Below are 54,074 nucleotides of genomic sequence, written 5' to 3' on the forward strand. Positions count from 1 at the left end.
CCCACCCCGCACCTACCCCCCCCAGTTTCGCTCTCCCCCCCCCCCCCCCCCCCCCCCCCAACCCCCGCCCCCCCCCCCCCCCCCCCCCGTCCGGCCGTACAGAGGGCCTGCCAGGCGCTCGGTGGGGGGATGCCGGCCGAGCCTCGTGCTGCCGGTCGCCATCACTCCCGGAGCAGCATGTCCGGGTGGTGATGAGGGAGCGATGCCACCGGGCAGTGTGACGAGCAGCGTGGTGATCGACCGGAAGGGCCCCAGGCGGTCGCGGAGCGCGACGAGCACCTGGGGCCCTTCCACCGGCACGCTTACGCGGTGCCCCGCGATGCGGTCAGCCAGGTGCGGTAGCGGCGCAGGGCCCGTCGCTGCTTTCGCCGTTCGGAGATGAGGGCGAGTGCCGGGTGGGTGCTGGGTGTGGGGCGGCTTCCGCGGGCGATGCGGCGCATCTGGTGGCGGACCTGTGCCATGCCGGCAGCGGAGGCGAGGGCCTTGTCGGACCAGGTGACCGGTCGCAACTGCTCGTCGGCCTCGCGGCCCCGGCGCCAGCGGTCGGGCAGGTCCGGGGTGACGGCGAGGGCAGTGCCCATCCCGATGATCGCCACACCGCTGTCGAGGACCCTCTCCGCGGTGTGGCGCCGGGTGATGCCGCCGGTGAGCATCAGCGGCAGCGGGCTGGTCTTGACCAGGTCCTTCGCCAGGTCGAGGAAGTACGCCTCGCGGGCCTGGGTACGTGCGTCGGCGGCGCGTCCCGACATCGCCGGGCTCTCATAGCTGCCGCCGGACAGTTCGACCAGATCGACGCCGAGCGGTGCGAGCATCTCGATCACCTGGCGTGCGTCGTCGGCGTCGAACCCGCCACGCTGGAAGTCGGCGGAGTTGAGCTTCACCGCGACCGCGAAGGTCGGGGAGACGGCGGCGCGCACGGCGCGGACGACGTCGAGCAGCATCCGGGCCCGGTTCTCCAGCGACCCGCCCCACTGGTCGGTGCGCTTGTTGACCAGGGGGGACAGGAACTGCGACAGCAGGTAGCCGTGCGCGGCGTGGACCTCCACGCCGTCGAAGCCTGCCTGTTCGGCGCGCTGGGCCGTGACGGCGTACCGGGTCACGGTGGCCTGGATCTGCTCGGGCGTCATGGCGACGGGGCGGCCGAAGCGGCTGCTGTGCTTGCCGAGGTCGACGGCGACCGCGGACGGGGCCCACACCACTCCGGGCATGTCGGATCCGATCTGGCGGCCGGGGTGGTTGATCTGCATCCAGATCGCCCCGCCTCCGGACTTGCCGGCCCTGGCCCACTCGATGAAGGGCTCCAGTGACGCGGCCTCGTCGAGCACCACGCCGGCGGGGCCGGTCAGTGCCTCGGCATGGACCATGACGTTGCCGGTGATCAGCAGTCCGGTTCCGCCGGCGGCCCAGCGCCGGTACAGACCGAAAAGTTCCCTGTCCGGGAGCTGGCCGTCGCCGGCCATGTTCTCCTCCATGGCCGCCTTCGCGATCCGGTTGTTCAGTACCTGTCCGGAGCGCAGGGACAAGGGCGAGAACAGCTCGCTGGTCATCCGAGTTCCCCTCTCAATCTCAATCGCCTACGATGTGTGCAGCGTTCACATTACGGCGGCGATGTAAGCAATGTAAACATGAGGGAGTGTGACCTATGTCGCAAGCGGGCGGCACCTATCACCACGGCGATCTGCGCGCCGCCTGTCTGCGTGCCGCGCGGGAACTGCTGGAGGAGGACGGCAGTGCCGGGCTGTCCCTGCGGGCGGTGGCGCGGCGGGCCGGCGTGTCGGCGACGGCTCCCTATCGCCACTACGCGGACCGTGACGCGCTCGTCTCCGCGGTCGCCGCGCAGGGCTACCGCGAACTCGCCGAACATCTGGCCGCGGCGCATCCCTCACCGACGACTCCCGACGAGCTCGCGGCGGTCGCCGTCGCCTACGTCCGCTTCGCGCTCGAACGCCCGGCGCTGTTCCGGGTGATGTTCGCGGAGCCCTGCGATCCGAACAGCGAGGAACGGGTTGCCGCGACCACCGCGATCTCGGAATACGTCCGCGGGATCGTCCGCGGCGCCTTCCCCGGCGCCGACGCGGAGGCGCTGTCGACCACGGTATGGGCCCTCGTGCACGGCCTGGCGTTCCTGCACCTCGACGGCAAGCTCGACACCTCCACCCCCGACGTGGTCGCCGACCAGGTCCGCGCCGCCGTCCGCGCCCTGTTCACCGCCCCTGCGGCGCTGTCACGGGCGAGGGCATAGCGGGAGACCGTACGGCTCCACTTCGGCGTTGAGCCCACGTCGGGGAGCCTTCCTCCAGCGCTCTCCGGCGCAGTGGCGCACTCGCCGGGAACGCGCAGCGGATCCACAACCGCTACCACCACGGTCAGACCCGCAACCCCGCCTTCCGCCACCTCTGGCCGGCCGTCAACCACCTCGACCACCGATGCCGGCCGACGATCCGCCGACCCGGCAGCCGACGCGAGAGACACCGACATGCCCTTGATATCCCTGGTCCGGCACGGACAGGCCTCCTTCGGAGCGAAGGACTACGACGCCCTGTCCGCCCTGGGCCGCGAACAGGCCACCGCTGTCGGCCAGGAACTCGCCCGCCGAGGCCTGCGCAACCCGCACCTCACGACCGGCACCCTCACCCGCCAGCGCGATACCGCCCGGCTGCTGGCGGCAGCGGCCGGATTCACGTCCCCCGTGCGCGAGGACCCACGCTGGAACGAGTACGACCACGTCGCCCTGCTGGCCCGCTACACCGACCCGGCCCCGGACGACCGGGCGGACTCCCAGGCCCTGCAGGGGCTGCTCGACCGAGCGCTGGGAGCGTGGATCGAGGACGCCGAGGAGACCGGTCCCGACGGATGGACCGCCTTCCGGAACGGGATCGCGGTCGCGCTGAAGGAGCTGTCCACCAGCCTCGGCCAAGGCCGCGACGCGATCGTCGTCACCTCGGGCGGTGTTCTTGCCGCGCTCTGCGGCGCCCTGCTGTCCCTGCCGCCCGCAGCAGTCGTGGCCCTCAACCGCGTCACGGTCAACGCCTCCGTCACCACCCTCGCCGTCGGTCGCTCCGGAACCAGCCTCCTCACCTTCAACGACCACGCCCACTTCACGGGGGACCGGCGCGGATTGCTCAGCTACCGCTGAGGGCGCCCGGCGGCGCTTCCAGGGGCCGGCTCCCGGGGGAGGGAGCGAGCCGGCCCGGCAGACGCATCGAGCAGGCCGGAGGTAGCGGCTCGAGTACGGCATAGGCCACCTGGACAACCGACAGGCGTCGCCTCGTGACGCGCTCTCCGTCCTGCTGCGCGCCTACGAGTGGTGCGGCCAAGGGAGGCCCGGACGGTTGCCCCGTGCTAGCCTGCGACTTTTGCAGCGTCGCTGTGTCGGTGCCCGGTTCGGTGTCCCTGGCTGGTGGCCGCGTCCCCGCCGCGCCTTCCTCGGTACGGTCCCTTCGGAGGAAGGCTTTCTGTGAGTGAATCAGCACCTGCCGATGCCCGGCAGCAGGACGATGTGTCCGAGGCGTCGGCCGCCACTGCGGCGCTGCCCCCGGCAGCGTCCTTCGCGGAGCTGGGGCTGCCGGCCGAGATCCTGCGGGCGCTCGACGAGCACGGTGTGAGGGTGCCCTTCCCCATCCAGGCGGCGGCACTGCCGAACGCGCTCGCCGGACGGGACGTCCTGGGCCGGGGCCGCACCGGATCCGGCAAGACGCTCGCCTTCGGCCTGGGGATGCTGGCCCGGACGGCCGGGCGGCGCGCGCAGCCCAAGGAGCCGCTGGCGCTCGTTCTGGTGCCCACCCGGGAGCTGGCGCAGCAGGTCGGTGAGGCGCTCACCCCGTACGCCGAGGCGCTGCGGCTGCGGATCGCGACCGTGGTGGGCGGGGTGTCCATCGGACGGCAGGCCGCCGTGCTGCGGGACGGCGCCGAGATCGTCGTCGCCACGCCCGGCCGACTGCACGACCTCATCGACCGCAAGGGATGCCGACTGGGACGGGTGCGCATCACGGTCCTGGACGAGGCCGACCAGATGTGTGACATGGGGTTCCTGCCGCAGGTCACCGAGATCCTGGACCAGGTGCGACCCGACGGGCAGCGGATGTTGTTCTCCGCCACTCTCGACCGCGACGTCGACCAGCTGGTGCAGCGCTACCTGCGCAACCCGGCCGTGCACTCCGTGGACCCCTCGTCCAGCGCGGTCTCGGCGATCGAGCACCACGTCTTCGTCGTGCACGGCCCGGACCGGTACGCCGTGACCACGGAGATCGCCGCCCGGGACGGCCGCGTCCTGCTGTTCCTGGACACCAAGCACGGCGTCGACCAGCTCACACGGCATCTGCGGGCCAACGGCGTGGCCGCCGCCGCCCTGCACAGCGGGAAGTCCCAGCCGCAGCGCACCCGGACCCTGGCCCAGTTCAAGAACGGGGACCTCACCGCGCTGGTGGCGACGAACGTCGCCGCACGCGGCCTGCACGTCGACGACCTCGACCTCGTGGTCAACGTCGACCCGGCCACCGACCCGAAGGACTATCTGCACCGCGCGGGCCGCACGGCCAGGGCCGGCCGCTCCGGCACCGCCGTGACACTCGTCCTGTCGGGACAGCGCCGCGAGACGAGCCAGGTCATGGCGGACGCCGGCGTCGCCCCCAAGGTCACCAAAGTGCGGTCCGGCGAAGCGGAACTGAGCCGGATCACCGGCGCCAAGGCTCCCTCCGGAACGCCTCTCGACGGCGGGCCGTCCGTACCGCGCCCCAAGAACCACAACGCTCCGTTTCGCGGCCTGGGCAGCACCAAGGACGCGAAGGGCGGCTCCGGTGGCAGGCCGTCCCGCAAGGGCAGCGAGGCTCGCAAGCTCGCGGATGCCCGGGCGGCGGCCCGGGTGCGGCGCGGCGGCTGAGCCCGGCTTCCCGGACTGCTGGGCGGGATCTTCGTCTACGCTGCTGGACGGATACGCGGGACCGGAGATCGGCCGGGGTGCACCGGACGGCGTCACGTACGGGTGACCGTGCGCAGGGGGAGGCCTGCAGGCGATGGAGAACAGCGCGGATCCGCCACGGCGGATCGGTGTCTACACCGTCGAGCGAGAGCTGGGTGCGGGCGGCATGGGGACGGTCTACCTCGCCCGGTCACGGAGCGGCCGGGCCGTCGCGGTCAAGGTGGCCCGCCCCGAACTGGCGGCCGACCCGCACTTCCGTCAGCGGTTCCGCGCAGAGGTCGAGGCCGCCCGCAGAGTCGGAGGTTTCCACACGGCTCCGGTCGTGGACGCCGATCCCGAGGCGAAGACGCCCTGGCTGGCCACCGCGTACATCCCCGGGCCCACGCTCGCCGAACTGATCGAGCGTCAAGGGCCCATGGAAAAAGGGCAGTTGATGGCACTCGGGGCAGCGCTGGCCGAGGCGCTCCAAGCCGTCCACGGCTGCGGGCTCGTACACCGGGATCTGAAGCCGGGCAACATCATCATGGCCGACGACGGCCCACGCGTCCTCGACTTCGGCATCGCGAGGGCCGTGGAATCCACCCGGCTGACCGCCACCGGGGCTGCCTTCGGCACTCCCGGATACCTCGCGCCCGAGCAGGCGCAGGGCGACGAAGTCGGCGGTGCCGCCGATGTCTTCGCGCTCGGGGCCGTACTCGTCGCGGCGGCCGGAGGCAGGGCGTTCGGCACCGGCACGCCCATGGGGCTGATGTACCGGTCGGTGCACGAGCCCGCGGATCTCTCCGCACTGCCGGGGGAGTTGCGGTCGCTGGTCGCCGACTGCCTGTCCAAGAATCCGGCCGATCGTCCCACGCCCGAGGCGCTCCTGAGCTCGCTCATGCCGGACCCGGACCCGAACCCGGACCCGGACCCGGACCCGAGCGTGGACCCGAACACGGTCGCGCTCGTGACCCCTGACCGGCCGCGCGTCGCGCCGCCGGCCCCGGTCGTGCCTCGCGCCGATCCCGGCCGTGTCGACGAACCTCTCCGGCCCGCCCCGGCCGCACCCTCGCGCAGGCCCCGCGTGACCACCGTGCTGATGGTGGCCGCGGCCGTGACGAGTGCGCTGGTGGGCGGCATTCTCGCCTACACATGGCACGGGGACGACAACAAGGGAGGCGGACCCTCCGTCGCCGCTTCGGATTCCCGGCGGGCCACGTCGCAAGCTTCCGCTCCGCCGTCCACGCCCGCATCGTCCCCGGTGAGCGAAGCCCCCAAGGACCGGGTCACCGTCGTGGTGACCGCCAAGAGCAGGCGGAGCTGGATCTCGGCGAAGGGCCGCAACGGCGTCGTGCTGTTCGACGGACTACTGGACAACGGCGAGACCAAGACCTTCACGGACAAGAACCAGATCAGCCTGATCCTTGGCGATGCCTCCGCCGTCCAGCTCGTCGTCAACGGCAAGGCGGTCTCGGACGACTTCCCGTCCGGCCAGGTCGAACGTCTCACCTACAGCAGAGGCGACTAGGGCACGTATCCGGTGCGGCAACGGCAGCAGTTCCAAGGGGTGATGTGGCGGTATCGGGTCGGCCGCGAGACTGCCCTCCGCGAGCGAGGAAGCCAAGTGTGCCCCGCTCGGTCGGTTTGACCGTCTGTTAGCGTGCGCGGATGGAAGATCTGGAACTCGTGGCTTGGCCGCCTGAGCCGCTCAGGACCGAGCGGCTCGTGCTCCGCGAGCCCGAAGCGCGGGATCGTGCGGCGTTCATCGAACTGCTCGCCTCATCAGAGGTGCACACCTACCTCGGCGGTCCCCGCTCCCGTGACGAGCTCGAGCGCGAGACGCCTGAGGTGCCCGAGCGGTGGCCCGGAAGTTTCGTCGTTGAACTCGACGGGGCGATGATCGGCCACATCCTGCTCAGGAGAGCAACCGGTCATCGTCGCCCGGCTGCCGTGGGCAAGGCCGATCTCGGCTACCTGTTCCTGCCGCGGGCATGGGGATCCGGGTACGCCACCGAGGCATGCGCGGCGGCACTCGGCTGGCTCGCCGACGCCCTTCCCGGCGAGCCGGTGGTGCTCACCACCCAGACCGCCAACGTCGGCTCGATGCGCCTTGCGGCGAAGCTGGGGTTCACCGAGGTGGAGCGGTTCGAGGCATGGGGCGCCGAGCAGTGGCTCGGTATGCGGTCCCCGGTCACGCCGTCCGGTTGAGTTCGTGCCTGTGCCCTGCCTGGGCGCATCACTGCCCTGGGAGGGCAGTGTGGCACTGTTCCGTCATGACTGAGGGCACCCAGAAATACGCCACTCGAAGCCTGGCCGTCTGGGAAGGTGACCGACCGCCCGGCGACCTTGCTGCTGGTCAGACCTTTGAGGTGCTCTACGGCCGATTTGTCCGCCGTAGCGGATGCGAGGAACGCAGCCCGTATGAGCCTGCGACCGAGCGCATAGCGGCGTATGTGGCGGCGCTGCTGGAGCGGTGGCCCAATCCGACCGGGGACGAGGATGACCACCCGGTATGGGAGGCCGGACTGGTCGGTAACGGGACGGGCCCGCTGATCTACTTCGGCGTGCGGTGGAACGTGGCCGAGGAGGTTTCGGCGTTCGCCGCGCAGGTTGCGACGTCCATGGGGCTGGTCTGCTTCGACGTCTCGCGTGGAGAGCTGCTGTCGTATTAGGCACCGGTTTTCAGAATGCGTCGGGCGTGGCGGTCGAAAGCGGCCGGGCCGATGACACGGGCGATACGGCAGACCTCACCATGCAGGTTGTATAACCAGGTCATGATCTATCACGTTGTTCCACTGGATGACTGGACCGCACAGCCTGACCAGCCGTACGCACCCGGTTCGCTCGCCGAGGACGGATTCGTCCATTGCGCCCCCGACGAGCCGACCACGCTGGCCGTCGTCAACGCCTTCTATCAGGATGCGCCGAGGCCGTTGCTGGCTCTGCTCCTCGACGAGAGCCGGCTCACCGCGAAGTGTGTCTTCGAAGCCGCGGATCCCGCCCCACCGCCCGGGACTGCCGACGGCGTCCTGTTCCCGCATGTGTTCGGACCGCTCAACCGCGACGCCGTCGAGCGTGTCCTGGAGGTCGAGTGGGACGCTGACGGCCGGGCGACAGGACTGCGGGATGTGAGTTGACACTGAGCTTCCCGGCTCTGGACGGCTCGGATCGGCTGGGCAATTGCTTGGCCAGTGCTCGGCGTAGAGATCATCATGTGGGAATGTCTGAGAACCGATCCCCCGTGGCACCGACCGTGGTGCGGCTTGCCCAGTACACGAAGGCGGACCAGGAGGAGATCCTTGGCAACGGCGATGATCCCTTCGGTGTCGCCTGGACCGGTCTGACCTGGCTGCCGAAAGAAGTGCACTTCGGCATCAGGCATGACGGCCGGCTCGTGGCACACACCGGCCTGCTGCGATTGCCTGTCGCGATCGGTGACGCCGAGACAGAGGTGATGGGCGTCGGCGGGGTGGCCGTCGCACCCGGCATGCAGGGTCAGGGGCTGGCGCGGCTCGTCGTCGCAGCTGCACTGGAGCACGCCCGCACGATGGGTCCTCAGCACGCACTCCTGTTCTGCCGGACTCCCCTCGTATCGCTCTACCAGCGCCTCGGATGGCACCCGCTCGACAACGACGTACTCGTCGAACAACCCGAGGCCCGCCTGGTGCCCATGCCGCTGCGGACCATGGTGACGCCCCTGCACGACGACGCCCGCTGGCCCTCAGGACCAGTACGCCTGTTCTCGCTCCCCATGTGACGGGCCGCTTCAGCCTTCACGAACTCCGGGGACGTGACCGGCCAGGAGCCCACATGGGGCACCGTGGCCGGTCGTGTGCGCTCAACGGCACTACAGCTGTGGCTGTGGCATCCGCTGCCAGCTGAACGGGCCGTACGCCGTGTCGGTGACGGGGTGGTTGGCGTTCGGGTCCACAGTCAGCTTCAGCCATTCCAGCGGGGTGGTGCTGCCGTGTACGACGATCCGGTGGAAGTTCGGGACGTCGTAGTACGGGTGCTCGTTCCACGCGTTGTTGTCCGGGTCGTGGGCGCACACGCTGCCGCCGGTGGCCGGGTCCGTCTCGCCGGTGCACGTCGCCGCCGGCGACAGCGGGTTGTCCGAGCGGTACATGTGCGAGTCGCCGTTGAGCATCAGCACGGGACGGCCGAACTTGGTCGTCTTCGCCGCGACCTCGCTGATGATCGGCTCGTAGTTCGTCAGACGGTCCTTGGTCTTGCCGTCGAGGTCCCACATGTCGGCCTGCGCCGTGATCACCACGCCCTTGGCGTGCTGGGCCCGCGCCTCGGTGAAGGCGGCATCGAGCCAGCGGACGTCGGCGGCGGTGCGGTTGTTACGCTCGTCGGTCTGCGCCTGAGTCGTGGTCGGCACCTTGTACCAGGGGTCGGTGTCGTTGTTCGAGCCGCCCGGCACGTTGATGGTCACGAAGACGATGTCGTGCTGTGCCCACATCACGTTCTCGACGTACTGTGCGTCAACCGGGTGGCTCGGGTCGTAGGCGGTGGCCTGGGACACCACCTTCAGTGTCCCGCTGCCGAGGGTGCGACCGGGCTGCGCGAAGAAGTCCTGCCGGACCTTGGCGAGGTTGTCGAGCGGGTTGCCGCAGTGGTAACTGACACAGTCTGCCGTGTTGGTCGACAGGCCGCTCGTACCGATGTAGTTGATCGCGCCGGAGGACGAGTCGTAGAAGCCGCCGCCCTGACCAGGCGAGGCGAGACTCGACGCCTTGTGGCAGTCGGCCCATTCGTTGTCGCCCGGCGTGTAGACGAGCGGCTTGGTGAAGGTCCGCCACACGGAGGCGATCGAGGCGTCGTAGGCGTCGGTGCAGAACTCCTTGCCCGAGTGGATGTCGCCCACGTGGATCACGTCGCTGATGGCCGGGTCACTGTTGATGGTGCCGATGAATGCCGGGGTCTTCTGGAACTGCGAGATGTCCGCGGACTGCCCCGCGGGCGCGTACGCCGACTTGCCGTACGGCGAGTCGCCGAACACGGCGAGCGTCAGCGGCGTACTGGCCGCCGACGCCGTGGTGGTCGACATTACGGAAGAGGCAAGGCCGATGGCGACGAGCGTGACAAGCCCGTGCTTCAGCATGCGTCTCGACATGCGTCCCTCTTTCAGGTCCGGTTGAGGGGGGCGCTCCAGTGAACTGGATCCCCATGGAGCGGGACATGGCATCAACGGCGGCCTGGAGATGACGAACAGGCAAAGATTCAGCCACGCCCGCAGACGTTGCCCGCGCTGAGGCAGATTCCGGGTGACGGTTCACGGCATGACCTGGCGGGCCGACCTGGAAGAGGCGGCGCGCTTGTTCCCCTGCTCGTCCAGGCCGGTACCACCTGCCCAACTCCGCACAGGACCGGGACAGCCCGCCGCAGCCGTTGGAGGCGTTCGTCCCGGCCGCGGCGGGCAGCGGGGTCCGTGTCAGGACCCTCATCCGCCGGCCGGCGGCCACAACTTCCAGACCTGGAGTGGGATGTATCCCGACGCTGGACTGGCTGAGCACAGAACTGTCCCCGCCAGCCGCGGGCCGGTAGGGGTCAGCGGGAACGCGCGTCCGAGAGCCGGCCCGGGCGCACCGGGAGCGCTTCGACGCTGTTGCCGATGAAGCTGCGCTGGCGGGGCAGTTCGGCCTCGGGGACGGCGAGGTCGAGGTCGGGGAAGCGGGTGAAGAGCCGTTCCAGGGCGATCGTGGCCTCGAGGCGGGCGAGCGGCGCGCCCACGCAGTAGTGCACGCCCTGGCCGAAGGAGAGGTGCCGGGCCGCGCCGGGCCGGGTGACGTCGAAGCGGTCGGCGTCCGCGCCGTGGAAGTCCTTGTCGCGCCCGGCGGCGGTGTAACCGGCGAGGACCGGGGTGCCCTGCGGGATCACGGTGCCGCCGAGGGCCAGGTCGCGGGTGGGGTAACGGAAGGGGAACCAGCTGACCGGGCCGTCCCAGCGCAGCGTCTCGTCCACCACGTCCGACCAGGTGGCCTTGCCATCCAGGGCCAGCGCCAACTGGTCGCGGTGGGTGCACAGTGCCCGTACGGCATTGCTGATCAGGTTGAGGGTGGTCTCGTGGCCGGCGACCAGCATCAGGCGCATCGTGCCGATGAGTTCGGCCTCACTGAGCCGGTCGCCGCCGTCCTCGCGGGCGGCTATCAGGGCGCTGGTCAGGTCGTCGCCGGGGGCGGCCCGGCGGGCGGCAGCGATGGTGCCGAGCAGCTCGACCAGCTCGCGTACGGCGGCCATCACCTCCGCCGGGGTGGTGTCGGTGGCGATGATCACCGTGTAGGTGAGGTCGTGCAGCCGGTCGCGGTGCTCGGGGTCCACGCCGAGCAGCTCGCAGATGACGCTCATAGGAAGCGGGAGCGCGAAGTGGGTGCGCAGGTCGGCGATGCCGTCCGGGTCCTCGGCGGCGGCACGGCCGAGGTCGTCGAGGAGACCGGCTGTCAGCTCCTCGATGCGCGGCCGCAGGCGCTCCACCTGGCGGGCGGTGAAGGCGCTGCCGACGAGGGAGCGCAACCTGCGGTGGTCGGCGCCGTCGGCGGTGTGCATGCCCTGGGCGTTGGCGAAGACCCGTAGCGGCCAGTCCGCGGGGATCGTGCCGTCGTTCAGGGCCGGGCAGTGGCGGGCGTCCTTGGCCACGTCGGGGTGGGAAAGGAACTCCTTGAGCGCGTCGTGCCCCAGGACGACCGCTGCGGGCACCCCGCCGGGCAGGACGATGTCCGCAACGGGCCCCCGGGCCCGCAGGCCGGAGTTCAGGGCGTGCGGGCAGCCGCCGGCGGGGTCGACGACGTGGGCGGGCACGGGAGCGGGGGTGTGGGAGGACAAGCCGGGACTCCTGACGGTATGGACGAATACCGGGCAACAGTGCGGTGTCGAAGGCCGGTTGTACAAGTCCGTTCCGCCGACGCCCCGGTCGGGGACCAGGTCCGTCCACCCCGCCGACTCCCGAAGCCGGGGACCGACGGCTCCAGCCTCGATTGCCTGGAACTCTCCCGCTGCGGGCGGACCGGGTGTGCCGACTGCTGGGGCCCGGCGACCGGAGACCCGCTCAGGCCGTCCTTGACCTTGTCGCAGCGTCACGGTTTTCACTGAGGTCATGCGAATCGGCGAACTCGCCGCCCTCGTCGGCGTGCACCCGGACGACCCGCAGGCGCCCCGAGCCACCACAACCGGCTCAGGCGGCGGCTGTCAGAGGCGCGCTCGAACTCGTGAGGCAACGACAGGCGGGAACGGCATGACCACTTCCAAGCCCCCGACGACCCGGCCCTCCTCCAACGCCCCCGGACGGGGAGTGCTCGCGAGGGCCGTACCCGAACCACTCCAGCGGATCCTGGCGCACGAGGGGCGCGTCATGGAAAGCCTGATCCGATGGGTCGCCCGCCGGCCGCACGGCGTCGACGGCGCCGACGCGGTCTTCACCCACGGCCGCGACCAGGCCCTCACGATGTACGGCTTCGCCTTCGCGTGCATCATCGAGACCGTCGCCGTGTCCTACCTCCTCTCCGGCCGGCCCGTCCTCCACTCCATCCTCCTGGTCGTGGACGTCTACACCGTCCTGTTCGTCTTCGGCGTGCAGGCCGCAACCGTCACCCGACCGCACGTTCTCGCCGAGGGAACCCTGCGTGTTCGGCAGGCAGCCAACGTCGACATCCACGTCCCGATCGACCACATCGCCGCCGTCCGCCGCGAGGCACGCTTCACCCACGAGAAGACGGACGGCCAACTGAACCTCCCCATCGCCTCGCAGACTTCCATCACCCTTGAACTGACCACACCGGTCAACGCACCGAAGTTCTTCGGCGCGCCCCGCCTCGTCAACGTGATCAGGCTCCACGCGGACGACCCCAAGGCCCTGCACGACGCTGTCGTACAGGCAGTGCCATTGACGCGGGGAACGTTCCAGGACCCGACCGCGTGCTGCCGGCCTGGGCTGTCACGGTGCGCCGCCTGCACGATTCGGGCCTGTCCGGCTGGCTGATCCTGATCGGGCTGGTCCCGACGATCGGTGCCATCGTCCTTGTGGTCTTCTGCTGCACGAAGAGCAATGCGGGCGCGAACAAGTACGGCCCGAACCCCAAGGAGGCCCCGGCGCTCGCCTGACGCCGTGCCCTCGGCAGTTGCCGGTCTGAGGCCGCCCGGCCGGTGTTGGCGGCGCGGCCTCAGACGCGCACGGCCGTCGTGTGCGTGGTGGTGTCCTGAGCGGCCCTGTCCGCGTCGCTGGGTAGGGTCGGGGCGTGGACCGCAGCAGCAGTCAGCCGGACGACGCGTTCGCCGGGGAAGCACGGGGCGAGCTGTCTCCGCGGGTGGTCCGGGCGCTGTGGTGGGCGTCGGCCTGTCTGGTGCTCGCCGTCCTCGGCACCTCGGTACTTGTCGCCGGTGCGGAGCACGGCCGGCGACTGCCCGTGTCCATGGCTCTGGTCCTCGCGCAGGCCTGTGCCCTGAGATGGCAGGTGCGCGCTCCGGTCCCCGTGCTGGCCGCGAACGCGGCGACGGGGCTCGTGGTGTGGGCGCTGCTGCCCGCGGTGACCTTGACGGGGGCGTTGCTCGCGGCGCAGGTCACCCTGTGTGTGCTGTCGGCCACCAGGCCGCGACGGGTGTCGGCGTGGGCGCTCGCGGCGATGTGCCTGCCGGCACCGCTCGCGTTCGGGGCGGGTGGCCCCGCGGGTTTGGCGGTCTATCTGCTGATGGTGGTCCTGACGTGGACCGCGGGGCAGTGGCGCAGGGCGCAGCAGGCACGGACGAAGGCGGAGATGCGCCGGGCTGTGGTGGAGGAGCGCGCGCGGATCGCGCGCGAGGTGCACGACGTCGTGGCGCACACCTTGTCGGTGATGGTCATTCAGGCGGGTGCCGCCGACGACGTGTTCACCGAACGGCCCGAGCAGGCCCGTGAGGCGCTGCGGGCCATTGAGTCGGGCGCCCGCTCGGCGCTCGGTGAACTGCGCCTGCTGCTACGTGCGTTCCGGCCCGATGCGGGGGAGGGCGGGGCCGGGGAGCGGCGGGAGCCGGGGCCCTCGCTCTCGCGTCTGGACGAGCTGGCCGGCACAGTGCGTGCGACCGGGATGACCGTGCACGTGCACCGCGAGGGCGCCGTCGACGGGCTGGCCGCCGGGGTGGACCTGGCGGCGTACCGGATCGTCCAGGAGGCCCTCACCAACACACTGCGCCACGCTGCCGGCGCCGACGAGGTGAGGGTGCGTGTGACGGTCGAAGGGGAGTGCGTGAACGTCACGGTGGTCGACAACGGGCGTACGTCGCAGAGCCGTTCGGCCGCGGCGGGAACGGGACGCGGGCTGGTGGGGATGAAGGAACGCGCACGGCTCCTGGGCGGCAGTCTGCGTGCCGGTCCGCTGCCCGGCGGCGGGTTCGAGGTGGCTGCGCACCTGCCGGTGGAGCGCGCGTCATGACGCTGCGGGTGGTGGTTGCCGACGACCAGACCCTGGTCCGTACCGGATTCCGAATGATCATCGACGCCCGGGACGACCTCAAGGTCGTCGGTGAGGCGTCCGACGGCCAGGAGGCGGTGCGGCTGACGCGGGAACTGGCGCCCGACGTGGTGCTGATGGACGTACGCATGCCTGTCGTGGACGGCATCGAGGCGACCCGCCGGATCGCGGAGTGCGGCAGCCGGGCCCGGGTGCTCGTGCTGACCACCTGGGACGTGGACACGCACGTCGTCGCCGCCCTGCGGGCCGGGGCGAGCGGCTTTCTGCTGAAGGACATCCGGCCCGCCGAACTCGTCGATGCGATCCGCCTCACCGCGCGCGGCGACGCGCTGCTGGCGCCGACCGTGCTGAGCCGCGTCCTCGACCGGTTCCTGCGCACCGCACCCGACCCGGCACCGCCGCCCTCCCTGCAGAGCCTCTCCGGCCGCGAGCGGGAGGTGCTCACATTGATCGGGCAGGCGCTGTCGAACGCGGAGATCGCCGAGCGGCTGCGCCTGTCGGAGGCCACCGTCAAGAACCACGTCACCGCGGTGCTGCGCAAACTCGGCCTGCGCGACCGCGTCCAGGCCGTCGTCGCCGCCTACGACCACGGCCTCGTGCAACCGCGCCGCTCCTGACGGCCGCCTCCTCCTCCGCCGCCTCCTCCTCAAGGAGGAGGCCGGGCCGCGATCCCCCTGCGTTCCCAGTGCCGGACCGCACCCATGGCCGATCCGCGGCCGAGGCGCCCGGCCATAGCGTCGAGATGTGAACGACGACCTCGCCTGCCTCATGTATCTGCTCGCCCACGACGACGCGGCCGAAGGCCCCAACGACCGTCCCCGCACGGAGCTGCTGGTCCGTGCTGCCGCCCTGGTCGACCTCGCGCTGCGCGGCCGGCTGGTCGAGCACGGCGGCACGGTCACCGTGTCCGGCACCCACCCGACCGGCGACCCCGTCCTGGACGGCGTCCTGCGCGACGCCGCCGCCGGGCACGGCTGGAAGCGCCTCGTGCGCCGCCACCGCAAGCGGACCCTGAGGGAGGTGGAGGACCGGCTCGCCGCGGCGGGACTGCTCACCGTGAAGGCGCCCCGTACCCGCTTCGGCACACGGCGGCTGACCGTGACGGACCACGCCGTTCCCGCCGCCTTGCACGCCCGCGTGTCCGCGGCGCTGCACGGGGACGGTCCGGTGCAGGAGATCCCCGCCGCCGACGCCGCGCTGCTCGCGCTGGCTGACGCGGGCCGCGTCCACTCGGTCGTCTCCCGCCAGGACCACAAGACCTTCCGGGCCCGCGTGGACACCTGCACGGGGACTCTCGCCGCCCTCGGACCGGGCCTGGAGAAAGCTGTACGCGCGCTGCCGACCACCATGATCGCCGCGCATGGCGGCATGGGCGGCAGCTGACCGAACGGGGAATCGATGAACACGCACCGCGCCCTGACCACCCTCGGCTGCGCCCTGACCGCCGTGCTCGCGACGGCCGGGTCCGCAGCGCCACCGACACAGCCCGCTCCGCCGACCGCCACCACGACGGTACGCACCCACGAAGGCCTGGTGCGGGGCACGGCCCACGACGGCTACCGCACCTTCGAGGGCATCCCCTACGCGGCACCCCCGGTCGGCAGGCTGCGCTGGGCGCCGCCCCGCCCAGCTGACTCCTGGTCCGGGGTACGGGACGCGACCCGGCCGGCGAGCGCGTGCCCGCAGCCGCCCGGCGAGATTCCCGGCGGAAGCTCGGACGAGGACTGTCTCCATCTGAACGTCACGACGCCCGATAGGGCGGGACCGGCACGCCCCCGTCCGGTGATCGTGTGGCTGCACGGCGGCGGCTTCACCACCGGGGCGGGCAGCTCGTACGACGCCCACCGCATGGCCGTCCGCGGCGATGTCGTGGTCGTCACCGTCAACTACCGCCTCGGGGCTCTCGGTTTCCTCGCGCACAGCGGGCTGCCCGGCTCCGGCACCTTCGGCCTGGCCGACCAGCAGGCGGCACTGCGCTGGGTCCGCGCCGAGATCGGCGCCTTCGGCGGCGACGCGCACAACGTGACGCTGGCCGGCGAGTCGGCGGGCGGCTACAGCGTCTGCGCCCAGCTCGCCTCACCCGCCGCCGAGGGACTCTTCGACCGCGCGATCATCGAGAGCGGCCCGTGCACCGGCCGCCCCGACCGTCCGTTCGCCCCGTCCTCCGTCCCCCTGTCCACGGCACGCACCGCGGGAGCCGACCTCGCGGCAAAGGCGGGCTGCGGCTCCGCCCGCGACACGATGGCCTGCCTGCGGGGCGTGGACGTCTCCCGTCTGCTCGCGACCCAGGACACCGACCAACAGCCCGCATACGCCACCCCGTTGCTGCCCGGCGACCCCGCAGTGGCGATCCCCGCCGGCCGCTTCCACCGCGTCCCCGTACTCATCGGCAACAACCACGACGAGGGCAACGGCTGGGCCGCCGGGATCGTCCAGGCCGGCCATCCCGTCACTCCCGACACCTGGCCCGACGTCGCGGCCACCTTCTTCCCCTCCCCAGGGCAGGCGAAGGCGATCGTCCGCGAGTACCCGGTGCACCGCAGCGACGGCGGCCCGGTGTTCGGCGCCGTCATCGGCGACGCGAACTTCGCCTGCCCGACAGCGCGTACCGGTAGTCTGCTCGCCGCCCATGTACCCATCTGGCGCTACGAGTTCGCGGACGAGCATGCTCCACCGCTCACCCCGGGCACGCCGCCGTTCCCGCTCGGCGCACCGCACGCGAGCGAACTGCCGTACCTGTTCGACCTGGGCGGCCGCCCCCGCGACCTGACCGCGGCACAGCACCGGCTGGCCGACACCGTGATCGACTACTGGACCCGCTTCGCCCGCACCGCGGACCCGAACGGCCCGTCCTCGCCGCACTGGCCCCGGCAGCCGGCGCTGTCCCTGGCGCCGGACCACATCGTCCCCACCCGCACGGCACAGACCCACCACTGCGCGTTCTGGAACGCCCTCCAGTGACCGTGGAGACGACCGCCGTGAGGGCCCGCACGGATGGCGGACCTCACGGTACGGACCTGCGGGGTGAGCCGGGCTCGATGTCGGCCGGCGGCGGGACAGAAGAACGAGCCGGACCGCACATGGTCCGCCGGGTAGGTCCTAGAGGTTGTAGCCGCCTGATACTTCGATGATCTGGGCGGTGACCCAACGGCTCTCGTCGGAGACCAGCGCCTCGATCATCGCGCCGATGTCGCCGGGTTCACCGACGCGGCCGAGCGCGGTCTTCGCGGCGAGGGCCGGAACGACTTCCGGAGTCGGCCACCGCGTCGGCTATGACAACCCGTCACAGTTCAGCCGTGAGTACCGCCGCCAGTTCGGCGCGCCCCCCAGCCAGGACGCCGCCCGCCTGCGTCGCACCGTGCGCACCCCGGCGGGTACTCCGGCATGTGTGCTTCCCTGAGCCGGTTGGACCGCGGTGGGGAATCGTGCATGGGGTGGCGAGGATCGTCCTACGGTTTCCCCAGGTCACAGACCTTGGTGGGGGCGCCGGCCACGCGACGCTCGCCGCCGTTGCGCTCCTGCCAGAACCGGTAGACCTCGATGGCCTCCTCACGCGGCTCGTAGTGCATGGGGAGACGCCGATCCTGCCAGGACCTGGCGAACTCGCCGTAAAAGTTCGCGAGTTCGAAGTACTTGCGGTCGTCGACGTAGTGCGGTTCGTAGGCGTCGCGGGTGGTGAGGAAGACGACCTCGTCCGGAGAGCAGTAGTACAGGGAACCCAGGCACATGGGGCAGGGGTGGGCGAGCACGTAGATGGTGGTGCCGGTCAGGTGCTCGGTGCCCAGCCTGGCGCACGCTTCTCGGATGGCGAGGAGCTCCGCGTGGGCGGTGGGGTCGCCGGTCTGAGCAACCTTGTTGGGGCTTTCGGCGACGACATTGCCGTCCCTGACGATGACGGTGGCGAACGGGCGGCCGCCCTCGGCGACGTTCTGGCGGGCGATGTCGATGGTGCGCTGGACGAAGTCCATGTCGATTTCCTCGTGGAGCAGGGGGCGGGCCGGTGCGGCCCGCCCCGTTGTCACATGTGATGCCGAATGGGTCAGAAGGGCTTGGTCGGCAGGTACTTGCCGTCCAGGGTGATGACGGCGCGCTCGCCACCTTCGGGGTCGGCGACCTTCTTCACGTCGAGCTTGAAGTTGATCGCGGAGATGATGCCGTCCCCGAACTGCTCGTGAACCAGTGCCTTCAGTGTGGTGCCGTAGACCTGGAGCATCTCGTAGAAGCGGTAGATGGTCGGGTCGGTGGGGATGCCGCCGGAGATCGAACCGCGGGTGGGGATCGTCCGGAGCAGCATGGCCGCGTCCTGGTCCAGGTCCAGCAGCTCGGCGACGGCCTTCGCGGACGCTTCGGGCAGGGCGTGCTGGCCCAGGACGGCGGCGGTGGTGAAGGCGACCGACAGCCCTGAGACGTCGGCGATCTGCTGCCAGGAGAGGTTCTTGCGGGTCTTGGCCTCAACCGCGGCGGCGGCGAGTGCCTGGCGGGCGGTGGGGTCGAACTGGGCGTGCACCATGAGAGGGGATCCTTTTCTGGGGGTGTCGGTTCGCGCGGGAAGGCGTACCGGCAGGTAGTCGGGAGTGGTGGTCCCATGCGTCGGGCTGCAGACGGGACCGTGCCAACGGCTCGGGGGAGGGGAGGGAGCGGGCCGGGCCCTTGTCAGGAAGCGAGGGCGGCACCCGTGCCGGCGGCGTCGAGCCGTTCGACGCACCCGGTGGCGATGTCGAAGACCCAGCCGTGCAGCGTCACCCTGTCCTCCGCGAGCGCCCGGGCGACAGAGGGGTGCGTGGCCAGGTTCGTCAGCTGGGCATACACGTTCTGCCGCACCAGGGCCGATGTCTTCAGTGGGCCTGCCGCCATGCCGGCAGTGCGGGCCATGGCGGCGTCAGCGTGCCGCAGCCATTCGGCGACCACGGGAGCGCTGCTGAGGTCGTGAGCCTCGGCCAGGGCCGTCATCGCGCCGCAGGCGGAGTGCCCGCAGACGACGATGTCGCTCACACCGAGCACGGCGACGGCGTACTCGATGCTCGCCGTGACCCCGTTGGCGCCGGGGCTGTAGGCGGGTACGAGGTTGCCGGCGGTGCGGATGACGAACAGCTCGCCCGGCTCGCCCTGGGTGATCAGCTCCGGTACGACACGGGCGTCCGAGCAGCCGATGAACAGCGTGTGCGGCGTGTGATGCGCGGCCAGGTGGGCGAAGAGGTCCGCCTTGGCCGGGAAGACGTCCTGCTGGAAACGCGCGACGCCGTCGGCGAGATCGGGCATGGGTCACTCCCTTAGGTGGCTGCCAGCCCCCGTGGGCTGACGAAATCCACCCTGCATGACCAGCAGCTATAGAGTCCAAGAGCTAGTACTCATGACTGCTATTGGCTCCATCTATAGTGGACCTTATGGCCACCCTGGAATTGCGTCACCTGCGCTACCTGCTCGCCGTGGCCGAACACGGCAACTTCACCCGCGCCGCCGAAGAGCTGCACATCTCCCAGCCCACCCTGTCCCAGCAGATCAAACAGCTCGAACGTGCCCTCGACGTGCAGCTGCTGGATCGCACCGGCCGCACGGTGCGACTCACGGACGCGGGCGCCGTCTACGTCGACCACGCCCAGCGCGCACTCCGCGACCTGGCCGCAGCCGAACGCGCCATCCACGACGTCCAGGACCTCTCCCGCGGTCACCTGCGCCTGGGCGTCACCCCCACCTTCACCGCCTATCTCGTCGGCCCGCTCATCACCGAGCTCCACACTCACCATCCCCGCATCGGTCTGACCGTGACGGAGACCACCCAGGACGCGATCGAAGCGGCCCTCCTCGCCGACGACCTCGACCTCGGCATCGCCTTCACCGGTCCCCACCTGCCCGGCATCACCGGGACACCGCTGTTCACCGAAACCCTCAGCCTGGTCGCCGCCGCCGAGCGCAACCGGACACCGCCCGAACCGCTAGGCGTTCGCGCCTTGCAGGGAAGGGAACTCGCCCTGCTCAGCGGTGACTTCGCCACGCGCGGCCACATCGACGCCTACCTCGCCGAGCATCGGGTCGCCCCCCGTATCGCAGTCGAGGCCAATTCCATCCAGGCCCTCACCGAAATCGTCCAGCGCACCACGTTGGCCACGGTCCTTCCGGACGCCATCACCCACGACCACCCCCACCTCACCCCCATCCCGCTCGACCCGCCCCTGCCCACCCGCACCGTGGCCCTGCTGTCACGCGAAGGCGCCTACCGCAGCGCCGCCGGCCGCGCCTTCACCCAACTCACCCACAGCCTCGTCCGCGCCCGTGGGTACGCCCCGCCTTCGTGACTGAGCACCTCCGCCGAGGCGGGAACCGCGCAGTCGCCCCTCAGCCGTCCGACCGGGTTCGCCACCTGGACTGGCTGCGCCAGGATGTCCTTGAACCACAGCGTCTGCGACTCCGGCAAGTGGGTGGAAGGCTTCATCACCGCCCCTGACCAGCTGTCCTTCGTGCACCCCAGTGCCCTCGGCCACGGGGACCGGCCCCCGGCACCCGCCGACGCTCCCACAGCGAACTGGTACCTCCGTTGACGCGAGGATTCTGGCGGCCGGTCGCCCGGCCGTACTCGGTACATTCAGCCAGGCCGGAAGAACGCGAGCATTTTCCGGCTGGCGTCCGGCGACATCAGCATTTCCTGGATGCGCGCGGACTGCCGACCGGCGGCGCTGGTGCGTTCGAACATTTCGCGTTCGTATTCCTTGACGGCGGCGGGAAAGTCGTCCGGGTGCGCGGCCAGCGCGAGGCCGAGCAGGGCGCCGTCGAGCAGCGCCATGTTGGCGCCCTGCCCCACCGGCGGCATCAGGTGCGCGGCATCACCGAGCAGTGTGACGCCTGGCCTCGACGGCCAGGTCAGGCCGACCGGGAGAGTGGTGATCGACCGCGGTAGAACCGTGTCGTCGCAGGCTGCGATCAGTGCGGTGAACCGTGAGTCCCAGCCGGTGAACAGGTCGATCAGTCGCACCCGGGCGGCAGCCGGGTCGCCGAACGGGATCCCACTGGTCGCGAACCAGTCGTCGGCGGTGTCGTAGAAGCTGAGATAGATGCGTACGCGGCCGTCGCCGTTGCGCTGAGCCGACAGGGATTGTCCGTTGCCGAGCGCCCAGTAGTTGCCGCGCCCAACCATTGCCGCGAGGTCGGGGTGAGTGCGGTCGATGTCGGGAATGCCGAGCTCAACAACGTATTGGCCGGCGGGCACTGGTCGGGCGTCGGTGAGCAGCGCGCGGACCCGGGAGTCCGCGCCGTCGGCGCCGACCAGCAGTTCATACGTCGCACTGCTGCCGTCGGCGAAGCGCAGCAGGCCAGTGTCGGCGGATTCGAGCGAGTGCCCCCAGCGCACCGCGTGTTCGGGCAGAGAGTCCAGCAGCACGTTGCGCAGATCGGCGCGGTCGACCTCCGGTCGATCGAGCGGGGCGTCGTCGGGCGTGTCCTCCTGCAGTAGCAGGGTGCCGTCCGGCTCGAGAAGTCGTAGATCCTGGCCTGCACGACGGGCAATCGCGTGGAACTCATCGATCAGGCCGGCCTCGCGCATCGCCCGCTGTCCGGTCCCGGAGTGCAGATCGAGCATGCCGCCCTGACCGCGCGCGTGGCGTGACGATTCACGTTCGTACACGACGGCGTCGATGCCGTTGACATACAGCACACGGGCAAGGGCCAGGCCACCCAAGCCGGCTCCGACGATGGTGACGGTCGCGCTCACGAAGTCCCCGTCCTCGTCTGCCCCACCGACAGGTTCCGGCTCGCCGATCAGCCGCTTCACCGGCGGAGCCGGGGCGTGAGAACCGTGCGCACGGCCTTGGCCACCTTGCCCGCGGCAGATCCGTCCTCTTTCTCGGGTTCCGGTTCGAGTATGCGCTGAATCTGCAGCAGCAGTTGGTTGGTCGACCGCCAGAGCGGGACGAACATGCCGACGACCGGCCCGACGCCCTGGATCGGGCCGCCGGACAGCTCGGTGAGGTTCTTGGCGATCGTGACCGTTGTCGGGTCCCGCAGGATCAGGTGCACCTCATTGTCGACCAGCCGGATCTCCATCTTGCGGGCGGCGGCCTCCTCCGGGTTCGCGTCCGTGGTCGTCTCCGGATCCAGTTCGTCGATCTTGGCGGCGAGCGCGTCCGGGTCGACCCCGAGTTCGCGCAGCGCCCTGGCCGCCATGCTGTTCTCCACCCGCAGCATCGCCTCAAGCAGGTGATGGCTGCCGACCGGTGAGCCACCGGCCAGTGCGCTGGCGGTGGACAAGGTGTCCTCGGTGGCAGGTGTGCCGGTTGGCCATGGGCCGGCCGCGACATCCTGTGATCCCTCTACTGATGCGAGCACCGCGGCACGGATCTTGCTGATCGGATTGATCCGCTCGGCAAGCACCTTCGCGCCGACGCCCTCACCCTCCCTGACCAGGGCGAGCAGGATGTGTTCCGTGCCGATGTCGTTGTGGTGCAGCTGCTGCGCCTCGCGCAGGGCGAGTTCCAGCGTCTTCTTCGCGGGCGGCGCGAACGGGATGTGACCGCTCAGCTCCTTCGTGCCGGGCTCGACCACCGCGGCGATATCGACCTGTGCCGTCTCCTTGTCGTACCCGAGCCGGTGCAGAACCTTCGCAGCCATGCTGTCCTGCACGTCGAGCAGCCCCAACAGGATGTGCTCCGTGCCGATGTGGCTGTGCTTGAGCAGCCTCGCCTGCTCCTGGGCAGCGACGACCGCCTGACGGGCTTTCACCGTGAACCTTTCAAAAGTCATGGTTCTATGCTCCCAACCATGTCAATACACTGCTATTGATAGGGATACCGTGCTGAAGGGAGGGTGTGATGGAGACACCGTCGGACTGGGAGGACCGCCTCGCGCGCTGGCAGAACGAGCTGGAGCTGTTCGAGCAGTTGGACGAGACACCCTGGGTCACGCTGGCCAAGGCGGAAGCCGAGACCGGCGTTTCCCGCTCGGCCCTGCGGTCCTGGTACCGCAACGGCGAGATCCAGTCCCGGCTGGTGGACGGCCCCAACGGGCCGCAGCGCCTGGTCCGGCTGGACGCGGTGATCGAGCGCGCCGCCGCATCACCGCGCATTCAGCGCAGGGCGGAGCGAGAAGTGAGCCTGGAAGCCCAGGTCACCCTGCTACGGCACCGAGTTGACCAGCTCGAGCTGCGGCTGGCCGCGCTGGAGCGCAAGTGACCGGCGCGAGCAGCACCGTGCCATCGGGCCGCACCGGTGCGAACGTCGCCGGATACACCTGCTCATCCACGGCCAGGACGTAGGGTCGGTCCAGCGGCAATCACTGGGGGAACCGCCTGGCACCGAGCTTGGAGTGCTCGGGCGGCACGACCACCACGTCCCCTCTCGCCTCCAAGGCGGCCAGAGGCTGCAACTCCAACTGCCCCGCAGGGCAGGTTTCCTGGGACATCGACGGCGTCGCCCCGGCATGGGGGCAAGGGCGCTTCTCTCCGATCGTCGGGTCGTTGGTCTGGCCGTGCTGTTGACCGACGCGCAGTGGGTGCACCTCCCCGCCGAGTACGGCTCGTGCAAGGGCGTCTATACGAGGCTGAGAAACTGGGCTGTCGACGGCACCTGGGAACGTGTCTTGACCGCGCAGCTCGCGCAGGCTGATGCCGACGGTGACTTGGACTGGGGTGTTGCGGTTGACTCCACGACCGTGCGCGTGCACCAGAACTGCGCCGGGGCCCGCAAAAGGGGCCCCGGCTGACGAGCCTGCCGACCATGCGATCGGACGGACTCGTGGTGGGCTGACCGCGAGGTCCATCCTGCCGCTGACAGCCGCTGTTGCCCGTTGTGTTTCGTGCCGACCAGTTCGCCAAGCGCAAGCGCAAGCGCAAGGGCAAGGGCCGCAGCCGCGGGCGCCCGCCCGGATTCGACCGCGAGGCCTACGAGCAACGAAACATTGTCGAACTCTGCATCAATCGCCTCAAGCAATGACGCGGCCTGGCCACTTGCTACGAGAAGACCGCCACGGTCTACCGCGTCGGCTTTGGCATCAGCGATCAACGTCGTCCGGGCATCGCGCGACGAGGGCTTCGACGTAGGCCACGATCGAAGCTCCACCGGCGATCCGTAGCAGAGTGCCTAGTCGAAGAGGTCGAGTTCGTGGAACTCCAGTCCGTCCGGGCCGAGTCCGGTGTTCTCCGCGTGCTCGGCCATACGCGCGGCGTACTCGGGGTGCGCGGCGAGCGAGGTGTAGGTGTCGAAGTCCAGGTCCAGGACGTCGGCGAGGTCCGCGAGGTACACGTCGAGACCGGGGTACATCACGGCCACGTACGGCAGGTCGTCGATATCTGTCACCAGCACCGGGTACTCGCCCGTGGAGTCCGGCGAGCCCAGGTAGAGCAGGCGGCGCGAGTCGCTGCCGCCGACAAGCGGCAGGCACACGGCGGGCAGCAGTTCCTCGAAGTCGCCGAACATCGCGGCCATGCCGCCGCAGGAGCCGTACATCCACTCCGCCGTCGCCCCCAGCCCCCGGTCTCCGAAAACGGGCTCGGCCGGGTCCTCGTACCAGCCGACGTCGGCGAGCCAGGAGCCGTCGAAGGCCAGCCAGCGACGGAGGCTGGGCGGCAGCGGCCGGTCGCCGGGCAGCCTCAGCCGGTCGAGCACCTCGGGCGCCAGCGGCACCGGTTCATCGAGGTCCGGGGCGTCGCAGGTGGGCCAGCCCTGCTCCCGGACCCGTTCGATCACCCGGTCTATCAGCGCGGCGCCGTGCATGTCCTCGTTCATGCGGTGCACTGTGCCATGGGCCACCGACAATCCAGGCCCCAGGCCGTCTCTTCCTGGTCCACTACGACGTCCGGCCCGCGGCCGTGGACGAGGCCGATCCCCTCGCCTGGCGCCGCTACCGTGCCGCCAACTACGTTGACGGATCGCACGACGCGGCCACCGAAACGCCGCTGATCGTCACCTACATCTCCGTCCCGCCGGTCCTGAGCGCACTGAATGTCAGCCCGCTCAAAGCAGGAACTGCGCTCACAACGCCGAGTCGCTGGCACCCACCCTCCAGGCGTAGAGCGTGTCTCATCGGTCGGTTGGTCAGTTGATCGGATGTGTTCGTCCGATTAGTGATCACTGGTGCGATGTGGGCCCGGATCGAGCCGCTGATGCCAGCCGATCCGGTCCGCGGTCGGTGGTGGGCCAATCACCGTCGAACCCTGGAGGCCATCGCGTGGAAGTACCGCGTCTGCTCGCCCTGGCGGGGCCTGCCGGATGAGCTCGGTTCGTTCCAGACCGCTCACAAACGGCTGATCAGGTGGGCCGTGGACGGCACCTGGGAACGGATCCTGGCTGCGCTCCTGGCAGCAGCCGACGACGCTGACTACATCGGCTGGGCCGTGTCGGTGGACTCCACGGTGTGCCGCGCGCCCCAGCACGCCGCCGGCGCCGGGAAAAAGGGGCGCAGGACCGGGCCGAACCTGATGACCATGCGCTCGTTCGCTCCCGCGGCGGCCTGAGCACGAAAGTCCACCTCGCCGGCGACAGCCGTGCACGGCCGCTGTCCCTCCGCGGCACCGGAGGGCAGGCGGGTGACGCGCCGGCCTTCGAGGCCGTCATGACAGGCATCCGTGTTCCGTGTAGCGGTCCCGGGAGACCGGGGACTCGGCCGGAGGCCGTTCTGGCGGACCGCGCGCATTCGTCCCGCGTGATCCGGAAGAATCTCCGCCGCCGCTGGATCCGAGCTGTCGTCCCCCAGCCCTCCGACCAGGTCGGTCACTGTCTGCGTCGAGGGCGCACCGGTGGCCGCCCGCCCGGATTCGACGCCGAGGCATAAAAGCAGCGGAACACGGTCGAGCGATGCATCAACCGGCTCAAGCAGTGGCGGGGCCTGGCCATGAGAACCGACAAGCTCGCCATCATCTACCGGGCAGTACTCCGCCTTGCCGCCATCCTCATATGGGCCCGGGTACGGGTCGCGTAATGGAGAGGCACGCCCTCCGCCCAGCGTGACAGCATGCGGCAATGGCTTTCCGACACCCCGACGGCGACTACACGATCACCGTGATGTACTCCGTGCCCGATGACGCCTGGTACTTGGAACTGGACCTTGTGGCCGGGCAACGGAATCTCGTGACCGCAATCATCCCCGACGAGGATCCGGCTCGGGAGCCGACGGTGTGCTTCAACCCGCATGAACCACACGTGGAAGTTCCCTACGAGGTCATGCGCTGGTTCATGCACCAGGCCGACGAAGAAATCCGCACCTCCCGTGCTTGGATGCGGCTGAGGCCCGAACTCGTTGAGATCATTTACCAACTCCGTCAGGAGCACATGGGCGCCATAGACGATGACACCTTCCCTCACGTCCTGGCGGAGGTGCGCGCCACGGTCCCCGAGGCAGACCTCCCCGCTGTTCTGGAGGCCGCCTTCGGGCGGAATTCTGACGGCACCACCCTGGACCATCCGCAAGGGCCCTGGCCGGCAGATGGTGAAGAAGCCAGGGCCTAGGCCGGCGACAACGACGCCGAATCCTCCCTGGTGACGGAGTTCGACGTCCAGCAGGACCCCGCGTTCGTCGACACCACCCACACCTGGGCCGGACCGACCGCCGTGTTCGTGCCCGGGGCCGTGGCCACCGCGGGGCTCTCCATCGCGTCGGCAGCGCCGGATTGCAGCCACCTGCAGCTGCGTGCCCGCGCCGGTGACGGGATCGACACCTCCGCCTGGTCCGACCGGAAGGTCTCCCGGGCCGCCGCGCAGCCCGCCGATCTGCCCACGCAGCTCCAGGACAACCGCGAACTCATCGCCTCCTGGGTGACCGACGACGGCGCGCCGGCCCGCCCAAGCGGTGAGCCGAACCTCGAATGAGGCGAGGACGACGTCACCGGCCGCGTACCCGAGACCGTCGTTGATGCCCCTGCAGTGGTCGGCGTCGAAACCGCGCGGGTGCGCGGATTCCGGGATTGATGTGACGACGAATCCGGTCGCCTGTCCACCGTTGAGGTCGACACGGAAAGTGGGTTCTACCAGCAATAAGCACTGATCGGCCAGATGAAAAACCGTATCTTTGGGCACATGGCGGAAGAGGGAGAAGCGAGACTCTTTGTGAACCAGTGGGGCGACACATCGGACCCGGCATCTGTAGGACGCGCTTCCTACCGGGATGAGTGCATGTGCTTCGACCAGGCCAAGCCGCATTCGCTGGCCCGTGTCGGTTTCCACGCCGAGCGCCAGAACACCTCGGCCGTTGGGTGGCAGCGTCTGCTGGAGTTGATCGACGAGGCTGCGGACGACGGGCGGGAGGAGTTTCGTCCTTTGGTCGAGCTCAGCGCCGAGGAGCGGCGGCAGGTCATCACTCTGCCGCCAAGTATCGCCAAGCTGACAGCGGTCAAGAGCTTCGTGCTCTATGGCAGCAACTTGGTCCGAATACCACCCGAGATCGGTGCGATGAGCAGCCTGGAGGAGTTCACCCCCTACACCTCGTACCGGCTGCACTGGTTTCCCTACGAGATCACCCGGTGCTCCAGACTGGTCCGGAGCACGGTGAGCACTCGCGCGCTGTTCGGGAACTACAAGCTCCGTCCTCCTTTCCCTCGACTACAGCCGCCTCAGGTCTCCGTTGCTGATCTCGACCCAACAGCGCTCGATGCCCGGCGCTGGGGAGCCACAGCCATCGGTGGGTGCAGTGTCTGCGATCGCCCTGTCGAGCAGGGCAAGCTTCACCAAGTCTGGATCTCCCTGCGGGTGGCCACGGATGTCCTGCCTCTCCTGGTCAACACCTGCTCGGCAGCTTGCGTTTCTGCCCTTCCCCCCGGCGCCGACAACTACGTGCAGCTGCCGCACACAGGCGGCAGGGTCAAGCAGCCACCGTCCGACTGGGACTGATCTCGTCCGTGTGCGCACCGATGTACTGGCACACAACTCCGGATACGCCTCAGAAGCTGTTCCTGATCCCCACATGACAAAGTGAGCGGCTATTCGGTGCAGGTCAGCACTCTCGGGCGACTTCGCCGCACGGCGTAGGCAAGAAAATGACACCGGCGCCGTACTGCAGCCATTGATCGATACGGGGACTCGGGGGCATGGTCGGTTGCTGGCCGTTGTTCGACTACACGCGCAGTGATGATCCCATTCGCAGCCTTTGAGGCCGCCTCGGTCTGCCCGCAAGTTCAGATGCGACCAGGCCAGACTCAGGACAATTCCAGGACAGACTGAAGAAGTTGGCAAGACACACGCAAGACATATGCAAGACATTGGAGTTGGTGTCTGAACTGCTGAAACGGCCATCCGCTCCATGGAGTTCTGCGTCACCTGAGACGAGGTGGGTATGGTGTGCGGCCTCGGCACTTCGATCGTTGGAGGGGTGCCGGGCATGGCTGCGGCCCCCCGCTGGCACGGGAGGCCGCCGACGAGATCCATTCCATCGCTGATCAAGGAGACCTCATCAACACTGACCCTACGGGAGGCAACGCCCTGCCTCCACCGGACCCCACCGAACTGCGGCAGAGCGGCTCCTGGATCCCACGGATCGCCCTGGCCGGCGTGACGACGACCGCGATCGGAACCGCGGCAGCCAACATCGATCAAGGCGTCATCTTCTGGCCGATGGTTGGCCTCTGCGGCCTGATTGCCGTGATGTTCCTCGGACTTGCTCTTCCAGCGGTGTGGTCACGACAGCCCGCCAGGCGAAGGGCTGCCCTGCGCGTGCTGAACTGCCTCCTCGGACGACCCCAAGAAAACCGAGGCAGGGAGTAGCAAAGGAAACCAAGTAACGGTTTGAGCCCTGCGTCGCGTCTAAATCATTGCGGCGCAGGGCCCCAGACTCAGAAGAGGGTGACAGCCAATGGAGCTGAATAATCCAAGTCCGGAACAAGACTCACTGGAGAGCTTTTCCCGGGACCTTAAGGAGTTCGGGGAAAAGTATGGAGGCGTTCGGGTCTTCTTCAGGAACGATGAGTCAGATGTCCGATTCCTTTACTCTTTACCTGTTGGGTGTTCTCGGTCTGCCGCTTATGCGGCCATCTCGGGTAAACGACTGCCATCCAGCAACGTGCTGTACTGCCTGATCGCAACCTGGACCGATGAAAATGACGAAGAGACTAGCCGCTGGGACAGTCGCCGGAGCGCTCTGGCTGTGGAGCGTGCACAGCGCCGCGGACCTCGCAAAGCTCAGTCGAGAAAATTGAAGCTTCTCCCCATCTCTGAACAAGAACAGCTAGCGGCAGAGATCAAGGAAGTTATGGCCTCACACGAAATGTGGGAAGTGGCGCATCTCACTGGCATGAGCGTCCGCTGGCTGACTGCATACGGAAACGGGGAGGCGATTCCTTCGGAGGAGAAACTGGATCTGCTGACACGTCGCCTCAAAGTGGAATCTGAAGTACGCAAGCGTCTTATCTCCTTTGCTGAACAGGTTCGATCGATGCGTCTTTCCGCGCGTCGTGCCGCTCTCCGAGCTGACACCCCGGGACAAGAGAAATCCAGTTGACCCAAAGCCGTAAGCCGCCGGGGGAGGTGCAGCAGGCTGACTGTCTGTACGGTGACTGCATGGGCAGGGACGGAGTCCCCCGGCTGCGGCTGGTCGTCATCGCGGAGAACGAAACCGAACCGCGGTTGTGCCAGGGGTGCGGTGGTCCGCTGATGCCGTCGGCGAAGTCGACGGCGGTGTTCTGCTCCTCGGTATGCCGGTCACGGCACTGGCGGCGGATGCGGCGGACCCGGGCGCGGACCGAGGCGGTCCAGGCCGGTGTGACGTCCAGTTGCCCGGAGTGCGAGACGTCGTGGATGGTCGGGGTCGCCCGTGCCATCTCGGCACGGTACTGCTCTCCCCGCTGCCGCAAACGGGCCTGGCACAGGCGGCGCGCGGCGGGCGCCGGGTTGTGAGCCCGCGCATTCGACGGCCCTCATCGTGCTTCACTGTGGGACCGTGCGCCCTGGCGGGTTTCTGGTGCCGGTCGGATGGTGCGAAGCGACGGCCTGCCGGGGCGAGTTGACGGCATGAACAGGGTGCCGCACCCGGGACCGCCGGGGGTGATGTCCGGATGCCCGCGATGATCGGCAGTGTGACCCGGGAACGCTACGACGAGCTGGTCAAGCTGGGGCGGGACTGGGTGGCCACGATGAGCACCGTCCAGTGGCGTCTCGGGGACGCCGCCATGGAGATCGAGCCGATGCGCTCGTACGGAGGCGCGAATCCGTCCGGGAAGGATGACCTGTTCACCGTCAGCGAGGCCATCCGGATGTTCGCCGAAGACGTCGGCTTGGCCTATACGACGGTCCGCAGCTACCGGTGGGTGTCCTCTCGCTGGCCGAAGGAGCGCCGGCAGGCGGAGGTCTCGCACACCATCCACAAGATCCTGGCCAGCATCCCTGATGAGCAGGAGCGTTTCGAGGCGGTCACCAACCCCCCGGCCAGCCCGCGCGGCGGGCAGCCGCGGTGGACACACGACAGCGCGAAACGCGTGGTGGGCTGGAAGGTCGACTCCCCGGAGAGCGTCCAGGAGAAGGTCGAGGCGATCCACGACCTGGCCACCGACGACGCGGTCGCGGCGGTGGTCACCACCGACTTCCTCCGCCGTCCGGCGGTCGCCGACAAAGCCATGGCCGACGACACCGCCCGGCATGCGGTCAACGAAGCCCAGTTCGACCGGTTCCGCCAGCAGGCCCAGTTCGTGCGGGAGGAGGCTGCCCCGCAGCTCCAGCGCATGGAGCACAGCGCCGAGTTCATGGACTTGGTCGCGGCCTGTGCGCAGTTCGTCACCACCGCCGGCAGGATCGTTCCCAGCCTGCGCGGCGAGCACTACGACGACGCCGAACGCGACACCATCGGACGCGGCCTGGCACGGGTACGCGCCGCGGCCGACTGGATCGAGAACGCCGTCACCCGCGGCGAGGTCGACCTGGACGAGCAGCTCCAGAAGCTGCTGAAGGGCTCGGGTGAGTAGGCGATGGGGCGGGGAGTCCCCGCTCACGTCCACGCCGAAGCGATCCTCAGCGCCCTGCTGGAAGCCCGTCCCGCTGGCTTGACCATCACCCAGCTCATGGCCGCCACCGAACGCACCCGCGCGCAGGTCCACAGCGGGCTCGCGCATCTGCGCAAGGTCGCGGCGGCGAAGAACCTTCCGCCAGTGACCTGGGACAAACGGTGGGGATACCGGATGCTGGACGACGCGCCGGAGGTGTGGATCGGCTACGAGCGGGCGTTCTTCGAGGCTGTCCACCACCGGGTGGAGAACTTCATCGCCGGAACTCTCCTCCCACACCATAAGAAGACCCCTGAGGACCCCTACATCCGCACGGTCATGGCGCAGATGGGTGCGATCGAGTCCACCCTCCAGCTCCTGGCCAACCTGGAGTGAACCGAAGCACGAGAGGCAACGGGCCGTGACCGTCCCGCAGTTGGCCCCACCCACCGGTCGCGGCCCGGCACCGTCATGCTGCTGCCCCGCTACCGCTATCCCTCCGACACCACCGACGTCGAGTGGGCTCTCCTGGAACCTCTCCTCCCGATGCCCGCCTGCCAGACCACGAAGGGCGGCGCCCCGGAGAAGTGGCCCCGCCGACGCGTGGTCGACGCGATCAGGTACATCACCAACAACGGGGCCAAATGGCGCGCGCTGCCCGCCGACTTCGGCATCCCGTGGCGCACCGCATTCGGCTACTTCGCCCGCTGGGCGAAGGCCGGCGTCCTTAAGCAGATCCTTGACCAGCTCCGTCGACGGCTACGGCTACGCCGTCGGCGCTGCGCCTGGCCGGTCCGGGTGATCGTCGACTCCCAGTCCGTCAAGGGCGCGGAAACCGTGTCGAACGCGACGCGAGGATATGACGCGAACAAGCACATAAACGGGCGGAAGCGACACCTGCTTGTTGATCAAGACGGCTTGCTCGTCGACCTGCTTGTCACACCCGCCGACGTCCAGGACCGTGATGCGGCCCGCATCCTGTTGACCCGCCTCCACGCCGAACACCCCGAGATCGTCTTGGTCTGGGCTGACAACGGCTACGGCGGCGAGGAGTTCAGTGCCTGGGCCCAGGACACATTGGGCATCACGATCAAGGTCGTTCCCCGTCCCAAGGACGCGAAGGGGTTCGTTCTGCTGCCGAAGCGGTGGGTGGTGGAGCGGTCGAGTTCGTGGACGATGCGGGCCCGGCGCAACGCACGGGACTACGAGCGGCTGATGTCCCACGCCGAAGCCCATATTCAGTGGGCCTTCATCACGCTCATGTCCCGCCGCCTGGCCCGCCCCCGCCGCCAGACCGAGGCGCTGCCGGCCACCCTCGCCACCGCCTGAAGACCACCACGCTGCCGCTGCCGTTCGGAACGGCGACCATCGACGCCCAACCGAACGGCAAACAGGATCACCACCGGCTTCAGACCGCCGTGACCTGCAAAAATAGGATGTGACACAGCTTCTCAGCCACGTAGCGCATGGCGGTCTGCGCGGTGATCCTCATCAAAGTGAACGGTCACCTGATAGGCCGAGGCGGATTCGTCGTCAAGACGGCCTGCCGGAAGTAGGGGGAACCGGAGTCGTGACACACGAACAGCCCAGGTACGCAGAACTCGGTTACTGCGACGACTTCGGGCTCACCGGCCTGACGGAGCGGCTGTGCGCTGTGGGCGGTCGTCTCGACGGGGCGTCGGCGCTCGAGGCCGCGACCGAATCGGCGGACGGATCGGAGGCCGCGGAGGCCGCGGAGCTGGGCGAGGACGCCCGGCGTCTGCTCGGCTGACTGTGAGCTGGGGCTCCGGCTGCTTCTGCGGTCCTTGGAGACAATGGACGTGCACCTCACCGAGAAGCAGTACGCCGAGTGTGACGCCCTCGCCCGACGGCTCGGGTTTGGCGAATTCCACCTCCTCGGGATTGAGCAACGGATGCGGAGGGACTGACCGCCGGCGGTACGGCTGCCGCAGTCGTGCGCGTGGACGTCGCGATCCTCACCGAGCCGACCGCGCGAGTACCGTCGGACAGCACGACCGCATCGCCAGGAAGGGGAGACGGACCGGCCACCCGCTGCCAGCCATCGCCCCCGCATGGCGTACGTACACGGGACGAGCCCGCCATTCGTGTCTTCCAGCACGCCACCCTAGGTGCAGCCCTTGCGGAAAGCCGCGGCCGGCGCGGGCGCCGTCCGTACGTAAGTGCTGGACGACCACGACCCGTACCGCAGACTCGTATAGGGCCTCGGAGCGAAGCCACTGATCGCTCGCCGCGGCGCTGAACACGGCTCCCGCCCGGGCACCCAACGTCAGGCTGTGGAGGGCGCGTTTGCCGGTCCGAACTGGTTCCGCCGCCTGCGGATCCGCTGGGAGATCCGCGACGACATCCACGAAGCCTTCCTCACCCTCGGATGCGCACTTATCTGCTGGAGATGCCTGAACTCATCCCGACAGGAGTTCTCACTCCGTGACGACCGGGGGCAGCGGTTCACAGGCTGCGTGCCAGGCAGGGGGGAGGGCAGCGACGCCCGTGCGGGCGGCGATCACCCCGCCCGCGATAGCGCAGGTGGTGTCGATATCGCCGCGACCGGCGACCGTGAACCACAGGCCCTCGTGCAGGTCGTCGAGGTGCCCCGCCGCGCACCACAGGGCGTACGGGACCGTGTCGGGCCCTGACATCTGGTACCCGGAGCCCAGCACCTCCGCGGCATGCCGAACCGAGGTGTGGTCCGGCATCCGGGCCGCGACCCGCACTCCCGACCGGACGTCGCTGTCGGGGAGCCGTTCGGCGACTGCCTGGAGGAAGTCCGACCTGGCCGGGGCATGCTCGCCCCGGCTGCGGGTGGCCAGCGCCGCGGCGAGGGCGACCGCCACCGCTCCAGTGACCGCCTCCGGGTGGTGGTGCGAGACCGCGCCCTGGCGGGCGGCCTGCTCAGCGACTGCATCGAGGTCGGCGGAGTGCCAGGCGCCGAGCGGGGCGGCGCGCATGGCTGCGCCGTTGCCCCAGGAGCCTTGGCCGCCGAACTGTCCGGCGACCACCTCCTGCCAGGGCTCGCCCGCGCCGATCCGGCGGAGCACGTCATGCATCGAGGCTCCGTACCCGCGGTGCGTGTCGTCGGCGTAGGCTGCCGCGAAGCGTAGGGCGAGGCGGTCCTGGTCGACGGTGCCGCCACCCTCGGCGAGTTCCCGGACGAGAACGAGCGCTTGGGCGGTGTCGTCACTCCACCGCCACAGCGGTTCCGGGGGCAACGTCCGAGCCTCCAGGTCTGCCGGACCGTCCCGGCGCAGGATGCCGAACCACCGGTCACCGAAGGCGTCGCCGAACGCGAGCCCGTACAACGAATCCAGCACAGCAGCAGGCACGGTGATCATCGGGACAGTTTCGCAGCGCGGCGGCGCTTCTGCGCTCCCTTTTTGGAGCGGACAGGCTTCTGATCCGGGCATGGTGCTGGGTTGTGGATTGCGCGAGGCTCTCGGCATGGGGTCACCGATTCTGCCGGGCCGTGCCGCCGTGCCACCGCCGCTTTCCTACCGGCCGTGAGGGTCCGGGAGCCCCTGGGCAAAGCGGCCTGGTCTGTTCGTGTGACGGTGGCTGGCGCCGCGCAGAGCCCCTCTCTCCAGCCGCCGCATAGTGGCAGCATGACTACCAATCAGGCCGACGAGCTGTCCGTTCTGCAAGCCCCCCAAGCGGCGATCATGGCACGCCAGCTTGTGGAGTCAGTGGGCAATCAGCAGATGAGAAGGGCGACGGTGGTCCTCGCCTCCTTCCGCGGCGGCTACTGGCTGCGCCGCTTCATCGAGGAGCCCACGCTGGACGCCGTAGAGCCGTACGACCGCCCGACTTCGGTGAACTGGGCGGGTGTCCTGAAGCTGCTGCGGACGCCCGAGCTGCTGGACGACAACCGCCGAGAGCCCGGCACCATGGGCCCCCATCTGACCGTGCTGGAGATCGCCGCATCGCTTGCCGCAGGTCACCCCCTTGACCTGCGGCGGGCGGCCATGCAGCTGTCCGGCGCGGAATGGAGGGACGTCCTGCTGAGGATGGAGTCGGCTGCCGACTTCGTATGATGCCCGGGCGGCACGGGCAGATGGCGCGCAGCTGCTCCGCGAGCTTGCGGGCTGAGGAAGAGACGCCTCGGAAGCTTCCGTCCGATCCGACGACGTCCCGACCAGCTGGCGCGTTCCTGCCTCGGGCCCGGCGGTGACCGCAACGCCTTGGACTGACCCGACTGCATTACAGTGCGCTGCCCGGACGGCTGACCTCGCGTCCCGGCTGCGCCGCGTTGTCAGTGCCCCCTGCGACGGTGGGGGACATGACGCCCACCACCGTGGAACCCGTCCCTGACGTACTGATCGCGATGTTGCGCCGGCCCGTGTGGAACACTCTCGCCGAGCGGGCCGATGGTATCCGCCGCTCTCTGCCTGTGCGCCCGGAGACGGCTGTGGAACGCCTTGCCTGGATGCGGTCGCTGAGCCCTGAGCAGGCGCGCCGCGCCGCCCTCCTTGAGCGCCTGGACGCTCTGTGCGAGCACCTCGCCGGCCGCCCGGCTCTCGGCTATGGCGCCGACGATCCGATGCCGGAGGCGGCCCTGCAGGAGGCCGAGGGGTTCAACCGGCAGCTCACGGCCCTCATCGCCGCCTACCGGGCCGCTCGTGAGGTTCCGGTTACCGCGGCCGGATAGTGCGGTCAGCGCAAGCCGCGTGGTGCCGACAGCAGCCGGCGATGAAGTTGGCGATGAAGTGGGGCGGGACAGTGCACGAGCGGGTGGGGGAGTGCCCCGCATCGTGTACCACTCACCGCACCGCGCGCCCTGCACGTACCGGTACGCCGTCGACCCCGGTGCAGTGCGCGCATGGTGCGCGACTGTCGGCACCCGGCGGCTACGATCCGCGCGTGGCAGCCCTTACCGATCGCCCGGGTGATGGACGACTGCGTCGAAGGGCAGGAATGGCGCATGTGCCGCCACAACGGGTGCCCGCACGGGACGGCCGAGGCGCTGCGGGAGCAGGTGGCCGAGTGGCGGCATCGCCTTCTTTCGGACAGTACTGGCTGGTAGGGGCGGTACGGGGGGTGGTCCAGGGCATGATCGCAGTCATGTCCCGTGAGAGTGATGCTGCCTGCCTGGTGTGGGAGGTCCAGCTGTACGAACCGTTCAGCCGTGTGTGGATCAGCAAGGGCTACGGACGTGCGACCACCGACGCGGACCCGGCCGAGTTCTGCCGTGCCGTCTTGGCCGGTCATCTCGCGCGCGGTCCGGTCCGATGTGGGGAAACGTTCCGGGCAGTCGTCCGCACCGGCAACGGCGAGAGCCTGACCGTCACAGCGGACGAACTTCCCACCCGCAGTCGGACGGTGGATCCAGCACTCTGCCAGATGCTGCCCACCTACCTCCGCGACGCCCTCGCCTGAGCTAGTACCCCGTACCCCGTTCCGCAGGTCAGGTGCCCCAGATGCTTCCGGCCCCCCTCGACGTTGGTGTCGAGGAGGGCCGGTGCGTTGGTAGCGGGGACAGGATTTGAACCTGCGACCTCTGGGTTATGAGCCCAGCGAGCTACCGAGCTGCTCCACCCCGCGTCGGTGCGTGCGCCCAGCCTACGTCATGCGCCAGGCACTACCGGACACGGGCCGGGGCACGACCATCTCCCCGCGCCGCTGCGACAGCCGCAGCAACCGTGGGGATCGCACGGCAGAACGCGTCCCACGCGTGCGCTTACCGCACGCGGCCGCTCCGCGGTCGTCACCGTCTGGGCCCAGCGACGGCGTATGCCGCGGTGGCGGCAACTGTGAGGACCAGGGCCGTCCAGGTGCCCGCTGCCGTACCGGGCGGCAGCAGCATCCAGCTCGCCACCTGCATCGGCGTACTCGTCGCGGGTGGGGCGAAGAACGAGAACGAGACCCAGGCGAAAGGCGGTGCTCAGGCCCACCAGCCGCCCGAGATCGTCGCGCCCGGAGCGACCAGTCCCATCAAGCCCGCGCTGTCCCGGGCGACGAACGCGACGGTGGCCATGTCCTCGCCCATCTGGCTATGCCCTCGCCCATCGCCTGCACTGTCAGCAGCACCGTGCCCACACGACCGCGCCGCAGAGCAGCACGTGCGCCGCTCTGCGGGGAACCCAGAGGATCGCGGCCGTCAGGTCCAGCGCGAGGTCCTGCCCGCTGAGCCCGATCGAGGCTGCCACCGCCTCCACAGCGAGGGCGAGCACGGGCAGCCGCGGATCGCCGGGCCCACCGCTGCCGCCCCGGGCGGGTGCCCACACCGCCACCGCACTGATCACCCCCGCGACGAGCGACGAGGGTACCTGTGACGCCACCGCGCGCGTCAGCGTCAGCCATCTCACCGGGACGCACCGCCTTTCAGCACGTGGAACGCGTCGCCCTGCAGGAGAGCGCGACGGCGCGCATCGCGTCGATCCGCGAGAGCTGCTTGGCCCGCGGCAGCGCCCTGAGTTTCTTCCACACCGGGCGGGTCTTGGCGTCGACCTCACGGCGCAGACCTGCCGGCAAGGGGGCAGGAAGCGACCTGAGGTCCCCGGGAACCCAGCCCGCCGCGACAGTCTGCGCGAATTCATCTCCCCCGAAGGTGCTCCAGCCGACGGGGGAGCACCCTGGCACCATGGCGGGCTTTCGCCCGGAGCAGGGGCGACCCTGAGGCGTCGCCTGCGGGGCTTCAGCGGGTCGGGCCGACGGCGGCTGCCGTCCTCGGCGTGGGGCCGTTGAGACCGAGCCGTTGTCCGAGGCCGACGCCGTGCCGGTACAGGGCCGTTCCCTCGGCGAGGCGGTTCTTCTTCCATGCCGCCAAGGCAGCCTCCAGGGAGAGAAGTTGCTGGAGGGCGGTGAAGGGGGTGATGGCGTCGGCGGCTGCCTTCTCAGCGCTGGCCGCCGTGTGAGGGCGTACGACGAATGCGGCGTCCCCGGTCAGCAGCATCCGGTCGCTGCGCATCCGGGTGACCTGCCCGTCGAGGATCGCCTGCGCGAAGGGTTCACGAGTATGTTGCACGAGCAGGCGCAGGGGCTCAGGGAGCAACATCCTTGCAGGGTACAGGAGTTCGGCGTGGACTTGAGGCGCGATGAGACCTGGGGGCAGGGACAGTCCGTGGGCGGTGCCCTCGCTGTCTGTGGTGATGCGCTCGAGGCCGGCCGCGTCGGCCCGTACGTACCACACCCAGTTCATACGCCGGCTGCCCTGCGCTGCCGCGCCGAAGTCGCCAGGGGTGAAGTAGCACAGGAACTGGGTGCGATCCCCGTCGTAGAAACTGAACCGGTCGCGGAAGACCGCTAGCAGTTCATCCGGAAGCTCCGTCTCGTCGATCACTCCCCGGTACGCGACATACCCGGCGTAGTGCGGCGCGCCGTCGGGAGCGACGAGTGCGCGGTGCCGGGACGCGGAGCCGTCGGACCGCCTCCAGCACCCCCAACCCGGTGTCGGGATCGGTGATCAGCAGCAGCCGGTCCAGGACGATCGACGTCGCCGTCCGTGACCGTCCGCATTCCTCCGGGCAGTTGGCCGTCATGCCGGCCTGCACCGCCTCGGTCCTCACCTGCGCCCGCCGCATCCGTCGCCAGTGCCGCGACCGACAGGTGGATGAGCAGAACACCGCCGTCGCCTTCGCCGTTGGCACAAGCGGACCACCACACCCACGTCACAACCGCGGCCCCGCGTCGCCGTTCATGTACGGAGAGACGCCTCGCCGTCCTGGTCAGGCGAGATCTGTCAGGTCCTCCGCGAACACCTGCGACAGGGGCTGCGGTCCCACATACTGCTGGCAGTTGCACTGTCCAGCCTCGTAACGCAGCGGCTTCTTGTTCTCATCCCAGGCCACTGGCACCTCGACGCGCTCGTGACACTGGCCCTGCTTGTCGTGTTTGGCGAGATGGTGCGTGCATCCGCACACCGGCTCCGGAGACTTGTTCGCTGCTTCGACGGCCAAACGATCCTGTCTCGCCGCCTCCAGCAGCTGCAACTTGCGCTCATGCCGATTGCGCAGTGCGGTTCGGACGTTGTCCGCTGCCCACGCGAAGCCACCCGTCCAAAAGACGATGAGAACCCACCAGAACCAGTCCATGCGCTGTCCTTCCCCCTGTGCTGCTGCGGACCAGGATAGTTGGCTCATCGGAAGCGCGTTCGCATTGTCACCAGGCGGTGCTGAATGCTGCCACTGGTGCGGTGCGTGTCGATCCCGCCTGGCAGCCGGCCGGTTCCAAGGAGCCGCCCACCTGAACTGAGCACTGATCACCATGATGACCGGACGCCTCAGCCGAAGGAGTTCCCGAACCGACGACTGGACAAGAGGCACCGCCCCGTCGGCTGATCACGGGCACCACCCTCCGAAAATCACTTGCAGTGCCTGCTTGGAGCTCCTGACGAAATGATCTTCGACTTGGCTGGATAACTCCCAGACTGATGATCAGGGGGTGCGGGGTGGCGCGGCCTCAGCCGTGGGAGGTCGACGGCGCGCTGTGGGCGGTGATCGAGTCGCTGCTGCCCAGCGTCGAGCGCCGGGCCCGGCATCCCGGGCCAGCTGATCCCGCCCCTCCAGGCCGTACCGCCCGTGCGGGGCAAGCGTGGCCGGCCCCGGCGCCGCCGGGACGTGGTGCTTGGCGCTGGGCGACCGCGGCTACGGCCACGAGAAGTACCGTCGACTGGTCTGGGATCTCGGCGTGAAACCGTTGATCGCCCGCCGCGGCACCGAGCACGGCTCCGGCCTGGGCATCCAACGCTGGGTCGTGGAGTGCACTTTCGCCCACCTGCACTGGTTCCGCCGCCTGCGGATCCGCTGGGAGATACGCGATGGCATCCACGAAGCCTTCCTCACCCTGGGATGCGCACTGATCTGCCGGAGAGGACTCCGCACTGCGATGGGCCTTTGAGACGGCGCTGCGGGGGCTCAGGGCCCAGTGGCTTCCTCTGCCAGATCCTTGATCGCGTTCAGGCGGTGCTCCCACTGGGCGGCGAGGGTGTCCATCCACCGCGTTGTCCGCCTAAGTGGTTGCAGGTCGGCTTCGTAGCGGACCTCGCGTCCGGCCCGGTGGGCGCGTACCAGTCCGGCGCGGTCGAGGACGGCCAGGTGTTTGGCCACTGCCTGGCGGGTGATGGGGAGGCTTGCCGCCAGGGATGTCGAGGTCGCGCCACCTTCGCGGGCAAGGACGGCCAGGACCTCTCGGCGGATCGGGTCGGCCAGGGCCACCAGGACGTCATCGGGAGCCTGTTCGCCCCCGGTGGTGCGGGTCATGGTGCGGTCTGCGCGCAGTCCGCGCGGAGTTGGTCGAGCTTGCCGGGCCAGTTCTGGCTGTTGGCTCGGTGCCGGTCGGTGGCCTCCTCGGTGGGCAGCCCGAGGTGCGCGAAGCCGCTCTCGACCATGGTGAGCCGGGTGCCTCCCGTGGAGTCGTCTTCGGTCAGGGTGAACTCGACCAGAGTGGCGTTCGAGTCGTCCGGTTCCTCGCCTGCGGCGCCTTGAGACCACCGCCAGGACAGGACCCGCGGCGGCTCGACTGTCTGGATACGGGCGGGAATGACGCCGTGGATGCCGTGATCGAAGACCAGGAGGCCGCCGGGGTGCAGGTCGATCTTGACCGGCACTCCATTGCCGAACCAGCGGCCGAGGAAAGCAGGCTCGCTCAGCACGGACCAGACCTGTTCCCTTGAGGCATTGATCAGGATGGCACGTTCGATCGTGTCGGGGATCACTGCAACCTCATCTCATCCGGATGCGCTACCCAAAGGTTGCACATCCGGAACTCGATGCGCAACCGATTGGTTGCGCGTGAGTCGAGGGGGGCGCTTGGGTCCCGCCAAGCTGTGAGCACCCGCAACTCATTCCGTTAGGAGCTCTTAGAGTGTGGACATGCCACCCTCGCTGCACCTGCAAGAGATCACCGCTGACAACTTTGAGACCGCCATCAACCTGAGGGTCCGCCCCGACCAGGAACAGCTGGTGGCACCCGTGGTGAAGTCGCTTGCCGAGGCATACGTCCATCCCGGCAGCGCCTGGCCCCGGCTGATCTGCGAAGACGACGAAGTCGTCGGGTTCCTCATGGCCTTCTTCGACATCGACTGGACCGGCCGAGGCACCGACTTCCGCTCCGGACTCTGGCGTCTCAACATCGCGGACGGAAAGCAGGGCCGAGGCTACGGACGCTTCGCAGTGGAGTCCGTAGCCGACGAGATCCGCCGCCGAGGAGGCACACGCCTGACGACCACCTGGCATCCCGGAGCGGACGGCCCAACTGGCTTCTACCTGGCACTCGGCTTCCGGCCAACCGGAGAGACCAGCGGAGACCAAACGGTGGGCGTGCTGGAACTGAACTGAACCCGCGCCTCTGCCGCGCCTGCATGGATCACGTGGTCGAAGGTCGCCTCACGCGGATGGGTTCGCTCGGTCAGCGATTGTCCCTGCGGTCAGGTCGGCCAGCAGCCTTTCCACGTCGGTCATGAGTGAGCCGTAGACGTGCCATGCGCCCGGCTTGGTGAGCCTGCCCTGGCCGATCATGTCGGTCATCGCGTGGTGCCAGGTGAGCGTGCCGTCGATCGCGCCGCGCAGCCGCTCCCGGGGAGATGCGCTCGGTGGGCCCTGCACCGGGTGGGCTTCGATGAATCCATGGACGGCTGCCGCGGCCAGTTGCAGAGCCTCGGCGTACTGGTCCAGGAACTGCTGCCCCAGGTGGTGATCGGCGTGGTCGTCGTGGGCACTGTCGGCCAGAGTGCGCGCGATTCCTCGGACCTGGATCGACACGCCGCGCAAGACTCTGAACGCATCCGCATCCGCGTAGGTCATGCCCTTGCGCCGCGTGTGTGCGATGCAGCGCGTGTTCCAGCGCAGACTCTCGTCAGCCTGCTGTACCTGTTCCTCTGCATGGGTGAGGCGCTTGTCCAGGTTGCGGGCCTGGTGCAGCCAGGCGTGGGCCTTCGAGGTGAGCTGTCGCCGAGCGAGGCCGGCACCCATGTCGTGCAGCAGTGTTCCCAAGGCGTGGGCGAGGTCGCGTACCGCGGAATCGGATTCGTTCAGGTACAGCGGAGGCAGGACCAGGGCGTTCACCGCGATACCCACGGCCGCGCCGGAGAGCGTTTGGAGTACGGGGGACAAGAGATGGCCCATGGGATCGGTTGCGGTGGCGGTCAGTGCGATCACCGCTGTCGAGGCGACCTGGAGCCGGTCGTCGGTGGCGCGGCGGGGGCCGGCCAGGACCGCGATGACCGCAATGACTGCCACGGCGCCCACTGTCGATCCAAGGAACCGGGCAGTCGCGAGGGCGAGGACCAGACCGGCGGCCCTTGCCACTACGCTTTGCGCTGCCTTCCTCACGGACTGGTACACGGTGGAGGCATTGACCATGAGCACGGCCGTGGCGACCGCCAGGTAGGGCTGGTGCTGAGCGGCCCAGGGGGCCACGACCGCCCAGGTCAGCAGGGCTGCGATGGCGGTCTTGACGCCGTGCACCGCATGATCGCCTCGCTTGCTGCGAGTCCGGCGGGTGAGGGTGCGCATCAGTTCCGTGATCGTCACCGCCGTGCGCTCCAGCGAGATGGTTGAATCTTGCACGATGTCGATAGTGGCACCGCCTGCCCGCTTTGGCCCCGTGATGTCGAACACGCGGCGACATCTCTGAATGTGTCGCCATTGCCGCGCTCGACAAGCCCCTCTCCCTGGTCGGGCTCGCCCCTGCCTGGCGTGGTGGGTGGAGTCCCGGGTGCACGCCGTGCTGCGGCGAGGCCTGTCATGACCGGTCGCGGACTCCAAGCGCGAGGGGCGGCCTCGCTTCGCCTACTCATTCCTCGCGATCCGGTGATTTGTTTCACCATGGTAGTTTATTGTTCAACTACATGGGTTGTGTGTAGCTTCCGTAGCGCGGTAGCAGCGGCGGTTTTCACCGCTCGTAGTGACCAGACCAATGGGTGCGCAAGGAGGAAAAACGATGAAGAAGATCATGTGGCGTATTTCGAGTGCGGGTATTTCCGCTGTACTGGCGGGAGGTGCGCTCTTGGCCGCCGGCGGCTCCGCAACTGCGGCCGCATACAAGGTCGATGAGCGCACCAAGGTGGTTGTTGGTGAGAGCCAGAACCGACCCGGCTACGGAAGCCGGAACGACGACTACCGGCACGTCGGCGGGCAGAGGGGGCCGCACGACCTCCACGACTCCTGGGTCGCAGGCCAGTTGGCGACGTTCAACCCCTGGATCGCCGACCAGCTGGCGACGTTCGCGCCCTCTGACGACGTCGTTCGGTGAGACTTCACGAACGACTGGACCGCGGCACCCATGCGCACTCGGTTCTCCTGGTCGAGAACCCCTGCCGCTGACCGTGGTTGCACGGCGCCTTGGCCCAACTCCCGGTTCCCGCCCGCTATCAGAGGTCGCTGACACGACGGACCGGGCGATCCGCCGAACCCGCCTGCGACGTCGCCCACGAGTACGCGCTTCTGCGCGACCAGATCACCGGGAGCCTTGCGCCGGACGAAGACGGCGTTCCCGACTTCCGGCATGCCGTCCGGCAACACCGCATGCTGGAACGGATTCGAGAGGCGGGGCGCGCGGGCCGCAAGGTCACACTCACCGAGCAAGGCTCGTAAGCCTCGAAGTGGGTCCGGCCAGGAGCTTGACCAGCCACGGTCCCGGTGTTCCCCGAGGCCGGAACAGACCGGTGTCCGCCCTCCGGTCGGCAGCGGCTGGAGACGTGATGATCACGCCACGCCCACCACCGAGAGGGAACACCCGATGAACGACACCACAGCCCCCTGAAGCAGCGAGTCGGCCGGTACGGCGCCTGGAGCATCGAATGCGGACCTCGTCGTGAAACGATCAGTCAGTCGCCCAGGATCCGCTCCCACAGCAGCCCGTCCCGCCAGCTGCCGTTGAGAAAGATCGAGGAGTGCGCGACACCGTACGGGCTGAACCCGTTGCGGCGCAGCACCCGTTGCGACGGCAGGTTCTCCAGATTGGTGGACGCCTCAGCGCGGTGCAATCCGAGTTCGTCCGTCATCACCTGGAGTACCAGCCCGACGGCGCGCCCGGCGTGCCCTTGATTTTGGGCGACGCTGGCGATCCAGTAACCGACGGAACCGCGGCGAAGGTGCTGCTGCGGGAGGATGCCTCCGATGGTGACCTGCCCGATCACCCGGTCGTCGGCCAGCACCACGCCCGGCCAGACCGCGCCGGCCCGATATCCGGCCAGCAAGTTTTCGATACGTTCCGCCTGGCCCTCGGGGGTGAAGAAGTGGGCCGGCTGGGCCGGTTCCCACGGCCGGAATGCCTCGACGTCCCGCGCCCTGTGCTCGGCGATCGGGGCGGCATCGGTGGGCTCTATCAGGCGGATCCTGGTGGTGTGGTGCATCGGCTGATCCTCGTCGCGGTGCGTCGGATGAGATCGGCCAGCCTATGCGCACTGGTGGCAGGGCTACTTCACACTCGTTCAGTGTGCCAGCGGGACGCAATCACGCATGACTTTGCGTGCCAGCTCCTGTTTGGGAAGGCGGAGTTCGTCTTCGATGCGGCTTCGGTCGGGCTCGTCGAGCGTGATCGTCGCGCTGTGTCTCGGGGCATGGGCCAGTCGTGCCATGCGCAGGGTCTCGGACGGGAAGCCGGCGGCGCCGGCCACGGTCCCGATGCCCTCGGGCTCAGTGGCCTCGTCACGGCCCTGCTGTTCCCGCAGGCTCTCTGCATAGCGGGCGGCCTTGTCCCAGAGTTCCTCGTGTGTGGCTGTCGCGGAACGGTTGCCTTTGAGTGTCCGGGTCTCGATGGCCAGGCGATGTACTTCAATGCCTACCGCGGCCGCGAGTTGCCGGTCCTGCAATGCGGCGATGGCTGCTTCGGTGGAAGCCGTTCGGGCGGCCACTTCGTCCGCATCGAACTCCGCGCGGCGTGTAACCGGCAGAGTGAGCCACAGCAGCAGGCGGGCGGTCACGGTTGCCGCCGCCCTCGGGACCCACAGTACCCACTCACCCATCCGGGTCCGGGCGTTGAAACGCGCTGCGCCCCCTTCCACCTCGCCCGCGTTCCAGGAATGAGCAGAGACACTCGCCGTGATGTATGCGTTGTTTCTGGCTCGCATCGTCCGTGCCGCAGTGTTGAGTGACTTGAGTGCGGTACCGACAATTGCGTCGTTCCGAAGATCGTGACCAGCGAGGTGTCCCAGGGCGTGGGCAACGGCGGCCATCGGCTGCTGGGCGGGGTGGGCGGACCAGAGCGGGAGGCCGAGGACGAGGCACCGCTTGCGGCGTAGACCGTAGTGGCTGACCGTCACGGAGAATTCCGGGCTGAGCTGGATCGCGTCGAAGCGTCGTATCCCGGCTTCGTCCGCCATGCGGTCCAACAGATCGAACAGGATCGGGGCGTCCGCGTGCCGCAGCGTGGGCAGTTCAGCATCCAACCTGCCGGGACGCGGGCGCAACGGAAGAGCCAAGCCCAGCAATACCAGGCCCAGTATTGGCTGTATGACTGTGCGGAACCCGAGCACGATCAACAGCACTCCGCCGATGAACAGTCCCGCCGTCACGAGATGGACCATGGCGGCGACGGCGTACGCGGCGACAGTCGCACACCTGGTCAGTGCAGGACCTTCGGGTGGAGTCTGTCGGACACTGTTCATGGGGCCCCCTTGGACGATGAGCGCGCGGTGTCGCTCAGGCGTGCGTCGAGCTGATCAGCACGGCAGCCGACGAGCAAGCCGTCTGAGCAACATCTGAGCTATGCCCCGAGCCTCGCGTGTCGCTTTCCGAGAGGTTCCCTGCAGAAACTCGAACCGGCTGCGACAGCCGGCCAGGGCGGGGGAGACGGGGACAGGAGGTAAACAAGCTCACCAGCACTGCCCGGTCGCAGTCCCTGAACTGCCCTACCCCACGGCATCGTTCCATCCGTGCGTGCCACTCGCAAAAAGTTCTGTAGGACAGCGAGCGAGCTCCGGCAGTGGGCTCGCCCGGCGCCGCCCGAGACGGCACTACGCCGTGGCCGCCCATGCGTCGGGCTGCCTCATGGCGACGCCTACGGCCACCACCGTCGGCTCTGGTCAGGCCTCGTACTCGGTGAGATCGATCCCGTACACCCGCAGGTCGCGGCCCGTGTCCGGATCCTGCACACTGCCTGTCGCACGCATGCCGAGTTTGTCCAGCACGTTCGCGGACGCGGTGTCGCTGGTGCGGCACACTGCGACGACCTGATCCAGACCGCGGTCCTGGAGGGCGAACTCGAGCGTGGCCTGGGCTGCCTCCGACGCGTAGCCCTGCCCCCAGTACTGCCGCCCGAGCCGCCAGCCGATCGCCACCTGGTCCGCGACGGCGGGCGGGGAGTCGGCGATGTACAGACCGACCGCTCCGGCCAGCTCCCCGGATCCGAGGAGTTCGACGGCGAAGATCCCGAAACCCTCCTCGTCCCACTCCTCCTCCCAGGCCTCGATGTCCTGGGAGGTCTCCTCGAGGGAGCGCGGCGTGCCGTCGCCGACCCACCGCATCACGTCCGGGTCGGCGTGGATCTCGGACAGGGGGACGAGGTCGTCATCCAGCCAGCGGCGCAGGAGAAGACGGGGAGTGCGGATCTCGGTCATGGTCCCATCCTGCCCTCTGATCCCTCATGGCTCTCACCACGGGTTCCGGCGGCGAGAGCCAGTCCCTTTCAGTGTGGGGAGCCGTGGCTACGTCCATGAGAACGGGTTCGGGCTCAGGCTCCGTGGTGCGGGCACGCTGAGTAATCGGGTGAGGGATGACGATCTCGGCTGGCTACGCTCCGATCCATGAGCGGACCTGTATCGGCGATCGAGTTGGCGGAGGCCGTCCCCCGTGCGTCGATCCGGCGAGTCCGCGATCGCGCGTCCGAGTGATCTTGTCGATCACGCGACGGACTTCCTCGGACGGAGTGTCGATAACCGCCTCACCTTGAGCAGCGGCTGCACCGCCCGAAGGGAACAGCGGTACCGAGGACTTGCACTCAACCACGGCCCTGTACGTCGTGGTGCCCATGGAACCGTCGAGCACGGACAGCCGCAACGCCGGCAGACCCTCGCCTTCGTGGCACCCGGCGCAGCCAGCGCAGAAATGCCCGGCATCGCTGGCCGCGTCGGCTCGATGGCGCTGGAACATGCCAGTCGACTGATGGGGAGTGTCGGCGTTGTAATGGCGGAGCTTCTTGTACTCCTCATGCGCCCAAGTCCGCGCGGGAACATCGCGAGCGGTCAGGCCGGGGAGTCCTCGTTGGCGCAGGTCAGCCAGGACCGGGTGATCGTCCTTGCCTCGTCCGCCTGTTCTGGGGTGACGACGCCCTCCATGTCCGGGCCGCGGCCCAGGAAATCCCTGACGCGTTCGCGTTCATCGGCGCTGACTACCCAGACGGACGAGGTGGAGGACCCGTCGTCGTGCCAGTCGAGCACGCTCAAGGTATGCCGGTGGGTCATCGCGTCCTCCCAGCTCCTCGGTAACGGGATGCTCAGAGTGGCCTGACGTTCTCGGCCTGCAGTCCCTTCTGGCCCTGCGTGACGTCGTACTCCACCTTCTGGTTCTCCTCCAGGGAGCGGAACGAGCCCGGGCCTGCCGCGATCGCCGAGAAGTGGACGAAGACGTCGGCGCCGCCGTCGTCCTGCTCGATGAAGCCGAAGCCCTTCTCGGCGTTGAACCACTTGACCTTGCCTGTAGCCACGGCCCCTCCTGAGGGGGTGAGGGCAGCGTCCCACTGATTGATCAGGGATGTACCGCCAGACAGCGACTGCCGCTCCCACGGTATCGCCGACGCCCCCTCGCCGCGCGTCACTGGAACTCGCAGCGCAGGATCCGCCCCATGTCGCGGAATCCGGGGGTGTGCGCGAGCACCCGCATGGCCAGCCGGCCCCTACCCGGCGTATCGGCGCTGCCGACCGCATCGAGGCAGCGCAGCCCCTCGTGCCGGCTCTCCGACCAGGTTCTGTCTCTCCGAGCGTGATCGGAGAGACAGAACCTGACTGGGCGGGCGGCCGGGGAGTCTGGGCGGCACGGCGTCACGTCCGTGCCGCCCGGACGATCAGTGGCTGCTCTGCACCAACTCGCGGGTGCGGTCGGATCCGGTGCGCAGGATTCCGGCGGTGGCAGCGGTGATCACGCACAGCAGGGTCATCAGCAGGAAGGCATGGTTCAGGGTCACGAGGTGGGTCATCCAGCCGATGGCAGCGGGGCCGGCCAGCATGCCGAGGTAGCCGAGCCCGGCGACGCGGGAGACGTTGGTGCCGGCGGTGGAGGGGTCGGTGTGCCCGGCTGCGCTGAACAGTTGGGGGATGCAGCCGGACAGTCCCAGGCCGAACAGGGCCCAACCCGCGAACGCGGGCCAGATCCATGGGGAGAGGGCCACGATCGTGATTCCGGCGGCAGCCATGGCCGAGCCGTGGCGCAGAATGGCCACGGGCCCGAACCGGGCGGAGAGGCGGTCGGTGAGCAGGCGGCCGATGGTCATCGTTGCCGCGTAGGTGCCGTAGCCGAAGGCGGCGGTGCTCGCGGGTGCTCCGAGGACCGTCTTCAGGTGCAGGGCGCTCCAGTCGTTGGCGGCTCCCTCGCACAGCATGAACATCAGAGCCAGGGCGGCGAGGGCCCAGATGCGCCGGCGGGCGGTGCACGGCTTTGCGGCCGGTGCTCCGACACCCTCCCTGGCGGTGGTGGCGGTGGTGGCGGTGGTGGCGGTGGTGGCGGTGGTGGCGGTGGTGGCGGTCGCCGGCGTGGACGGCAGCAGACCGCGAGCCGACACCAGGGCGGTCACGATGCCCACCGCTCCTGCGGCTCCGAGCGTGGCGGCCGTACTCATCCCGGCGCCCGCGGCGCCCGCCCCCACCAGCGCGGCGATGACGCCGCCTACGGAGAACGTGGCGTGGAAGGCCGACATCACGGGCCGGTTGTAGGCCTTCTCCACGTGCACGGCGTGGGCGTTCATGCTCACGTCGAGGCAGCCGTTGCCGAAGCCGAAGACCAGCAGGGCGCCTGCCAGCGTCCAGGGGTCCCGTGGGAGGCCGGGCAGGAACAGGGCCGCGCTGCAGAGAACGCCGCTGGCGGGGACCACGACACGCGTTCCGAGGCGATCGGCCAGATGACCGGCCACCTGCATGCCTATGAAGGACCCGGCTCCCAGCAACACCAGGAAGCCCCCGAGTGTGGCGTGGCTGATCCCCACGCGGTCCTCGATGGCGGGGATCTGCACCACCCACATGCCCACCAGGGTGCCGTTGAGGACGAAGTAGACGAAGGTCGCCACACGGGCGGCTCGGAGCGAATGTTCCATGCCGGTGACCATAACGAACATCCTTGGCGTTTGAAACACTGCACTTTGATCAGCTTGAGTGTTTGTTTCGGGTGGTGTTCAATCGCGGTATGAGCAACGCAGACCGTCACCGGCTGATCGCCCAGGCCGTCAGGGAGTCGGGCAGTGCCACGGTCCTGAAACTCGCAGAGCTGACCGGCGCCTCGGAGATGACCATCCGGCGCGACCTCGACACACTGGCCGCGCAAGGCGTCCTCGAACGTGTCCGAGGTGGCGCACGCACGCTGCTGCTCAGGGGTGAGGAGCCGCCCTTCGCGCTGCGCGCTCACGAGTCCGCCGACGCCAAGCGCCGGATCGCAGCCGAGGTGTCCTCGCTCATCGCTGACGGCGAGACCGTCCTCCTGGACAGCGGCACCACCTGCCTGGAGGTGGCCCGCCTGCTGCGGGGACGGCCGGTCACCGTGATGCCTCTGTCGCTGCAGGCCATCCACATACTCAGCGACTCGCCGAGTCAGACCACGCTGATGGTGCCCGGCGGACGGCCCCGCGCCGCCGAAGGCGCCCTGACCGGCCCTCTCACGCTCGCCTCCCTGTCGGCACTTCGCTTTGACACCGCGGTCGTCGGCTGCTGCGGCCTGAGCGCAGTCCAGGGCCTGACCGCCTACGACCTCGACGACGCGGCGGTGAAGAAGGCGAGCATTGCTTCCGCGCGCCGCATCATCGCCGCCGCTGACGGCAGCAAGCTCGGTCACACCGCCCACGCCTACGTCGGCCCCTCCACCCTCCTGCACACCCTCGTCACCGACAGCACGGCGCCCGTCGACGAGGTAGCAGCGCTCGAAGGTGCCGGCACCGTTGTGAAAACCGCCTGACGCCCCGTCGTGGGGCGCGTCGCGCCGCGGAGGATGAAGGACCTGCTCGTCATCGGCTCGCCAGAGCGGGCCGGGGCGAGGTTCCCGCATGGGTAGCGCTGCACCGCCGACTCTCTCGTCGCGGCGATGCGGTCTCGTGCACCGGGTGGGTCCTGTTGTTGGAGTTGTGCCACTGCACAGGCGGAGTCCCCACTCGGCAGATGGTCCGAGGTACCGAGCCGACAGCCGGAGTGGTCGACTTGCGGTCGGTCGAGGCGGATGCCGTGGTCGGCGCCGAAACGCACGGCCTCGCAGCCGCCCGGATTCTGTTGAGGCAGGTTGCCGACGCGTACCACCTGCTGGCCCTGGTCTGGCGGACGACGGCTACACCGCAAGCCTCGTGGAGTGCTGCCTGATCACGACCCGCCGCCTGGCTGGGCCACGCCGCGGGTGAGGGCGAGCCGGCGAAGCCGCCCGCCGGTTGGGGCAGCCGACCACGGGGGACCAGGCGCCGACGGCTGTGGGCTGCGGACACCTCTGTTCGGGGCGCGGGGGCGGCATTCGGTGTTCTGGCTGCTGCTGTCCCTTGGAGCGGCCAGGAACGCCGCCCCCGCGGTCTATGGGGGTGGTGCTCGCGTGCTGGTTGTCGTCGGCGCCTTCCGAGGCGGGTGGCTTCTGTCTCGGGTGGCTTTTCGGGCCGGGACGCGGCGGATGGGTGCGAGCGTGAGCCGCCGTACCTGCTGCCGGACGGGAGTTATCTGGGCGGGCGGTCACGGGGATCTTTCCGGGGCAGCCAGTCCCTCAGTCCCTCGGCCCCGGGGCCTTGCCCGAGGCTTCATGACGGTCCGGGGGCTCAGGGTGTCCCGTTCAGGAATCGGGTGAGGTGGGTCTCGAGGTCCAGTGCCTGGGTCTCCTCGGCAGTCGGCACAAGCCGGTAAGTGGATTGCAGCCACTGCTCGATCTCCGAGAGTGAGGTCGTGAGGTGGGCTGAACCGTGGGGCGAGGACAGGAGGAGGTGCAGCACCGCTTCGGTGCCGGTTCCGGTGGGCCAGATCCGTACGTCGCCGGTCCCGCTGGGAGCCCGGGTCCCCGCGGCGAGGAGATCGCGCGCGAAGACCCACGGGATCAGGCCCTGGATGCTGTCGTGGAAGAGGAGCTGCACCGCGAGCGGGTCCTGCGCTCGGTAGAGCAGATGGGTCGGCACGACGATCCGCACACCGGGGAGGGACACGAGCTCCATGTCAACCATGTGATCTATGCAAGTGGTCATGATGTCGACGTGTTTCGGGGCCGGCGTGCCGGGCCCGGGCTGTGGTGACTGGTGCCCGGACTCGGCGCTCGCCATGGTCCGTGTGGTCAGTCGGAGATGCTGCCGGCGAAGCCGTGCGTGTCGTTGTTCATGGTGACCCACCTGCCGCGCTCCCAGTGGTAGGAGCGGTGGCCTTCGAAGTGGTTACGGCGACCGTGGTCACTGCCGTACCAGTACTGGTCCGACCGCTCCCAGTAGCGGTGGCCGTCGAAGCGGTGATCCCCGCGGTACTCGTTCCGGTCGTCCCTGCCGCCGCGGCGGTCGTGGTCGTGTCCGAATCGCTCGTTCCGGCCGTCGCCGTGCGCGCTTCCCTCTTCGTGGCGGTCACCGTACGGCGTCGCGTGTGCGGCGTGAGACACGACGGAGTGGTTGGTGGCGGGGTTCGGAGAGGCCGAGGCGGCGGTGCCCGCTGCCAGCAGCGCTCCGGCTGCTGCGGCGACTGTGACGGCTGTGGTGACGGCGCGACGTCCGAATGTGTGGTTCATGGACTTGCTCCTTGCATTGCACCGTGGCCCTGTGGGGCCCGGAGGCGGGTCCCGGGGTGGTGGGACAGAGGTGACGCTACTCCTGGATAAGTTGAACGTTGAACCATTAGATCTGTGACATATTTCATTCACTTTTAGGATGCTTTTCTGTTATTGCCCGGTAATGCCGTCGCCTTGCCGCGTCGGCCCGGCCGGCGACCAGCCAGCGCCCATCCGTATCCCAGGCCGGAAGCATCCGGTTCCTGGAATGCGCGCAGCTGTGACACGTCGGCTTCACCGAGGAGCGCATCGCAGACCTGGAAGCCGACCTCCTTGAACCGAAGGCAGCGCGCCGCGACCGAACCGGGCCGAAGGTCGAGCAGAGGCGGGCACCCGGCCCGGGCGGGGTTCGGCTGCCTATCTGCTGCCTATCCGTTCATGTCGCGCCAAATGCTTGCGACTTCGCCCGGGACGTTCCAGTCGTAGTCGTCTGTCATGGGGACAACGAACGGGCTGACGGCAAAGGCGACTGGTGCTACAGCAAGTTCGCCCACCGCAGCAAGAGCGGGCTCCCCAGTGGCCTGCACGGCTGGGTCCGAAGCGACATGCTGTACAGCGCTGCTGCTTTGAGGATCGACTGCTGAGGCGTAAGTCTGCGGAGGTGCTCGGCCGAGCCCCCCGGCCCTCGCAGATGAGCCGCCTTCCCCAGCATGCAATAGCGTTCAATCCGCGTCTGAGCATGCATGAGGGTGTTGACGAAAGGGTGAGAAGTGGCCGCTCAGAGCGCTCGGCTGATCGATGTGGGCCATCGCAGGTCTGTGGCATGCACGCTGCTCCTCTAGACTACGACGCCCGCATGACTTGATGATCACCTGCCGGAAGGGCCACATGTTCCAGGACGCTCCGATCTATCACCAGCTCGTCGCAGAGCGCGGCGACATACCGGCGCGAGTACGTGACGCGGCCGCGAGCATACGCAGCCAACTCGACGCAGTCATGGCCACAGGCGCCTCTGCCGGCTTCTTCGAGCCCCGCACACCTGAGGCTTACCCGGAGGTGCGCTCGATGTCTGCACTTCCTCCTGGATCGCAGCAGCGGTAGCAGCCCCTGCCCTGGCGCCTACTTCCACGCAGACGTTCGATCTCAGCTGGTCTCACGCCGGTCCGCCCAGCTGCACGAGGACTATGACTCGTCGTCGCCGATGATTCGCGTTTCGCGGCAAGTTGCCCACGGGAGCGTCAGAACTCGCCCTGCAGCTGGTGCGGTTTGCCAACCCCCGGCCGGTCCGGCAGCGCCGAGCACGAACGGCATTCCGCACCGACGCTGAGATGTGCAGCGACTGGGCCTTCGGTGTAACTGCACACCGGAGGCCCGTCCATGTCTGCACCCATGCCCAGTTGTAGTGGCGCGGACCCTTCGCTCCGGCGCTGGTGCTCTGCCGCTGCCAGGTGTCCCGAGGCAGTGAGGCGGCCATGATGACGGCTTGGAGCACCGTGCGGTTCTCGTTGATCAGCACCTTGGTGGTGCAGGCGACTGCCAGGACGTAGCCGATTCCTCGTGCCTCCAGGGCCAGGCCAGGCCAAGCCCGTCGAGGCGAGGCGTGGTGGCGAACTCGACCTTCTCGGGGAATCCCGGAGCCCGAGCGGCGATCGTGATCCTGGAACCCGGTGTGTTCGGGGAGGTGGAGCCGGCGGTCGATCAGGGCCTGGCCTCGCGAGGACGCGTAGGCGAGCCCTGTCTCGTCCACCAGCAACACCCCTCCCCGCCACGGTGGTTCAGCACGTAGGAGCGGACCTCGTCGCGCACCCCGTCATTGTCCCAGCGTGCGCTTCGCGGCAGCCTCTGCGTAGCGCCGGGGCGGCCATGACCAGCCTCTTCGGCCAACTGCCGGCAGTTGTTGCGTTCGACGCCGGACAGCAGTCCCAGGATGAACGCCCGTGCCCTCGACCGTGGTTCCACTGTCCATGCTGTGGCCCGCGGCCATCGCACGATCTTCAGGAGTCCACACAACCCCTGATGATCACGCGTTGGCCGTTCTCATACGCACCCGAGCCCAG

60 protein-coding genes, 1 tRNA gene and 4 pseudogenes are annotated in these 54,074 nt (G+C 68.9%); 36 read left to right on the forward strand and 29 right to left on the reverse strand.

The window, feature by feature from the left end; translation table 11 throughout:
• Positions 1–302: 302 nt before the first annotated feature.
• On the reverse strand, positions 303–1,547 hold the full coding sequence (locus tag AC07DS_RS43485) for an NADH:flavin oxidoreductase/NADH oxidase family protein (RefSeq protein WP_479154264.1): 1,245 nt from the start codon (positions 1,545–1,547) through the stop codon (positions 303–305).
• 95 nt (positions 1,548–1,642) lie between these two features.
• Here AC07DS_RS43485 and AC07DS_RS43490 point away from each other — a divergent pair, with 95 nt between their 5' ends.
• The 8 genes from AC07DS_RS43490 (at position 1,643) to AC07DS_RS43525 (ending at position 8,654) form a co-directional block, all read left to right on the forward strand.
• Positions 1,643–2,242, forward strand: coding sequence for a TetR/AcrR family transcriptional regulator (locus AC07DS_RS43490; RefSeq protein WP_468811921.1), 600 nt, complete (start codon positions 1,643–1,645; stop codon positions 2,240–2,242).
• A gap of 234 nt (positions 2,243–2,476) precedes the next feature.
• Complete coding sequence (locus AC07DS_RS43495) at positions 2,477–3,136, forward strand: histidine phosphatase family protein (protein ID WP_479154265.1); 660 nt, start codon at positions 2,477–2,479, stop codon at positions 3,134–3,136.
• A gap of 321 nt (positions 3,137–3,457) precedes the next feature.
• The gene (locus AC07DS_RS43500; RefSeq protein ID WP_479154266.1) at positions 3,458–4,879 is read left to right on the forward strand and encodes a DEAD/DEAH box helicase; all 1,422 of its coding nucleotides are present in this window, start codon (positions 3,458–3,460) and stop codon (positions 4,877–4,879) included.
• Between the two features lie 133 nt (positions 4,880–5,012).
• Positions 5,013–6,425, forward strand: a complete 1,413-nt coding sequence (locus AC07DS_RS43505; RefSeq protein ID WP_479154267.1) for a RodZ domain-containing protein — start codon at positions 5,013–5,015, stop codon at positions 6,423–6,425.
• 140 nt (positions 6,426–6,565) lie between these two features.
• Complete coding sequence (locus AC07DS_RS43510) at positions 6,566–7,105, forward strand: GNAT family N-acetyltransferase (protein WP_479154268.1); 540 nt, start codon at positions 6,566–6,568, stop codon at positions 7,103–7,105.
• 65 nt (positions 7,106–7,170) lie between these two features.
• Positions 7,171–7,569: a hypothetical protein gene (locus AC07DS_RS43515; protein WP_479154269.1), complete on the forward strand. Its 399-nt coding sequence runs from the start codon at positions 7,171–7,173 to the stop codon at positions 7,567–7,569.
• A 102-nt stretch (positions 7,570–7,671) separates the two neighbouring features.
• A complete protein-coding gene (locus tag AC07DS_RS43520) occupies positions 7,672–8,034 on the forward strand; it encodes a DUF952 domain-containing protein (RefSeq protein ID WP_479154270.1) in 363 nt (120 codons plus the stop codon).
• Positions 8,035–8,117: 83 nt separating this feature from the next.
• Positions 8,118–8,654 (forward strand): GNAT family N-acetyltransferase, encoded by a 537-nt coding sequence (locus AC07DS_RS43525; protein WP_479154271.1) that lies wholly within the window; start codon positions 8,118–8,120, stop codon positions 8,652–8,654.
• Between the two features lie 90 nt (positions 8,655–8,744).
• On the opposite strand, the gene AC07DS_RS43530 is transcribed toward AC07DS_RS43525, so the two are convergent.
• On the reverse strand, positions 8,745–10,016 hold the full coding sequence (locus AC07DS_RS43530; RefSeq protein WP_479154272.1) for a hypothetical protein: 1,272 nt from the start codon (positions 10,014–10,016) through the stop codon (positions 8,745–8,747).
• A 434-nt stretch (positions 10,017–10,450) separates the two neighbouring features.
• Positions 10,451–11,722, reverse strand: a complete 1,272-nt coding sequence (locus tag AC07DS_RS43535) for a cytochrome P450 family protein (RefSeq protein ID WP_479154273.1) — start codon at positions 11,720–11,722, stop codon at positions 10,451–10,453.
• Positions 11,723–12,131: 409 nt separating this feature from the next.
• On the opposite strand from AC07DS_RS43535, the gene AC07DS_RS43540 reads away from it, so the two are divergent.
• The 6 genes from AC07DS_RS43540 to AC07DS_RS43565 all read left to right on the forward strand — a co-directional run bounded on the left by AC07DS_RS43540 (position 12,132) and on the right by AC07DS_RS43565 (position 17,301).
• Entirely contained in the window at positions 12,132–12,875 is a 744-nt protein-coding gene (locus tag AC07DS_RS43540; RefSeq protein WP_479154274.1) for a hypothetical protein, read from the forward strand.
• Positions 12,836–12,997, forward strand: a complete 162-nt coding sequence (locus AC07DS_RS43545; protein ID WP_479154275.1) for a DUF805 domain-containing protein — start codon at positions 12,836–12,838, stop codon at positions 12,995–12,997. The genes AC07DS_RS43540 and AC07DS_RS43545 overlap by 40 nt, the downstream gene beginning before the upstream one ends.
• 134 nt (positions 12,998–13,131) lie before the next feature.
• A complete protein-coding gene (locus tag AC07DS_RS43550; RefSeq protein ID WP_479154276.1) occupies positions 13,132–14,301 on the forward strand; it encodes a sensor histidine kinase in 1,170 nt (389 codons plus the stop codon).
• Complete coding sequence (locus AC07DS_RS43555; RefSeq protein ID WP_479154277.1) at positions 14,298–14,957, forward strand: response regulator; 660 nt, start codon at positions 14,298–14,300, stop codon at positions 14,955–14,957. The genes AC07DS_RS43550 and AC07DS_RS43555 overlap by 4 nt, the downstream gene beginning before the upstream one ends.
• 127 nt (positions 14,958–15,084) lie before the next feature.
• The gene (locus AC07DS_RS43560; protein ID WP_479154278.1) at positions 15,085–15,723 is read left to right on the forward strand and encodes a GOLPH3/VPS74 family protein; all 639 of its coding nucleotides are present in this window, start codon (positions 15,085–15,087) and stop codon (positions 15,721–15,723) included.
• Between the two features lie 15 nt (positions 15,724–15,738).
• The gene (locus tag AC07DS_RS43565; RefSeq protein WP_479154279.1) at positions 15,739–17,301 is read left to right on the forward strand and encodes a carboxylesterase/lipase family protein; all 1,563 of its coding nucleotides are present in this window, start codon (positions 15,739–15,741) and stop codon (positions 17,299–17,301) included.
• Between the two features lie 138 nt (positions 17,302–17,439).
• Here the strand turns inward: AC07DS_RS43565 and AC07DS_RS43570 are convergent.
• The 4 genes and pseudogenes from AC07DS_RS43570 to AC07DS_RS43585 form a co-directional block, all read right to left on the reverse strand.
• Positions 17,440–17,532, reverse strand: a pseudogene (locus tag AC07DS_RS43570) (short-chain dehydrogenase); the annotation flags it as partial.
• A gap of 257 nt (positions 17,533–17,789) precedes the next feature.
• Entirely contained in the window at positions 17,790–18,308 is a 519-nt protein-coding gene (locus AC07DS_RS43575; RefSeq protein WP_479154280.1) for a nucleoside deaminase, read from the reverse strand.
• A 71-nt stretch (positions 18,309–18,379) separates the two neighbouring features.
• Positions 18,380–18,850 carry a cyanase gene (gene cynS, locus AC07DS_RS43580; RefSeq protein ID WP_479154281.1) on the reverse strand — a complete coding sequence of 157 codons (471 nt, stop codon included), beginning with the start codon at positions 18,848–18,850 and terminating at the stop codon, positions 18,380–18,382.
• Between the two features lie 143 nt (positions 18,851–18,993).
• Positions 18,994–19,599, reverse strand: a complete 606-nt coding sequence (locus AC07DS_RS43585) for a carbonic anhydrase (RefSeq protein WP_479154282.1) — start codon at positions 19,597–19,599, stop codon at positions 18,994–18,996.
• A 125-nt stretch (positions 19,600–19,724) separates the two neighbouring features.
• Here AC07DS_RS43585 and cynR point away from each other — a divergent pair, with 125 nt between their 5' ends.
• Positions 19,725–20,633 carry a transcriptional regulator CynR gene (gene cynR, locus AC07DS_RS43590; protein WP_479154283.1) on the forward strand — a complete coding sequence of 303 codons (909 nt, stop codon included), beginning with the start codon at positions 19,725–19,727 and terminating at the stop codon, positions 20,631–20,633.
• 90 nt (positions 20,634–20,723) lie between these two features.
• The gene (locus AC07DS_RS43595) at positions 20,724–20,876 is read left to right on the forward strand and encodes a hypothetical protein (protein ID WP_479154284.1); all 153 of its coding nucleotides are present in this window, start codon (positions 20,724–20,726) and stop codon (positions 20,874–20,876) included.
• A 44-nt stretch (positions 20,877–20,920) separates the two neighbouring features.
• Here AC07DS_RS43595 and AC07DS_RS43600 read toward each other — a convergent pair whose 3' ends face one another.
• On the reverse strand, positions 20,921–22,042 hold the full coding sequence (locus tag AC07DS_RS43600) for an FAD-dependent oxidoreductase (protein ID WP_479154319.1): 1,122 nt from the start codon (positions 22,040–22,042) through the stop codon (positions 20,921–20,923).
• A 56-nt stretch (positions 22,043–22,098) separates the two neighbouring features.
• Positions 22,099–23,070, reverse strand: a complete 972-nt coding sequence (locus AC07DS_RS43605; protein ID WP_479154285.1) for a Clp protease N-terminal domain-containing protein — start codon at positions 23,068–23,070, stop codon at positions 22,099–22,101.
• Between the two features lie 68 nt (positions 23,071–23,138).
• Here AC07DS_RS43605 and AC07DS_RS43610 point away from each other — a divergent pair, with 68 nt between their 5' ends.
• The 3 genes from AC07DS_RS43610 to AC07DS_RS43620 all read left to right on the forward strand — a co-directional run bounded on the left by AC07DS_RS43610 (position 23,139) and on the right by AC07DS_RS43620 (position 24,257).
• Positions 23,139–23,498 carry an excisionase gene (locus tag AC07DS_RS43610; RefSeq protein WP_336114730.1) on the forward strand — a complete coding sequence of 120 codons (360 nt, stop codon included), beginning with the start codon at positions 23,139–23,141 and terminating at the stop codon, positions 23,496–23,498.
• A 133-nt stretch (positions 23,499–23,631) separates the two neighbouring features.
• Positions 23,632–24,027, forward strand: a complete 396-nt coding sequence (locus AC07DS_RS43615; protein ID WP_479154286.1) for a transposase — start codon at positions 23,632–23,634, stop codon at positions 24,025–24,027.
• 86 nt (positions 24,028–24,113) lie between these two features.
• Positions 24,114–24,257, forward strand: coding sequence for a hypothetical protein (locus tag AC07DS_RS43620; RefSeq protein WP_479154287.1), 144 nt, complete (start codon positions 24,114–24,116; stop codon positions 24,255–24,257).
• A gap of 147 nt (positions 24,258–24,404) precedes the next feature.
• Here AC07DS_RS43620 and AC07DS_RS43625 read toward each other — a convergent pair whose 3' ends face one another.
• Positions 24,405–25,049 (reverse strand): hypothetical protein, encoded by a 645-nt coding sequence (locus AC07DS_RS43625; protein WP_479154288.1) that lies wholly within the window; start codon positions 25,047–25,049, stop codon positions 24,405–24,407.
• A 323-nt stretch (positions 25,050–25,372) separates the two neighbouring features.
• Between AC07DS_RS43625 and AC07DS_RS43630 the strand changes: the two are divergent.
• From AC07DS_RS43630 to AC07DS_RS43640, 3 genes and pseudogenes are all read left to right on the forward strand, one after another.
• Positions 25,373–26,241: pseudogene (locus AC07DS_RS43630) on the forward strand (IS5 family transposase).
• 41 nt (positions 26,242–26,282) lie between these two features.
• Positions 26,283–26,768, forward strand: a complete 486-nt coding sequence (locus AC07DS_RS43635; protein ID WP_479154289.1) for a hypothetical protein — start codon at positions 26,283–26,285, stop codon at positions 26,766–26,768.
• Positions 26,769–26,798: 30 nt separating this feature from the next.
• Positions 26,799–27,128: a hypothetical protein gene (locus tag AC07DS_RS43640; RefSeq protein ID WP_479154290.1), complete on the forward strand. Its 330-nt coding sequence runs from the start codon at positions 26,799–26,801 to the stop codon at positions 27,126–27,128.
• On the opposite strand, the pseudogene AC07DS_RS43645 reads toward AC07DS_RS43640, so the two are convergent.
• Positions 27,102–27,335 (reverse strand): annotated as a pseudogene (locus AC07DS_RS43645) (hypothetical protein); the annotation flags it as partial. The gene AC07DS_RS43640 and the pseudogene AC07DS_RS43645 sit on opposite strands and share 27 nt — an antisense overlap.
• Here AC07DS_RS43645 and AC07DS_RS43650 point away from each other — a divergent pair.
• From AC07DS_RS43650 to AC07DS_RS43680, 7 genes are all read left to right on the forward strand, one after another.
• Positions 27,312–28,145: a leucine-rich repeat domain-containing protein gene (locus tag AC07DS_RS43650; protein ID WP_479154291.1), complete on the forward strand. Its 834-nt coding sequence runs from the start codon at positions 27,312–27,314 to the stop codon at positions 28,143–28,145. The pseudogene AC07DS_RS43645 and the gene AC07DS_RS43650 overlap by 24 nt on opposite strands.
• A 958-nt stretch (positions 28,146–29,103) precedes the next feature.
• On the forward strand, positions 29,104–29,748 hold the full coding sequence (locus AC07DS_RS43655) for a hypothetical protein (protein WP_479154292.1): 645 nt from the start codon (positions 29,104–29,106) through the stop codon (positions 29,746–29,748).
• Between the two features lie 59 nt (positions 29,749–29,807).
• Positions 29,808–30,143, forward strand: coding sequence for a hypothetical protein (locus AC07DS_RS43660; RefSeq protein WP_479154293.1), 336 nt, complete (start codon positions 29,808–29,810; stop codon positions 30,141–30,143).
• A gap of 158 nt (positions 30,144–30,301) precedes the next feature.
• Positions 30,302–31,204 carry a DUF6192 family protein gene (locus tag AC07DS_RS43665; RefSeq protein ID WP_479154294.1) on the forward strand — a complete coding sequence of 301 codons (903 nt, stop codon included), beginning with the start codon at positions 30,302–30,304 and terminating at the stop codon, positions 31,202–31,204.
• A 96-nt stretch (positions 31,205–31,300) separates the two neighbouring features.
• On the forward strand, positions 31,301–31,618 hold the full coding sequence (locus AC07DS_RS43670) for a hypothetical protein (RefSeq protein ID WP_479154295.1): 318 nt from the start codon (positions 31,301–31,303) through the stop codon (positions 31,616–31,618).
• Between the two features lie 75 nt (positions 31,619–31,693).
• The gene (locus AC07DS_RS43675) at positions 31,694–32,551 is read left to right on the forward strand and encodes an IS5 family transposase (protein ID WP_479154296.1); all 858 of its coding nucleotides are present in this window, start codon (positions 31,694–31,696) and stop codon (positions 32,549–32,551) included.
• Positions 32,552–32,792: 241 nt separating this feature from the next.
• Positions 32,793–32,993 (forward strand): hypothetical protein, encoded by a 201-nt coding sequence (locus AC07DS_RS43680; protein WP_479154297.1) that lies wholly within the window; start codon positions 32,793–32,795, stop codon positions 32,991–32,993.
• Between the two features lie 667 nt (positions 32,994–33,660).
• Here AC07DS_RS43680 and AC07DS_RS43685 read toward each other — a convergent pair.
• Positions 33,661–34,572 carry an ADP-ribosylglycohydrolase family protein gene (locus AC07DS_RS43685; RefSeq protein WP_479154298.1) on the reverse strand — a complete coding sequence of 304 codons (912 nt, stop codon included), beginning with the start codon at positions 34,570–34,572 and terminating at the stop codon, positions 33,661–33,663.
• A gap of 267 nt (positions 34,573–34,839) precedes the next feature.
• Here AC07DS_RS43685 and AC07DS_RS43690 point away from each other — a divergent pair, with 267 nt between their 5' ends.
• The 3 genes from AC07DS_RS43690 to AC07DS_RS43700 all read left to right on the forward strand — a co-directional run bounded on the left by AC07DS_RS43690 (position 34,840) and on the right by AC07DS_RS43700 (position 36,610).
• Positions 34,840–35,268: a CBS domain-containing protein gene (locus tag AC07DS_RS43690; protein ID WP_479154299.1), complete on the forward strand. Its 429-nt coding sequence runs from the start codon at positions 34,840–34,842 to the stop codon at positions 35,266–35,268.
• 245 nt (positions 35,269–35,513) lie between these two features.
• Positions 35,514–35,882 (forward strand): hypothetical protein, encoded by a 369-nt coding sequence (locus AC07DS_RS43695; protein WP_479154300.1) that lies wholly within the window; start codon positions 35,514–35,516, stop codon positions 35,880–35,882.
• 413 nt (positions 35,883–36,295) lie between these two features.
• Positions 36,296–36,610, forward strand: coding sequence for a hypothetical protein (locus tag AC07DS_RS43700; protein WP_261386877.1), 315 nt, complete (start codon positions 36,296–36,298; stop codon positions 36,608–36,610).
• A gap of 88 nt (positions 36,611–36,698) precedes the next feature.
• Here the strand turns inward: AC07DS_RS43700 and AC07DS_RS43705 are convergent.
• From AC07DS_RS43705 to AC07DS_RS43725, 5 genes are all read right to left on the reverse strand, one after another.
• A tRNA-Met gene (locus tag AC07DS_RS43705) sits at positions 36,699–36,775 on the reverse strand.
• Between the two features lie 476 nt (positions 36,776–37,251).
• Positions 37,252–37,512: a hypothetical protein gene (locus AC07DS_RS43710; RefSeq protein WP_479154301.1), complete on the reverse strand. Its 261-nt coding sequence runs from the start codon at positions 37,510–37,512 to the stop codon at positions 37,252–37,254.
• A gap of 43 nt (positions 37,513–37,555) precedes the next feature.
• Positions 37,556–37,705 (reverse strand): hypothetical protein, encoded by a 150-nt coding sequence (locus AC07DS_RS43715; protein WP_479154302.1) that lies wholly within the window; start codon positions 37,703–37,705, stop codon positions 37,556–37,558.
• 163 nt (positions 37,706–37,868) lie between these two features.
• The gene (locus AC07DS_RS43720) at positions 37,869–38,630 is read right to left on the reverse strand and encodes an FAD binding domain-containing protein (RefSeq protein ID WP_479154320.1); all 762 of its coding nucleotides are present in this window, start codon (positions 38,628–38,630) and stop codon (positions 37,869–37,871) included.
• Positions 38,631–38,898: 268 nt separating this feature from the next.
• Positions 38,899–39,264: a hypothetical protein gene (locus tag AC07DS_RS43725; RefSeq protein ID WP_479154303.1), complete on the reverse strand. Its 366-nt coding sequence runs from the start codon at positions 39,262–39,264 to the stop codon at positions 38,899–38,901.
• Between the two features lie 453 nt (positions 39,265–39,717).
• Here AC07DS_RS43725 and AC07DS_RS43730 point away from each other — a divergent pair.
• Positions 39,718–40,069: pseudogene (locus AC07DS_RS43730) on the forward strand (IS5/IS1182 family transposase); the annotation flags it as partial.
• Between the two features lie 17 nt (positions 40,070–40,086).
• Here AC07DS_RS43730 and AC07DS_RS43735 read toward each other — a convergent pair.
• Together AC07DS_RS43735 and AC07DS_RS43740 are read right to left on the reverse strand one after the other, a co-directional pair.
• Entirely contained in the window at positions 40,087–40,431 is a 345-nt protein-coding gene (locus AC07DS_RS43735) for an ArsR/SmtB family transcription factor (protein ID WP_479154304.1), read from the reverse strand.
• Entirely contained in the window at positions 40,428–40,886 is a 459-nt protein-coding gene (locus tag AC07DS_RS43740) for an SRPBCC domain-containing protein (protein WP_479154305.1), read from the reverse strand. Before AC07DS_RS43740 ends, AC07DS_RS43735 begins: the two co-directional genes overlap by 4 nt.
• 157 nt (positions 40,887–41,043) lie before the next feature.
• Between AC07DS_RS43740 and AC07DS_RS43745 the strand changes: the two genes are divergently transcribed.
• A complete protein-coding gene (locus AC07DS_RS43745; protein ID WP_479154306.1) occupies positions 41,044–41,508 on the forward strand; it encodes a GNAT family N-acetyltransferase in 465 nt (154 codons plus the stop codon).
• 48 nt (positions 41,509–41,556) lie between these two features.
• Here the strand turns inward: AC07DS_RS43745 and AC07DS_RS43750 are convergent, their stop codons facing one another.
• Positions 41,557–42,789, reverse strand: coding sequence for an FUSC family protein (locus AC07DS_RS43750; RefSeq protein ID WP_479154307.1), 1,233 nt, complete (start codon positions 42,787–42,789; stop codon positions 41,557–41,559).
• Between the two features lie 322 nt (positions 42,790–43,111).
• On the opposite strand from AC07DS_RS43750, the gene AC07DS_RS43755 reads away from it, so the two are divergent.
• Positions 43,112–43,423, forward strand: coding sequence for a hypothetical protein (locus tag AC07DS_RS43755; protein ID WP_479154308.1), 312 nt, complete (start codon positions 43,112–43,114; stop codon positions 43,421–43,423).
• 574 nt (positions 43,424–43,997) lie between these two features.
• Here the strand turns inward: AC07DS_RS43755 and AC07DS_RS43760 are convergent.
• The 7 genes from AC07DS_RS43760 to AC07DS_RS43790 form a co-directional block, all read right to left on the reverse strand.
• Positions 43,998–44,525, reverse strand: coding sequence for a GNAT family N-acetyltransferase (locus AC07DS_RS43760; RefSeq protein ID WP_479154309.1), 528 nt, complete (start codon positions 44,523–44,525; stop codon positions 43,998–44,000).
• A 78-nt stretch (positions 44,526–44,603) separates the two neighbouring features.
• Positions 44,604–45,698: a M48 family metallopeptidase gene (locus AC07DS_RS43765; RefSeq protein ID WP_479154310.1), complete on the reverse strand. Its 1,095-nt coding sequence runs from the start codon at positions 45,696–45,698 to the stop codon at positions 44,604–44,606.
• Positions 45,699–46,196: 498 nt separating this feature from the next.
• Complete coding sequence (locus AC07DS_RS43770; RefSeq protein ID WP_479154311.1) at positions 46,197–46,730, reverse strand: GNAT family N-acetyltransferase; 534 nt, start codon at positions 46,728–46,730, stop codon at positions 46,197–46,199.
• A gap of 172 nt (positions 46,731–46,902) precedes the next feature.
• Positions 46,903–47,391, reverse strand: coding sequence for a DUF6283 family protein (locus AC07DS_RS43775; RefSeq protein WP_479154321.1), 489 nt, complete (start codon positions 47,389–47,391; stop codon positions 46,903–46,905).
• Entirely contained in the window at positions 47,355–47,573 is a 219-nt protein-coding gene (locus AC07DS_RS43780; RefSeq protein ID WP_229324164.1) for a hypothetical protein, read from the reverse strand. The genes AC07DS_RS43775 and AC07DS_RS43780 overlap by 37 nt, the downstream gene beginning before the upstream one ends.
• A gap of 32 nt (positions 47,574–47,605) precedes the next feature.
• Positions 47,606–47,815 carry a cold-shock protein gene (locus tag AC07DS_RS43785; RefSeq protein ID WP_479154312.1) on the reverse strand — a complete coding sequence of 70 codons (210 nt, stop codon included), beginning with the start codon at positions 47,813–47,815 and terminating at the stop codon, positions 47,606–47,608.
• Between the two features lie 357 nt (positions 47,816–48,172).
• Positions 48,173–49,414: an MFS transporter gene (locus AC07DS_RS43790; protein ID WP_479154313.1), complete on the reverse strand. Its 1,242-nt coding sequence runs from the start codon at positions 49,412–49,414 to the stop codon at positions 48,173–48,175.
• Positions 49,415–49,503: 89 nt separating this feature from the next.
• On the opposite strand from AC07DS_RS43790, the gene AC07DS_RS43795 reads away from it, so the two are divergent.
• On the forward strand, positions 49,504–50,265 hold the full coding sequence (locus AC07DS_RS43795; protein WP_479154314.1) for a DeoR/GlpR family DNA-binding transcription regulator: 762 nt from the start codon (positions 49,504–49,506) through the stop codon (positions 50,263–50,265).
• An 832-nt stretch (positions 50,266–51,097) separates the two neighbouring features.
• On the opposite strand, the gene AC07DS_RS43800 is transcribed toward AC07DS_RS43795, so the two are convergent.
• The gene (locus tag AC07DS_RS43800) at positions 51,098–51,484 is read right to left on the reverse strand and encodes an SsgA family sporulation/cell division regulator (protein ID WP_479154315.1); all 387 of its coding nucleotides are present in this window, start codon (positions 51,482–51,484) and stop codon (positions 51,098–51,100) included.
• A 116-nt stretch (positions 51,485–51,600) separates the two neighbouring features.
• Entirely contained in the window at positions 51,601–52,038 is a 438-nt protein-coding gene (locus tag AC07DS_RS43805; RefSeq protein WP_479154316.1) for a hypothetical protein, read from the reverse strand.
• Positions 52,039–54,074: the final 2,036 nt, after the last annotated feature.

The sequence above is a fragment of the Streptomyces sp. NPDC044064 genome, from assembly GCF_056434245.1.

Excerpts from the sequence above, each read along its gene's own strand:
- AC07DS_RS43755 (WP_479154308.1), top strand. The coding sequence starts at position 43,112 with ATGAAGAAGATCATGTGGCGTATTTCGAGTGCGGGTATTTCCGCTGTA.
- AC07DS_RS43555 (WP_479154277.1), top strand. The coding sequence starts at position 14,298 with ATGACGCTGCGGGTGGTGGTTGCCGACGACCAGACCCTGGTCCGTACC.
- AC07DS_RS43725 (WP_479154303.1), bottom strand. The coding sequence starts at position 39,264 with ATGGACTGGTTCTGGTGGGTTCTCATCGTCTTTTGGACGGGTGGCTTC.
- AC07DS_RS43605 (WP_479154285.1), bottom strand. The coding sequence starts at position 23,070 with ATGACTTTTGAAAGGTTCACGGTGAAAGCCCGTCAGGCGGTCGTCGCT.
- AC07DS_RS43765 (WP_479154310.1), bottom strand. The coding sequence starts at position 45,698 with ATGGTCCATCTCGTGACGGCGGGACTGTTCATCGGCGGAGTGCTGTTG.
- AC07DS_RS43525 (WP_479154271.1), top strand. The coding sequence starts at position 8,118 with ATGTCTGAGAACCGATCCCCCGTGGCACCGACCGTGGTGCGGCTTGCC.
- AC07DS_RS43770 (WP_479154311.1), bottom strand. The coding sequence starts at position 46,730 with ATGACCGAGATCCGCACTCCCCGTCTTCTCCTGCGCCGCTGGCTGGAT.
- AC07DS_RS43780 (WP_229324164.1), bottom strand. The coding sequence starts at position 47,573 with ATGACCCACCGGCATACCTTGAGCGTGCTCGACTGGCACGACGACGGG.
- AC07DS_RS43700 (WP_261386877.1), top strand. The coding sequence starts at position 36,296 with ATGTCCCGTGAGAGTGATGCTGCCTGCCTGGTGTGGGAGGTCCAGCTG.
- AC07DS_RS43495 (WP_479154265.1), top strand. The coding sequence starts at position 2,477 with ATGCCCTTGATATCCCTGGTCCGGCACGGACAGGCCTCCTTCGGAGCG.
- AC07DS_RS43610 (WP_336114730.1), top strand. The coding sequence starts at position 23,139 with ATGGAGACACCGTCGGACTGGGAGGACCGCCTCGCGCGCTGGCAGAAC.
- AC07DS_RS43650 (WP_479154291.1), top strand. The coding sequence starts at position 27,312 with ATGAAAAACCGTATCTTTGGGCACATGGCGGAAGAGGGAGAAGCGAGA.
- AC07DS_RS43530 (WP_479154272.1), bottom strand. The coding sequence starts at position 10,016 with ATGTCGAGACGCATGCTGAAGCACGGGCTTGTCACGCTCGTCGCCATC.
- AC07DS_RS43625 (WP_479154288.1), bottom strand. The coding sequence starts at position 25,049 with ATGAACGAGGACATGCACGGCGCCGCGCTGATAGACCGGGTGATCGAA.
- AC07DS_RS43695 (WP_479154300.1), top strand. The coding sequence starts at position 35,514 with ATGACGCCCACCACCGTGGAACCCGTCCCTGACGTACTGATCGCGATG.
- AC07DS_RS43585 (WP_479154282.1), bottom strand. The coding sequence starts at position 19,599 with ATGCCCGATCTCGCCGACGGCGTCGCGCGTTTCCAGCAGGACGTCTTC.
- AC07DS_RS43635 (WP_479154289.1), top strand. The coding sequence starts at position 26,283 with ATGGCTTTCCGACACCCCGACGGCGACTACACGATCACCGTGATGTAC.
- AC07DS_RS43565 (WP_479154279.1), top strand. The coding sequence starts at position 15,739 with ATGAACACGCACCGCGCCCTGACCACCCTCGGCTGCGCCCTGACCGCC.
- AC07DS_RS43660 (WP_479154293.1), top strand. The coding sequence starts at position 29,808 with ATGGGCAGGGACGGAGTCCCCCGGCTGCGGCTGGTCGTCATCGCGGAG.
- cynR (WP_479154283.1), top strand. The coding sequence starts at position 19,725 with ATGGCCACCCTGGAATTGCGTCACCTGCGCTACCTGCTCGCCGTGGCC.
- AC07DS_RS43665 (WP_479154294.1), top strand. The coding sequence starts at position 30,302 with ATGCCCGCGATGATCGGCAGTGTGACCCGGGAACGCTACGACGAGCTG.
- AC07DS_RS43655 (WP_479154292.1), top strand. The coding sequence starts at position 29,104 with ATGGAGCTGAATAATCCAAGTCCGGAACAAGACTCACTGGAGAGCTTT.
- AC07DS_RS43790 (WP_479154313.1), bottom strand. The coding sequence starts at position 49,414 with ATGGAACATTCGCTCCGAGCCGCCCGTGTGGCGACCTTCGTCTACTTC.
- AC07DS_RS43520 (WP_479154270.1), top strand. The coding sequence starts at position 7,672 with ATGATCTATCACGTTGTTCCACTGGATGACTGGACCGCACAGCCTGAC.
- AC07DS_RS43575 (WP_479154280.1), bottom strand. The coding sequence starts at position 18,308 with ATGGACTTCGTCCAGCGCACCATCGACATCGCCCGCCAGAACGTCGCC.
- AC07DS_RS43795 (WP_479154314.1), top strand. The coding sequence starts at position 49,504 with ATGAGCAACGCAGACCGTCACCGGCTGATCGCCCAGGCCGTCAGGGAG.
- AC07DS_RS43760 (WP_479154309.1), bottom strand. The coding sequence starts at position 44,525 with ATGCACCACACCACCAGGATCCGCCTGATAGAGCCCACCGATGCCGCC.
- AC07DS_RS43800 (WP_479154315.1), bottom strand. The coding sequence starts at position 51,484 with ATGGAGCTCGTGTCCCTCCCCGGTGTGCGGATCGTCGTGCCGACCCAT.
- AC07DS_RS43735 (WP_479154304.1), bottom strand. The coding sequence starts at position 40,431 with ATGACCCGCACCACCGGGGGCGAACAGGCTCCCGATGACGTCCTGGTG.
- AC07DS_RS43540 (WP_479154274.1), top strand. The coding sequence starts at position 12,132 with ATGACCACTTCCAAGCCCCCGACGACCCGGCCCTCCTCCAACGCCCCC.
- AC07DS_RS43485 (WP_479154264.1), bottom strand. The coding sequence starts at position 1,547 with ATGACCAGCGAGCTGTTCTCGCCCTTGTCCCTGCGCTCCGGACAGGTA.
- AC07DS_RS43675 (WP_479154296.1), top strand. The coding sequence starts at position 31,694 with ATGCTGCTGCCCCGCTACCGCTATCCCTCCGACACCACCGACGTCGAG.
- cynS (WP_479154281.1), bottom strand. The coding sequence starts at position 18,850 with ATGGTGCACGCCCAGTTCGACCCCACCGCCCGCCAGGCACTCGCCGCC.
- AC07DS_RS43685 (WP_479154298.1), bottom strand. The coding sequence starts at position 34,572 with ATGATCACCGTGCCTGCTGCTGTGCTGGATTCGTTGTACGGGCTCGCG.
- AC07DS_RS43490 (WP_468811921.1), top strand. The coding sequence starts at position 1,643 with ATGTCGCAAGCGGGCGGCACCTATCACCACGGCGATCTGCGCGCCGCC.
- AC07DS_RS43670 (WP_479154295.1), top strand. The coding sequence starts at position 31,301 with ATGGCCGCCACCGAACGCACCCGCGCGCAGGTCCACAGCGGGCTCGCG.
- AC07DS_RS43745 (WP_479154306.1), top strand. The coding sequence starts at position 41,044 with ATGCCACCCTCGCTGCACCTGCAAGAGATCACCGCTGACAACTTTGAG.
- AC07DS_RS43510 (WP_479154268.1), top strand. The coding sequence starts at position 6,566 with ATGGAAGATCTGGAACTCGTGGCTTGGCCGCCTGAGCCGCTCAGGACC.
- AC07DS_RS43805 (WP_479154316.1), bottom strand. The coding sequence starts at position 52,038 with ATGAACCACACATTCGGACGTCGCGCCGTCACCACAGCCGTCACAGTC.
- AC07DS_RS43505 (WP_479154267.1), top strand. The coding sequence starts at position 5,013 with ATGGAGAACAGCGCGGATCCGCCACGGCGGATCGGTGTCTACACCGTC.
- AC07DS_RS43690 (WP_479154299.1), top strand. The coding sequence starts at position 34,840 with ATGACTACCAATCAGGCCGACGAGCTGTCCGTTCTGCAAGCCCCCCAA.
- AC07DS_RS43515 (WP_479154269.1), top strand. The coding sequence starts at position 7,171 with ATGACTGAGGGCACCCAGAAATACGCCACTCGAAGCCTGGCCGTCTGG.